Consider the following 55,344-nt stretch of genomic DNA (forward strand, 5'->3'; position numbering starts at 1 on the left):
CGCAGCTGAACAGTTCGGCCGTGGGCGGGCAGATCTGCGAGACTGCGGACATAGCGCCCATGTCGGCGCGCCGACCGGAAGCCGCACTCCGGACAGAACGCTTCGGACCGGATCATCTCCGCATCAACCGAAATCACCGCGCCGTCCACCCTGTATCCGGTTGCGCGCACCCCCTCAGGCAAGAGCCTGGTATCGTAGCGTGCCGGCATGATGTCCACCTCCTTGAACAAACACGCTGAATGTAGAGCGGGCGCATACGGACATCACACAATCTGCGTCAGAGCCAAAATTGCAGGCCGAAACACATGCTAGAAACTCCAGGAGCGAGGAACAAGCAATAACAGGGCCGCGGTGCTTTCTTGTCATGCCTCGCCGGAAGGGGGAAAGCCCCTGAAACGGCAAATCCCCCGCATGATGCGAGGGCTTCGTCAGCCAATCCGCTCTTGCTCACCCCATTCCAGGCCGAGAAGCTGCCCTGCGTGACGCAGGGACGGCGGATGCTTCACAATGGGGCGCATCGGATACAAGCGCGCTTAAGGATGCCATGCACCTGGCTCATGGCCCGGCGTCGAGCGAGGAGGAAGAAGCGATGGTCGTGGCGCTCGGACGGCACACACTGCTGCCGCTGGGCCACTGCCTTTATGCCCTGCAACCGTCAAGTTCCTCATCGGACGCGGTCGGCCTTGCACCGCCGCCTTCAGCGGCACGGGATATCGCGCCCATCGGATGTGGACGGCGACAAGCCGAAACGACAGCGCTTCAAACGTCATCCGATCGGCTCTCCCCATGTCGATATCGCCGAAGTGCAGACCGCCGAGCGAAAGCTCTATCTCTTTGTCGCGATTGACAGAACCAGCAAGCTTGCCTTCGTTCGCCTCGTTCAAACCGAACGGCCTCACGCCCCACGAATACATCTGCAAGGTCTGGACTCCAGACCCAGACAGATTCATCGTTGATCCGATCCACCAACTGCCGGGACTGAGCACCTAGTTCACGCCGAAGGCATTCTCAATGATCTCGACCCGTCCGAACTGATCGACCAGGGCAGCATCGAAACGCATCGCCGTCAGCAACCCGGCAGGCAGGCGCCCGCAATATTCCAGCGCAGCATTGCAGATCCGCGCGATCTGCCGGCCACCCAGCCGGGCGGCGGCACTGCCGTGGCTGCGCGATTTCTTGACCTCGACAAAGACATATTCGTCGTCCTTGCGCAGAATGAGGTCGATTTCGCCACCACGGCCGCGCCAGCGTTCGGCCATGACCTCGTAACCGCGCTGGCGATATTCCCGGGCCACCGATTCTTCGGCGAAACGACCGGCGGAAAAGGCAACAGCACCTTGCCGCACTCTTCTGTCGATGACCGGGACCGGTGTCCCGTAGGAAATCCGTTCGAACTTCATTCGCGCTCCTTCTTCATCTCAAGGGCCAGCGCATAGATCTCGCGCCGGGGTCGCCCGAACTGCGCAGCGACTTCCGCGGCAGCCTCCTTCACCGGCAGCCTGTCCAACCGTCCCGCCAAAGCCTCACGCAGGCTGTCCTCATCCGCGGCGACCGGTTCGGGTCGCCCGAACAGCACCACGATCTCGCCGCGTAGCCCGTCCTCGGGGATACGTTCCAGCAGCTCCGCCGCCGTGCCGCGCATCACCTCTTCGAATTTCTTCGTCAGCTCCCTGCAAATCACCGTAACCCGATTCGCTTCACCTTCGCACAAATTCTCCAACAGTTGCTTAACGCGCCTGGGGCTTTCGAAGGCGATCACCGTGGCATCCACCTTGCGCCAGCTCTCGATCCAGCTTCGCCGCGCCCCGCCTGCGGCCGGGGGGAAGCCCACGAACAGGAATCTGTCGCTTGGCAGCCCCGAGACCGACAGCGCCGCCAGCGCCGCCGAGGGGCCGGGCAGCGCCCTGACGGCAAAGCCCGCCTCGGCGGCATCCCGCGCAAGCCGGTAGCCGGGATCGGCGACCAGCGGCGTACCGGCATCCGAGGCATAGGCCACCGATCGCCCCTCGCCCAGGGCGGCAAGGATCGCCGGGCGCTGCCGGTCGGCATTGTGGTCGTGATAGGCGATGATGCGGCGGCCGCGCACCGGGATGCCGTGAATATCCATCAGATGCCGCAGGTTGCGGGTATCCTCGGCGGCCAGGACATCGGCGGTGTTCAGCACGTCGAGCGCCCGCAGGGTGATGTCCCGCGCCGCGCCGATCGGGGTCGCGACCAGATAGAGCCCTGGCTCGGGAGCGGAAGCCGAGACGGTCAGGGAAAGCGGCCGCGCGCCGGTCCCGGTTGTGCTGGCGCCATCCTCCATCGCTGGTCCCTTTCGTGCTGCCGGGGCAAGTTGCCATGTCCGGAATATGCCAATAACCTGCCCCCATCAAACCCCCAGCCTCGATCCAACAGGGAATCACGCCATGACCGTCCTGAAAACGATCCGCGGCGCCTTCGACCTGCGCCGCCCGCTTGCGCGCATCGGAGCTGTCCTTTCCGCCCTGGCCCTTGCCGCCTGCCAGCCGATCGAGATGGGGGCCTCGGGCCCGCAGACCGGCCAGAGCATCGACCCGTCGCAGCCGGTGCCGGTGGCGCTGCTGGTGCCCGGCGGCGCGGGAAGCGCGGATCTGGACTGGCTGGCGCGCTCGCTCGGCAATTCCGCGAAGATGGCGGCCGCGGATGCGCGGGGCGCCACCATCGACCTGCGCATCTATGATTCGGGCTCCGAGCCCGGCACCGCCGTCGCGATGGCCAACCGCGCCGTGGCCGAGGGGGCCAAGATCATCCTGGGCCCGCTTTTCGCCGACAGCGCCAATGCGGTCGGCAATGCCATGGCGCCGCAGGGCGTGAACGTGCTCTCCTTCTCGAACAATACCGACATCGCGGGCGGCAACGTCTTCGTGCTGGGCAATACCTTCGACAACGTCGCCGACCGGCTGGTGAAATACGGCGTCCGGAACGGCAAGCGCCGCATCCTGATGGTGGCCGAGGACGACACCGCCGGCCAGGTCGGCGCCCGCGCCATCCAGCGTGCGATCCAGCGCAACGGCGCCACCCTGGCCGGAACCGCCGTGCATCCGCTGTCGAAGACCGGTATCGACGGCATCGTGCCGAACGTCGCCCAGGCGGCGCTGTCGGGCAATGTCGATGCGGTCTTCCTGACCGCGAACCAGGGCGCGGTGCTGCCCTATCTGACCGACAAGCTGGCCGATGCCGGCATCACCTCGGCCACGGTGCAGATGATGGGGCTGACGCGCTGGGACCAGCCCTCGGCCCGCTTGCAGCTGCGCGGCGTGCAGGGCGGCTGGTTCGCCATTCCGGACACCACGAGGAAGGCGCAGTTCGACCAGCGTTACCGCGCCGCCTATGGCGAGACGCCGCATGAACTGGGCTCGCTGGCCTATGACGGGGTGTCCGCCATCGCCGCGCTGGTGCGGGCGGGCAATCGCAATGCGTTGACGACCTCGGGCCTGACGCAGAACTCGGGCTTTGCCGGGGTCTCGGGCGCCTTCCGCCTCAAGCGCGACGGCACCAACGAGCGCGCGCTGGCCGTGGCCACCGTGCGGGGCGGCCAGGTGGTGGTGCTCGACCCGGCACCGCGCAGCTTCGGCGGCTTCGGGTTCTGATCTTGAGCGCCAAGGACACCGACAGCCTGCCGCAAAGCGCCCCGGCCCTGCCCGGGGCGCATTCGCTGTTCACCCCCGAAAGCTTCCTGCCGGCGCTGACCGAGGCGCTGGCGGACATCGCCGAGCCGCGCGAGATCCGGGCGCGCACCGTCGCCATCCTGGCCCAGGCCCGCAGCTCCGCCATGGCCGACATCGCCGCCGGCTTCATGTCCCATCCCCGCGCCGCGCGCGAGACGGTGCGCGCCATCGCCAGCCTCACCGACGCCACCGTGACGGCGATCCATCACGTCGCGACCACCATCCTGCACCCGCTGCTCAACCCGACGGATGCCGAGCGGCTGGCGGTGCTGGCCATCGGCGGCTATGGCCGGGCCGAGATGGCGCCGCAATCCGATGTGGACCTGCTGTTCCTGACGCCGTGGAAGGTCAGCGGCTGGGCCGAGAGCGTCGTGGAATCGATGCTCTACATGCTTTGGGATCTGAAGCTGAAAATCGGCCAGTCCACCCGCTCCATCGACGACTGCCTGCGGCTCGGCGCGGGCGACATCACCATCCGCACCAGCCTGCTGGAGCACCGGCTGATCTGCGGCCATGCCGCCGCCGCCGAGACCCTGCGCGACCGGCTGTGGTCCGAGCTTTTCGACAAGACCGTCCCGGAATTCATCGAGGCGAAACTGGCCGAACGCGCCGCGCGCCACCGCCGCCAGGGCGGCCAGCGCTATGTGCTGGAACCGAACGTCAAGGAGGGCAAGGGCGGCCTGCGCGACCTGCAAACCCTCTATTGGATCGCGAAATACATCCACCGCGTCGATCGCGCCGTCGAACTGGTCGGCCTGGGCTTCTTCACCCGCGAGGAGCACCTGACCTTCTGGCAGGCCGAGGATTTCCTCTGGGCGGTGCGCTGCCATCTGCACCTGATCGCGGGGCGGCCGCAGGACCAGCTGACCTTCGACATGCAGGTCGAGGTCGCCCGGCGCATGGGCTATCGCGACCTGGGCGGCCGCCGCGCGGTCGAGATCTTCATGCAGGATTATTTCCTGCACGCCACCAAGGTGGGCGAGCTGACCCGGGTGTTCCTGGTCGCGCTGGAGGCAAGGCACCTCTACAGGGCGCCGATCATGAACCTGCTGTTCCAGCGCCGCCGCCGCGTCCGGGCCGGCTTCCGGGTGGACCGCGGGCGGCTGACCTATGCCGACGAACGGCAATTCCTCTCCGATCCGCTGAACATCCTGCGGCTTTTCGAGGAGGCGCTGAGGACCGGCATCCTGATCCATCCCGACGCCATGCGCGCCGTCACCGCCAATCTGGAGATGATCGACGACCGCATGCGCTCGGACCCCGAGGCGGTCAGGATCTTCCTCGACCTGCTGCTCAAGCACGGCAACCCGGAACGCTCGCTGCGGCGGATGAACGAATTGGGCGTGCTGGCGGCCTTCATCCCGGAATTCGCCCCGGTCGTGGCGATGATGCAGTTCAACGTCTATCACCATTACACGGTGGACGAGCACCTGATCCAATGCGTCGCGGCGCTGGCCGCCATCGAACGCGGCGAGGATGCCGAGGACTTGCCCGTGGTCAGCAAGATCATGAAGGGCAAGGTGAACCGGCGGGTGATCTATCTCGCCGTGCTGCTGCATGACATCGGCAAGGGCCGGGCCGAGGACCATTCGATCCTGGGCGCACGGCTGGCACGGCGCATCTGCACCCGCTTCGGACTGCCGGCGGACGAGATCGAGACCATCGAATGGCTGATCCGCAACCACCTGCTGATGTCGGACGTGGCGCAGAAGCGCGACATCGCCGATCCGCGCACGCTGCGCGACTTCGCCAAGGCCGTAAAGACGACCAAGCGGCTGGACATGCTGCTGGTGCTGACCGTCTGCGACATCCGCGGCGTCGGCCCGGGCACCTGGAACAACTGGAAGGCGATGCTGCTGCGCAAGCTGCACCAGGAAACCAAGCTGGCGCTGGAAAACGGCCTGGAGGAGCTGAACCGCGACAAGCGCATCGGCGAGGCCAAGCGTTCGCTGCGCCACCTGCTGACCGCCAAGGGCTGGGAGCCCAGGGCGATCAAGGCCGAGCTGGGCCGGCACTACGACAACTATTGGCCGGGCCTGCCGACCGAGACGCAATATGTCTTTGCCCAGATGCTGAAGGATCTGGGCGATGACGAGATCCGCACCGACCTGCATCCCGACACCGACCGCGACGCGACGCGGGCGGCCTTCGTGCTGGCCGACCATCCCGGCATCTTCTCGCGCATGGCAGGGGCGCTGGCGCTGGTCGGGGCCAATATCGTCGATGCGCGCACCTATACCACCAAGGACGGCTTTGCGACCGCGGTGTTCTGGTTGCAGGATGCGGACGGCCATCCCTATGCCGCCGACCGCCTGCCGCGCCTGCGCACCATGATCCAGCGCACGCTGAAGGGCGAAATCGTCGCGCGCGAGGCGCTGGCCGGCCGCGACAAGCCCAAGAAGCGCGAGGCGGCCTTCCGCTTCCCCACCCATATCACCTTCGACAACGAGGCATCCGACGTCTATACGGTGATCGAGGTCGATACCCGCGACCGTCCGGGGCTGCTCTACGACCTGACGCGGACGCTGGCCGACAACCACATCCAGATCGCCAGCGCCGTGATCGCCACCTTCGGTGCGCAGGTGGTGGACACCTTCTATGTCAAGGACATGTTCGGGCTGAAGCTGCACCAGCAGCAGCGCCGCGAGGCGCTGGAGAAACGGCTGCGGCAGGCGATCAAGGAAGGGGTCGAGCGGGCCGAGCGGGCCGAGCGCCCGCTGGGCGGGACGTTCTGAGGGACAGAAGATGCAACCGATACGACTGATCCGGGGCTTTCTCTCGGTGGGCGCATGGACTCTGGCCAGCCGCATCGTGGGCTTCGTCCGCGACGTGATGATCGCCGCTTATCTGGGCACCGGCCCGGTGGCGCAGGCCTATATCGTCGCCTTCACCCTGCCCAACATGTTCCGCCGCTTCTTTGCCGAGGGCGCCTTCAACACCGCCTTCGTGCCGATGTTCGCCAAGCGCCTGGAAAGCGGCGAGAACCCGCGCGGCTTTGCCGAGGAGGCCTTTTCGGGGCTGTTCTCGGTGGTGCTGATCGTCTCGCTGATCGCGCATCTCGCCATGCCCTGGCTGGTGCTGATGCAGGCCGCGGGCTTTCGGGGCGACGAGCGTTTCGAGCTTGCGGTGATCTATGGCCGCATCTGCTTTCCCTATATCCTGTTCATCTCGCTGACCGCGCTGCTTTCGGGGCTTCTGAACGCCGGCGGACGCTTCATGGCCGCGGCAGCGGCGCCGGTGCTGATGAATTTCGTCCTGATCGCGGCCATGCTGCTGGCCGATTGGCGGGGCTGGGACATGGGGCTGGCCATGGCCTGGTCCACCCCGGTCTCGGGCATCGCGCAGCTGTTCACCGTCTGGTGGGCGGCGAAGCGCATGGGCTTTCCGCTGCGCCTGCGCCGGCCGCGGCTGACGCCGGACATGCGGCGGCTGCTGGCCGTGGCGGCGCCCGCCGTGCTGGCCGGCGGCGTGGTGCAGGTCAACCTGCTGGTCGGGCGGCAGGTCGGCTCGTTCTTCGACGGGGCCATCGCCTGGCTGACCAATGCCGACCGGCTGTATCAGCTGCCGCTGGGCGTGGTGGGCATCGCCATCGGCATCGTGCTGCTGCCCGATATTTCGCGCCGGCTCAAGAACGGCGATACCGGCGGCGGCCGCCACGCCTATAACCGCGCCGCCGAATTCGCGCTGTTCCTGACCGTGCCTGCCGCCGTCGCGCTGGTGGTGATGGCCTATCCGCTGATCTCGGTGCTGTTCCGGCGCGGCGCCTTCCTGACCGCCGATGTCGGCCCGACCGCGCTGGCGCTGGCGATCTATGGCCTGGGCTTGCCGGCCTTCGTGCTGCAAAAGGTGTTGCAGCCGCTGTATTTCGCCCGCGAGGACACCCGCACCCCGTTCCGCTTCGCGGTCTGGTCGATGGTGGTCAATGCGGTGGTGGCGTTGGGACTTGCGCCCTTCATCGGCTTTTCCGCCGCCGCCTGGGGCACCACCATCGCCGGCTGGACCATGGCCGCGCAGCTTTGGCGCGGCACGAAGGCCTTTGGCGAGGCGGCCGAGCTCGACGACCGCTTCCGCCACCGCCTGCCCCGCATCTGCGCGGCATCCGCCGTGATGGGCGCGGTGATCTGGGGCTTGATGTTGGTCCTTGGCAATGCTCTGGAACAGCCCGGCACCCGCTATCTGGCGCTGGTGGCGCTGGTTCTTGGCGGGCTTGCGGCCTATGGGGCGGCGGCGCTGGCCCTCGGCGCCTTCCGCCCCTCGGACCTGCGCGCGGGCCTGCGCCGTCAGCGCTGACGGATCTGGCGCATCACGCGCCCGATTCCGCCCGGGATCAGCACGAAGGACAAAAGGAAGCCGCAGCAGAAACCGGCGATCTCGGCGATCCAGGTCATGCTGCCGTCCTGGAACAGGATGGCAAAGACCAGCTGAAAGGCCAGCAGCATCCCGATCAGCACGAAGGCGCGCAGCCGGTTCGCGTTCTCCTGCCCAAGCCGGGTCCAGAGCAGGAAGGTAAAGGCGCCGACAAAGCCATAGACCGCCGGATAGCCGCCGATCAGCGCCTGAAAGCGGAACTGCGGCAAGAGCCCCGCGGCCAGCGTATAGACCAGCGCCCCGCCGATGGCCGAGCCGAAGAACAGCGCCGCGACCGCCCAGGCCCGGAACTGATGCGCGATCAGGTTCCCCAGTGCCAGCGTGAAGACGATCACGAACAGCGCATGGGTCAGCGACAGATGCACGAAGGGATAGGTGACGATGCGCCAGCTCTGGTCGAAGAAAAAGGCCCGCATCTGCCACAGCCGCAGCACGAATTCGGGGATATAGGCGGTGCGCTCGACCGCGATCTGGCGCATGGCAAGGCCGGCGCCCTGCCCACCGCCGCCGACAAAGCCCATCTGCGCCAGCCCGAACACCGCCTCGCAGGCGATCATCGGCAGGGCGATCATCCAGACCACGGCGGGCACGGGGTTCAGCGGCGATTCATCGTAACCGGGACGCATCGAGGCTCCTTTCCTGCGGGCTGGTGCGCCCCTGTCCTATCTGCGGGCGGTTGCGCCCGCGCGGGGCAACAGGTAAGCCAGCCACCGGGATTTTCCAAGCAGGTAGTGCCATGACCACGAGCTTCGCCAAGCGCATCTTCTCCGGCATCCAGCCCTCGGGTGGGCTGACGCTGGGGAACTATCTGGGTGCGCTGAAACGCTTTGCGGACTATCAGGGCAAGGGGGCCGAGACGATCTATTGCGTCGTGGACCTGCACGCGATCACCGTCTGGCAGGATCCCGAGAAGCTCAGGCACAACACCCGCGAGGTGGCCGCGGCCTTCATGGCCTCGGGCGTGGACCCCGAGGTCTCGATCCTGTTCAACCAGAGCCAGGTATCGCAGCACGCCGAACTCGCCTGGCTGTTCAACACGGTGGCGCGCGTGGGCTGGATGTATCGCATGACCCAGTTCAAGGACAAGGCCGGCAAGAACAGCGAAAACTCGTCGCTGGGCCTGTTGGCCTATCCGTCGCTGATGGCGGCCGACATCCTGGCCTATCACGCCACCGCCGTCCCGGTGGGCGAGGACCAGAAGCAGCATCTGGAGCTGACCCGCGACATCGCCGCCAAGTTCAACCACGACTATGGCGTGGATTTCTTCCCGATCACAGAGCCGATGATCGAGGGCACGGCGACGCGCGTCATGTCGCTGCGCGACGGGTCCAAGAAGATGTCGAAATCCGATCCCTCGGATGCCAGCCGCATCAACCTGACCGACGATGCCGACGCCATCGCGCAAAAGATCCGCAAGGCGCGCACCGATGCCGACCCGCTGCCGGGATCGATGGAGGGGCTGAAGGACCGGCCCGAGGCCAAGAACCTGGTCAACATCTATGCCGCGCTGACCGGCGAGAGCGGCGACCAGGTGCTGACGCGGTTCGAGGGCCAGGGCTTCGGCGCCTTCAAGCCGGCGCTTGCCGAGGTCGCGGTCGAGGCGCTGGCGCCGATCACCCGGCGGATGACCGAGTTCATGGCCGACCCGGCCGAGATCGACCGCATCCTGGGCCGCGGCGCCGGCCAGGCGCAGGCCATCGCTGAGCCGATCGTCGAGCGCACCAAGGACATCATGGGCATGATCCGTTCGCGCTGAGCAGCCCGCAAATGTCTCAATGACTTCCCGGCAGGATGGGCTATGATTCCCCGATCCTGCCGCAAAACGGGAAACACCATGCCTGACCAGCTGTCGAGGATGCTCGGCGAACGCCCATGGCTTCTGGCCGACGGGGCGACCGGAACCAATCTCTACAACATGGGGCTGGCGCCGGGACAGGCGCCGGACCTATGGTGCGAAACCCATCCCGACAAGGTGCGCGAACTGCACCGGCAGATGATCGCCTCGGGCGCAGACATCATCCTGACCAACAGCTTCGGCGCCAATGCCAGCCGGCTGCGGCTGGCCAAGGCGCAGGACCGGGTGGCCGCGCTGAACCGTGCCGCCGCCCGGCTGGCGCGCGAGGCCGCGGCCGAGGTCGGCCGCGCCGTGGTCGTCGCCGGCTCGATCGGCCCGATCGGCGAGATCATGGCACCGATGGGCCGGCTGACCGAGGCCGAGGCCACCGCCATGTTCACCGAACAGGCGCAGGCGCTGAAGGAAGGCGGCGCCGACCTGCTGTGGATCGAGACGATCAGCGCCGCCGAGGAAATGCGCGCCGCCGCCAAGGCCGCGCAGGCCGTGCGCATGCCCTGGTGCGGCATGATGAGCTTCGAGCCGGGCGGGCGCAGCATGATGGGGGTGACGCCGCCGCAGCTTGCCTCGCTGATCGACAGGCTGCCCTATCCTCCGCTGGCCTATGGCGCCAATTGCGGCACCGGCCCGGCCGAGCTGCTGCTGGCCGTGGCTGGCTTCGCCTCGTCGGGGAACGAGCGTCCCCTGATCGCCAAGCCCAATGCCGGGGTGCCGCGCTATCAGGACGGCGGGCTGATCTATGATGCGACGCCCGAGGTCATGGCGGAATTCGCCGTGCTGGCCCGCGATCTGGGCGTGCGCGTCATCGGCGGCTGCTGCGGCACCACGCCCGAGCATCTGGCCGCCATGCGCGACGCACTGGTCGCGGCGCCGCGCGGCCCCCGCCCCTCGCCCGAGCGCATCTCGGCCCGCATCGCCCAGGCCATGGGACCGGGGGAATAGTCAAAACAGCGACAGCTGGTCCCCCGCCCGTGGCGGCGGGCCGAAGCGGCTGCAATCCAGCACCTCGGCTTCGCGCGCCAGGCCCAGCCGCTTGCGGGCCAGGCGGAAACGCTGGTGCAGCAGGTCGGCCTCGTGCCCCTCGCCGCGCATGCGCTTGCCGAAGCGCGGATCGTTGTCGCGCCCGCCGCGCATCGCCTTCACCCGCGCCATGACATGCGCCGCCTTGCCGGGCTGGTGCCGCTCCAGCCAGTCGCGGAACAGCGGCGCCACCTCCAGCGGCAGGCGGATCGGGATCATGCTGGCAGCACTCGCGCCGGCATCGCGGGCGGCCTGCATGATGCGCTCCAGCTCATGCTCGGTCAGCACCGGGATCACCGGCGCGACCATGACCCGCACCGGGACGCCCGCATCCGAAAGCACCCGGATCATTCGCAGCCGGGTCGCGGGCGCCGGGGCACGCGGCTCCATCTGCCGCGCCAGATCCGCGTCGAGCGTGGTCAGCGAGATGCCGACCATCACCTGGCCCTTGGCCGCCATCGCCCCCAGCAGGTCCGTGTCGCGCATCACCGTTGCGCCCCGCGTCACCAGGCTCAGCGGGTGGTTCCAGTCATGCAGCACCTGCAAGCAGCCGCGCATGATGCCCAGCTTCGCCTCGATGGGCTGGTAGGGATCGGTATTGGTGCCAAAGGCGATGGGTGCGACAGCATAGCTGCGACGGCCGATCTCGGCCTCCAGCAGTTCGGGGGCGTTGGGCTTGGCGACGATCCGGGTCTCGAAATCCAGCCCCGGCGACAGGCCCAGATAGGCGTGGCTCGGCCGGGCGAAGCAATAGATGCAGCCGTGCTCGCAGCCGCGATAGGGGTTGATCGACCGGTCGAAGGGGATGTCGGGCGAGGTGTTGCGGGCAATGATCGAGCGCGCCCGCTCCTGCGTGATCTCGGTGCGCAGCAGGCTCTGTTCCTCGGGAATGTCCCAGCCGTCATGCTCGCGCGCGCTCTCATAGGGCTCGAACCGCGCCGCGGGACGCGAGTCGGTGCCGCGGGCGCGCAGGATTTCGTCAGGGTTCCGGGGCGGCAGGCTCATTCTGCCAGACTAGAACATTTAGCGAACATTTTCCAGATCGCCCGCGGGCCCCGGCTGCGCAAGCCGGATTAATCGGCCTCGGGACGCGCAAATGACCCCCGCGGGCCTTTTCGACGGGCGCGCGCGGGCTCATATTGAAGGCAACGGAGGATGACATGCCGCTGCCGCATTTCCTGATCCTGATTCTTGCCGTGATCCTGGCCGCCGGGCTGACGATCTGGGCGGCAAGCGCCGTGGGCATTCCGCTGTTCGCGCTGGGACTTGTGGCGCTTCTGGCGGCCGCGATCGCGCATCTGACGACGCGCGATCACCGAAGCTAGCTTTTCCGGCCACGGCCCGGAGCCCGGGCCGGAAGGATGGGCGCCGGCGGTGCGACTCGCCGCCCTCCCAAGGTTCTATGCGGCCGCGTTGCCCGGCTTTTCGGCACCGTCCTTGATTGCCGAAAGCGCGGCCTCCTCTGTCCATGCCCGTCCGTTGGCGTTCGGATCGTGCAGGACTGACCAGGCCCAGGCAGCGACACCCGGCTGTTTCGGATCGTGACAGATGCGCCCAACCGGCACCTCATTGCGGCAAATGGTCCAGTCACCCGAAACGGGTTTGCCGTCCACCACGGTCTGAATACGTGTCCACATACGAGATCCTTTCTTGTCTTTTCGTTGATCGCCCTGCATGGCCGCGATTTGCGGCGGCCATGCGCGCGGACGACGGTCGCAGCGCCGGACAAGTGCGACTCGGCGCGTAGGCAGGCTTGATGTCATCACGCAAACCTGACGGTTTCTTTAACCGGCATCGGGCGCCGCTGCAATAAATCCGCAGCGTTCCAGGCCGCCCTAGCCACAAAAATCTCCGGGCCGCGACAAAAACGTTAGCTATAACAACAAGATGTGGCGTTTACGCTATTCGGCGACCAGTTCCGTATCCCAGTAGAGAAAGTCCATCCAGCTTTCATGCAGGTGGTTCGGCGGGAAGCGCCTGCCGATGGCATGCATTTCCTCGGGCGTGGGCCGGCGCGGCGGGCGGCGCAGCCGCAGACCCGAATGCTTCAGCGATTTATTGGCCTTTTTCAGGTTGCAGGGCGAACAGGCGGCGACGACATTCTCCCAGCTGGTGATTCCCCCGCGCGAGCGCGGCACGACATGGTCAAAGGTCAACTCGCCCTTGGCGCCGCAATACTGGCAGCAGAACTCGTCCCGCAGAAAAAGATTGAAGCGCGTGAAGGCCACGCGCTTCTGGGGTTTGACGTAATCTTTCAGCACCACGACCGAGGGAATGCGTATGCTGTGGCGTTGGCTTCGCACCACCTCGTCATACTCGGCGATGATCTGGACCCGGTCCAGGAACACCGCCTTCACCGCCTCCTGCCAGGGCCAGAGCGACAGCGGGTAATAGCTGAGCGGCCTGAAATCGGCGTTTAGAACCAATGCGGGGTGATGGCGCAAGAAGGATGGCTCGCGCACGAATTGGGTTCGAAATTCGCCATGGTCGTCCAGCATCGGCCCTCGCTTCGCCTTGTCCGGGACGGGTCAGAACTTGGCACCGACTATATATCGCGGCTCCGGGCTGACAAGTCCCTGAATATATGCCTGGCGCACAAATAGCCGCGCGGCGTGACATGTGCGTGACAAGGGTTTACGGCGGGGAGGCAATTTTCATCAGCACCAGCCCCGCGACGATCAGCACCGCCGCGACGAGGCGCAGGGCATCGGCCGATTCGCCCAGCAGCAAGACCCCCAGCACGAAGGTGCCGACCGCGCCGATGCCCGTCCAGATGACATAGGCCGTGCCCAGGGGCAGCACCTTCATCGACAGCGACAGGAACCAGACGCTGGCCACCATGGCGACAAGGGTGATCGCGGCCGGCCAGGGCCGGGTGAAACCCTCGGACTGCTTCATGGCAAAGGCCCAGACCACCTCCAGCACCCCCGCCACGCCCAGATAGATCCATGCCATGCCCGCCTCCTGTCCTGCCGGGCAGGTTGTGGCGGCGCGCGGGCAAGGTCAAGCCGGGCTGGCCCTGCCGGCGGATTGCTGGCAGGATGGCGGCATGAGCATACCGCCCAAGCTGATCGGCACGCTGGAGGCCGCGCTTTACGCCGAGGATCTGGACGCGGCCGCCGGTTTCTGGACCGGAATCATCGGCCTGCCCGAGATCGCCCGTGTGCCCGGCCGGCATGTGTTCTTTCGCTGCGGCGCGCAGGTGCTGCTGGTGTTTCGCGCCAGCGCGACGCGGGTGCCGCCCAAGCCCGATGCCCGCCTGCCCGTGCCGCCGCATGGCAGCGAGGGACCGGGGCATTTCTGCATGGCGGCGGCGCCGGACACGTTCGATGCCTGGCGCAGGCATCTGGAAGCGTCGGGAATAGAGATCGAGGCCGATTTCATCTGGCCCCAAGGCGGCAGATCGCTGTATTTCCGCGATCCTGCCGGAAATTCCATCGAGATCGCCGATCCCGCGATCTGGGAGTGATCGCAGGCCAGCGCCCGGGGACGATCAGCGGCGAACACGCACCGCGGCTGCCTGCGGCACAAGGAGACGCAGGGAAACCATGCCGGCCGGAATCAAGGCGATCGCAGTCATCCAGATCAGGGTCATGTGAACTCTCCTCGTATCCTCTCTCTTAAAACCTAGGAACTGCTTCCGGTTTCGCAAGTGCGGAATCGCTCAAAGCTTCACAACCTGGCGGCAAACCGCTCTTTCAGAAAGGCCAGCGCCACCGACAGCCCGTCGGGAGAGATGCCATGCGCCGTGCCCTTCATGACATGGCCATAGACGGTGAAGCCAGCCTTTTGCAGCGCCTCGCCGGCGATCCCCATGCTTTCGAAGGGTACGACCGGATCCTGGTCGCCATGAACCAGCAGGACCGGCGGCTTGACCCGCGCCTGACCCACATTGTCGGGATCCAGCAACCGCCCCGAGAAGCCCACCACGCCGGCGATCTCCTCGTCCCGCTGCGGCGCGACGGCCAGCGCCATCATCGTGCCCTGCGAAAAGCCGACCAGCGCCAGCCGGTCCGCCGCCAGCCCTTCATCGGCCAGGACCCCGTCCAGGAAGGCGTTGATGTCCTTGAAGGATTGCGCGGCCGAGGCCTGAGCCTGCGCCTCGGAGGAGCCGTCCATCCAGGGGATCGGAAACCATTGATAGCCCATCGGATTGTTCAGGCAGGGCTCGGGCGCGTTCGGGGCATAGAAGGCGGTGCCCGGCAGATGCGGCGCCAGCGGATCGGCCAGGCCCAGCAGGTCGGCCCCGTCGGCGCCATAGCCGTGCAGGAACACCACCACCGTATCGGCCTTGCGCGGCCCCTTGCGTTCGGATTTCAACTCGCGCAGCATCTCGTCCCCCTCAGCGGACGCCCTCGCGCCCTTTCGCGGCCCGGTAATAGGCCCAGAGCGCCCGGGCCGCAACCGCCCGCCAGGGCCGCCAGGGCTCGGCCATCTCGGCCAGCGCCGCCGGACGGGGCCGCTCGGGCAAGGCGTAGAGCAGCCGCGCCGCCTCGGCCAGCGCCAGATCGCCCGCGGCAAAGGCATCGGCCCGGCCAAGCGCGAATTTCAGATAGATGTCAGCCGTCCACCGCCCGATCCCCGGCAGCGCCGTCAGCCGGGCGATCACCGCCTCGTCGGGCAGATCGCGCAAGCCCGCCCACTCCACCCCTGCCCCGGCGATGCCGCGCAGATAGCGGATCTTCGGCCGCGACAGGCCCACGGCGCGCAGCGCCTCCTCATCGGCCGCGGCGATTCCGGCCTCGTCGGCCAGCCCGGCCGCCGCCATGCGCGCGGCGATGGCATTGGCGGCCTGGGTCGAGATCTGCTGCGACACCACCGCGTCGCGGATCGCCGGGAACCCCTCGGGCCAGCGCCGCAGCGGCAAGGGCAGCAGCGCCGGCAGTTCGCGCGCCCAGACCGGACAGACCCGCATCAGATGCGCCGCGCCTTCCTCCAGATCGGCGGCGGCGCGGATCTCGCGCATCATTCCTCCTCGTCGGCCAGCCGCGCCTCCTCCTTCAGCCGGGTCTCGAAGGCCATCGAGATGTGATGGCGTAGCGCCTGTTCTGCCGCCGCCCCGTCATGGGCGGCGATGGCATCGACGATGGCCTGATGCTCGTCCAGCGTGACCACGTCGCGGCCCTGCGCGGCCAGGCTGGTGCGCGCCATCAGGGCCATGCTGCGATGCACCAGGTCCAGCTGCTGCACCAGGTAGCGGTTGTGCGAGGCCAGGTGGATCTGGTGGTGGAAGCGGCGATTCGCCCGCGCCAGGGCCTGCGGATCGCCCAGGATGGCGCGGTCGTCCTCGACCATGCCGGCCAGCACGCGCACCTCCTCGGGCGTGGCGTGGCGGGCGGCCAGCCGCGCCGCCAGCGCCTCCAGCTCGGCGCGCACGGTGTAAAGCTCGGCCAGCTGGTTGTGGTCCAGCGTGGCGACGATCAGGCTGCGCCCGTCGCGCTTGAGCATGGACTGGGTTTCCAGCCGCTGCAAAGCCTCGCGGACCGGGGTGCGCGAGACGCCAAAGCGTTCGGCCAGTTCGGATTCGACCAGCCTGTCGCCGGGGCGATAGATGCCATTGTCGATGGCGGAGAGGATCAGGGAATAGGCGTCTTTCATGCCCGCACGATCCGCGCTCGGAACGGCGATTGCAAGCGCCATGCCGCGGGTTTAGGCAGGGATCATGGATTTTCGGCATGTCACCACCTGGATCTTCGATCTGGACAACACGCTCTATGCGCCCGAGGTCAGGCTTTTCGCCCAGATCGAGCGGCGCATGACCGCCTATGTCATGCGCGAGCTGCGGGTGACCGAGACCGAGGCCGGCCGGCTGCGCCGCCATTACTGGCGCACCCACGGCACCACGCTGGCCGGGCTGATGGCCGAGCATGGCATCGACCCGCTGCCCTATCTGCGCGAGGTCCACGACATCGACTTCTCGGTCCTGACGCCCGATCCCGCGCTGGCCGGGCTGATCGCCGCCCTGCCCGGCCGCAAGATCGTGCATACCAACGCCGACAGCGCCTATGCGGCGCGGGTGCTGGAGCATCGCGGGCTGACCGTCTTCGACGCGATCCACGGTGTCGAGGAATCGGGCTTTCACCCCAAGCCGGACCCGCGCGCTTATGCCGCAGTCCTGGCCGCCGAGGGTTTCGAGCCGACCGGCGCCGCGATGTTCGAGGACGATCCCAGGAACCTCGCCGTCCCGCATGAGCTTGGAATGCGGACGATTCTCGTCGGTTCCGGCCGCCACGGCCCCGACGAGCTGGCCGAGGATCACGACCCCGGCCCGCATGTGCATCATCGCACCGGGGATCTCGGCGGCTTCCTGCGCGGGCTTGTTGGAACCGACAAGCTTGGTAAGATTTGACCTTCCGCCAGTTAGGAAACCCGAACGTCCAAGGAACGCGCCATGTCCGAACCGCTTACCCCCGCCGAAGCCGCAGCCCAGGACCGGGCCGAAGCGCGCACCGCGAGAGGCCTTTTCGCCTTCGCGCTGCTGGCCGTGGTGCTTTCGGTCGTCTGCCTCGTGCTCTGGGGCCTGCCGGCGCTCAACCTGATCGGGCTGGCGGCCACGGTGCTGGTCTTCGCCATGCTCGCCGCCTATGCGGCCGGGTTCTAGGCCGGCCGGGAGCAGATGATGCAGATCGACGATACCGAGATCCTCGTCTCCGGCGGCGGCATTGCCGGGCTGATCGCGGCCGCTGCCTTCGGCAGCGCGGGACATGCGGTGATCTGCGTCGACCCGGCCCCGCCGGTGACGGACGAGGCGGCCGCGGGCGCGGATCTGCGCAGCACCGCCTTCCTGCATCCCTCGATCGCCGTGTTGCAAGCCGCCGGGCTGTGGGATCGCCTCGCCCCCCATGCCACGCCCTTGCAGGTGATGCGCATCATCGATGCCGGCGGGAAACTGTCGCAGGCGCGGCTGAGCCGCGATTTCGACGCCTCCGAGATCTCGGATCAGCCCTTCGGCTGGAACCTGCCGAACTGGCTGCTGAAGCGCGAGATCTCGGCCCGCCTCGCCAGCCTGCAAAACGTCCGCTTCCGGCCCGGAACCGGCACGTCCGACCTGCTGGTCCGCGACAGCGAAGCTCTGGCGACGCTGACCGATGGCAGCCGCATCCGGGCCAGGCTGGTGATCGGCGCCGACGGCCGCAATTCGCCGGTCCGCGAAGCGCTCGGCATCGGCACCCGCACCCTGCGCTACGGGCAGAAGGCGCTGGCCTTCGCCGTCACGCATGAGCGCCCGCATGAGAACGTCTCGACCGAGATCCACCGCTCGGGCGGCCCCTTCACGCTGGTGCCCTTGCCCGACCGGGACGGCAAGCCCTCCTCGGCGGTGGTCTGGATGGAGCGCGGCCCGGAAACCGCCCGGCTGCGCGCCCTGCCGCCCGAGGCCTTCGAGGCCGAGCTGAACCGCCGCTCGGCCGGCGTGCTCGGCCAGCTGACCCAGGCCACCCGGCTGACGGAATGGCCGATCATCAGCCAGATCGCCGACCGCGTCACCGGCCCGCGCACGGCGCTGATCGCCGAGGCCGCGCATGTCGTGCCGCCCATCGGCGCGCAAGGGCTGAACATGAGCCTCGCCGATCTGGCCGCCCTGGTCGCGCTTTCCGCCGGCGACCCCGGCAGCGCCGCGTCGCTCGCCGCCTATGAGCGTCGCCGCCGCCCCGAGGCGCTGGCCCGCCTGATCGGCATCGACGCGCTGAACCGCGCCAGCATGATCTCGGCCCGCCCCTTGCGCGACCTGCGCGCCGCAACCTTGGGCAGCCTCTACGCCATCCCGCCGCTGCGCAGGGTCATGATGCGTGCCGGCCTGGGCGTGACCTGAACCGCTTTCACCGTTTTCCAAATACTCATCCGGCCGGCCCATCGGGCCCCCCCGCTTCTTCGTTCCCCGAATACTCAAGGGACCGCACCACCGGCCCCGCCCTTCCCGGTGGCGCGCGGCCGCGCAATCTGCCAGATAGCCACCATGGCCAAACCGATCACCGCCTTCACCTGCACCGCCTGCGGCGCCAGCCATCGCAAATGGGCCGGCCGCTGCGACGCCTGCGGCGCCTGGAACACCATCATCGAGGAAGCACCGCTCAGCCAGGGCCCCGGCCGCGGCCTCGGCACGCTCAAGGGCAAGCCCATCCCGCTTTCGGGCCTTGCCACGCAAGAGGCGCCGCCGCCCCGCGCCATTTCGGGCATCACCGAACTCGACCGGGTGCTGGGCGGTGGGCTGGTGCCCGGCTCGGCGATTCTCGTGGGTGGCGATCCGGGCATCGGAAAATCCACCCTGCTGCTGCAAGCCGCAAGCGCCTTCGCCCGCGCCGGCCAGCAGGCGATCTATGTCTCGGGCGAGGAAGCCAGCGCCCAGGTCCGACTGCGGGCGCAACGCCTGGGCCTTGGCGACGCCCCTGTCCGCCTGGGCGCCGAGACCGCGCTGCGCGACATCCTGACCACGCTCGACGCCGAACGCCCGGACGTCGCGGTGATCGACTCGATCCAGACGCTCTGGTCCGACCGGATCGAGGCCGCGCCCGGCTCGGTGGCGCAGGTCCGCGCCGCCGCGCATGAGCTCGTCACCTTCGCCAAGCGCCGCGGCACCTCGGTCATCCTCGTCGGCCATGTCACCAAGGAAGGCCAGATCGCCGGTCCCCGCGTGGTCGAGCACATGGTCGATACCGTGCTGTATTTCGAGGGCGAGCGCGGCCACCAGTTCCGCATCCTGCGCGCCCACAAGAACCGCTTCGGCCCCGCCGACGAGATCGGCGTCTTCGAGATGACCGGCGGTGGGCTCTCCGAGGTCGCCAACCCCTCGGCGCTGTTCCTGTCCGAGCGCGGCGAGGCCAGCGCCGGCTCGGCGGTCTTCGCCGGCATCGAGGGCACCCGCCCGGTGCTGACCGAGGTGCAGGCGCTGGTCGCCCCCTCGACATTGGCAAGTCCCCGCCGAACCGTGGTCGGGCTCGATGGCGGCCGGGTCTCGACCATCCTCGCCGTGCTCGAGGCGCGCTGCGCGATACCCTTCGCGGGTCTCGACGTTTTTCTCAATGTTGCCGGGGGGATGCGCGTCAACGAGCCCGCCGCCGACCTCGCCATCGCCGCGGCGTTGCTCAGCGCGCGCGAGGATGTGGCGCTGCCGCCCGAGGCGGTGCTTTTCGGCGAGATCAGCCTGTCGGGCGCGCTGCGGCCGGTCGCCCAGGCGGAAAACAGGTTGAAAGAGGCGCAGAAACTTGGTTTTTCACGGGCGATCCTGCCTTCGGCCACCAAGGTCGAGGGCGTGGCCGGGATGCGGATCGACCGCATCGCGGATCTGACAAGTTTCGTGGGCGAGACATTCGGCGCCGGATGAACTCGTCCCAAAGACGCGGGCAATCCCGCGAAAGGGCGTGAAAATGGACGGATTCACCATCATCGACGGCATCGTCGCCGCCGTGATCATCCTCTCGGCGATCCTGGCCTATGCGCGCGGCTTCGTGCGCGAATCGCTGGCGATCCTGGGCTGGATCGGCGCGGCCGTGCTGGCCTTCATCTTCGCGCCGACGGTGCGGCCCATGGTGGCGCAGGTCCCGGGGCTCAACAAGTTCCTGGCCGACAGCTGCGAGCTGGCCACCATCGCCGGCTTCGCCGCGGTCTTCGCGCTGGCGCTGGTGCTGTTCTCGATCATCACGCCGCTGTTTTCCTCGGTCGTGCAACGTTCGGCGCTGGGGGGCGTGGATCAGGGCATGGGGTTCCTGTTCGGCGTGGCGCGCGGCATCCTGCTCGTCGCCATCGCCTTCATCGTCTATGACCGGGTGATGACCACGCAGCCGGTGGCGATGGTCGAGAACTCCCGCTCGGCCCAGGTGTTCGAGCGCATGCGCGGCCAGATGGACCAGCAGATCCCGCAGGACGCGCCCGGCTGGGTGGTCAGCCGCTATGAGCAGCTGGTGCGCAGCTGCGTGCCCTCGGGCCAGCCGGTCGATGCCCAGACGCCCGCTCCCACGCCCGCCGCACCGGCGAATTGAGCCGATATGGCCAATTTGTGACATAAAATGCGCCCCGTCATGGCGGTGGGGCGTGACTTCGCCCGCCTGACGCCCTAGATTGGCGTCACGCGTCCCAATATACCCCAGCCCCGGAATAGCCCCAAGAGTCGGTGATGATGCAGCCATTCCTTGCCCATCCCTTCGATTCCGACCGCCTGCATGAAGAATGCGGCGTGTTCGGCGTGATCGGAGTGACGGATGCCGCCAATTTCGTCGCATTGGGGCTGCATGCCTTGCAGCACCGCGGACAGGAGGCCGGGGGCATCGTCGCCCATGATGCCGAGCAGGGCTTCAACAGCGCCCACCGCTTCGGCTATGTCCGCGACAACTTCACCAAGCAGAGCCTGATGGAGACCCTGCCCGGCTCGCTCGCCATCGGCCATGTGCGCTATTCCACCGCCGGGACCAAGGCGGCGACCGCGATCCGCGACGTGCAGCCCTTCTTCGGCGAATTCGCCATGGGCGGCTGCGCCATCGCCCATAACGGCAACATCACCAACGCCATGGCGCTGCGCCGCGAGTTGATCGAGCGCGGCTCGATCTTCCAATCCAGCAGCGACAGCGAATGCATCATCCACCTGATGGCGCGCTCCATCCAGCGCAACATCCCCGAGCGGATGAAGGACGCGTTGCGCCGGGTCGAGGGCGCCTTCAGCGTCATCGCCATGACCCGCACCAAGCTGATCGGCGTGCGCGACCCCCTGGGCGTGCGCCCGCTGGTGCTGGGCCGCATCGGTGACGAGGGCTTCGTGCTGGCGTCCGAGACCTGCGCGCTCGACATCATCGGCGCCGAGTTCCTGCGCGAGATCGAGCCGGGCGAGATGGTGGTGATCTCCAAGGGCGAGGTCGAAAGCTCGCGCCCCTTCGGCCCGTCCAAGGGCCGGTTCTGCATCTTCGAGCATGTCTATTTCTCGCGCCCCGATTCGATCATCGGCGGCCGTTCCGTCTATGAGACCCGGCGCCAGATCGGCGTGGAACTGGCGCGCGAGGCCCCGGTCGAGGCCGACCTGGTCTGCCCGGTGCCCGACTCGGGCACGCCGGCCGCCATCGGCTATGCGCATGAAAGCGGCATTCCCTTCGGCATGGGCATCATCCGCAACCAGTATATGGGCCGGACCTTCATCGAACCGACCGAGCAGATCCGCAACATGGGCGTGCGGCTGAAGCTCAACGTCAACCGGGCGCTGGTCAAGGGCAAGCGCGTGGTGCTGGTGGACGATTCGGTGGTGCGCGGCACCACCTCGCGCAAGATCAAGGACATGATCCTGGACGCGGGCGCAGCCGAGGTGCATTTCCGCATCGCCTCTCCGCCCACCGCCTGGCCCTGCTTCTACGGCGTCGACACGCCCGACCGCGACAAGCTGCTGGCGGCGCAGATGTCCGAAGAAGAGATGCGCGAATGGATCGGCGTCGATTCGCTGGCCTTCGTGTCGCTGGACGGGCTTTATCGCGCCGTGGGCGAGGCACAGGGCCGCAACAAGTCTTGCCCGCAATATTGCGACGCCTGCTTCTCGGGCGAATATCCGGTGGCGCCCTTCGACCAGCTCGAGCGCGGCTTCCGCATGAAATCCGACAGCGCCCCGAGCCCGGTCGCCGGCCACGCGGCAGAGTGATCCGGTCGCGGCGGCCGAGCCGGGCCATAAAAAAGGCGGGGGCTCGATGCCCCCGCCTTTTTTCATCTCCTCAGATGCGGCCGATCTTTTCCGGCAGGATGACGGTGAAGCGGCTGCCCTGGCCGCGCTCGCTCTCGATGCGCAGCCGGCCGCGATGGCGGTTCACGATATGCTTGACGATGGCCAGGCCCAGCCCGGTGCCGCCCTGCTCGCGCGAGCGATGCGTATCGACGCGATAGAACCGCTCGGTCAGGCGCGGCAGGTGCTGCGGGTCGATCCCCTCGCCCTGATCCGCCACGCAGACCGCCCAGGCCGGACCGCGCAGCACCGGCTCATGCGCCAGCCGCTCCAGCGTCACCGTCGCCACCCCGCCGGCGCCACCGTATTTCACCGCGTTCTCGATCAGGTTGTGGAACACCTGCACCAGCTGGTCGGCATCGCCCGGCACCGGTACCTTCCCGGCCGCGCCCTGCAATTCCAGCCGCACGCCGGCCGCGGTGGCGGCAGGGGTCAGCGTCGCCACGACGCTGCGCAGCAGCCCGGCCAGGTCCAGGCATTGCGCCGGGCGGCGGCGCTCGTCCTGCTCGACCCGGCTCAGCGACAGGAGGTCGGCGACCAACCGGTTCATCCGCCCCGCCTCGCGCTCCATGATGTCAAGAAAACGGTCGCGGGCGGCCGGGTCGTTGCGGGCCGGGCCGCGCAGCGTCTCGATGAAGCCCATCAGCGCCGTCAGCGGCGTGCGCAATTCGTGGCTGACATTGGCGACGAAATCGCGGCGCATCTGCTCGGTTTCCTCGTCGCGCGAGCGGTCCTCGATCACCACCGCCGCACCCAGCAGCCCCGGCGCCTGCAAGGCCGTCACCGTCACCTCGCAGAACACCCGCCGGTCGGCGGCGCCAAGAGTGACGTTCAGCTGTGCCCGTTCCTGCCCGGCCAGCACCGCCTCCAGCGCGGCATTGACCTCGGGGTGCCGCAGCACGGTGACGAAGGGCCGCCCGCCCGGCACCGCGCCCAGCAGCGCCTCGGCCGGCTCATTGGCGCCGAGGATGCGCGCATGGCCGTCCACGACCAGCATCGGCACCGGCACGGCCCGCAACAGCGCATGCAGCCGCGCCTCGATCATCCCCGACCGGCCTGGGCCAGCCCCCGGCGGAAGCGGGCGGCGTTGCGGTTGTAACCCTCGGCCGATTTCAGCAGTTGCGCCCGCGCCGCCTCGTCCAGTTCGCGCACCACCTTGCCCGGCGCGCCCATCACCAGCGAGCCGGGCGGGATCATCTTGTTCTCGGCGATCAGCGCCCCGGCGCCGATCAGCGAGCCGGCGCCGATCCGGGCGCCGTTCATGATCGTGGCGCCCATGCCGACCAGCACCCCGTCCTCGATGGTGCAGCCATGCAGGATGGCGCGATGGCCGATGGTGCAATTCGCGCCGATGGTCAGCGGATAGCCCATGTCGGTATGGCAGACCGTCAGGTCCTGCACGTTGGAGTTCCGGCCGATGCGGATCTCCTCGTTGTCGCCGCGCAGCACGGCGCCGAACCAGACGCTGGCGCCCGGTTCCAGCACCACCTTGCCCATCAGCTGCGCATCGGGCGCCACCCAGGCATCCTCGGCGATTTGCGGCGCGATGCCGTCCAGTTCCCAGATCATGCGCTTTCCTCCTCCATGAGCGCGCGGACGAAGGGACCAAGGCCGACCTGCCGGGCACGGCGCATCCGCTCGGCCCGCAGGATGGTCTTCAGCGCCTCGGCGCTGCGGTCCAGATCGTCATTGACGATGACGTAATCGTATTCCGCCCAATGGCTGATCTCGTCGCGGCTCTTGCGCATGCGGCCGGCGATCACCTCGGGCGCGTCCTGCTGGCGCGCCACCAGCCGGCGCTCCAACTCGGCCAGGCTGGGCGGCAACACGAAGATCGAGATGACATGCGCCCCCAGGGACGAGGCGCGGATCTGCTGGCCGCCCTGCCAGTCCACGTCGAACAGCGTGTCGCGCCCGGCGCGCATCGCCTCCTCGACCGGGCCGCGGGGGGTGCCGTAGAAATTGCCGAAGACCTCGGCATGTTCCAGCATCTCGCCTGCGGTGACCATGGCGCGGAACTGCTCGGGGGTGCGGAAATAGTAATGCTCGCCCTCGATCTCGCCGGGGCGCGGCTTGCGGGTGGTGGCCGAGACGGAAAAGCGCAGGCCCGGATCCCAGTCCATCAGCCGCCGCGCCAGCGTCGATTTTCCCGCGCCCGAGGGCGAGGACAGGATCACCAGAAGTCCGCTGCGCTCCATCTCCATCCGCCTTGTTCCCAGCCGTTCCAGCGCCGCCTGAATGGCCCTCCCCGCCAGCAGGGTCAAGCCCCGCACCCGCTGGCCGCGGGTTTTTAACCATCGGTCAAGAAATCGCTCGGCAGCCGGAAGGGAAAGGTCTAGATTTCCCTCCAAGGGTTGTTTCGCGAGTGACAGGTAAGGCCGGAACGGATGTCGGACGAGCACGGACAGGACGGGGATTCCCCGCGCAGGCCCGACTTGCCGCCGGGTCGGGCCGGACAGCTGCTGCACCTGGCCGATTACGAGCCCGTGCAGATGGAGCGCATCCTGGGCGAGCTGCGCGGCTATTGGGAAGGGCTGCGCCAGGGCCGGGCCATTCCCGACCGCGCCGATGTCGAGCCGCGCGGCATCCGCCGGGCGCTGGACTATGCCTTCATCCTGGAACGCATCGCGCCCGGCGCGGCCCGGTTCCGTCTGGCCGGGCGTCATCTGATCGACCTGATGGGGATGGAGGTGCGGGGCATGCCGCTTTGCGCGCTGCTGAACACCAGTTCGCGCGGCCGGCTGTCGGATGTGCTGGAAAGCGTGTTCCGCGGCCCGCAGATCGCCGAGATCGTGCTGGATTCCCCCGCCGGCTATGGTCGCCCGGCGCTGGCCGGCCGGATGCTGCTTTTGCCGCTGCGCTCGGATCTGGGGGATGTGACGCGGGCACTCGGCTGCCTGGTCGCCGAGGGCCAGATCGGCGAGAGCCCGCGGCGCTTCGACCTGCTCTCGGATGCGGAGTTCCCGGTCATTCCCGGCGCCAGGGTGCTGGAGCCCTCGCCCTCGCGGCCGGGCTTCGCCGAGGCGCCGCCGCGCTGGAGCGGCGCCCCGCCGGCCGATCCCGCGTCCCCCCTGCCCGCGGATGCGAGCCCCGAAGCACGCCGCGCCCGTTTTCGCATCGTCAGCAACGACAAGCCGCCCAGGCCGCCGGGCATTCGTTTTTGACCCGGCACAGCCTGCGGCCGCATGTGCGGGCTCAGCCCCTGACCTGCGCGCCAGGCCGGCCATCCCCGGCAAGCGCGCATGAAAAAGGGCGGCGAGGCCAAGGCCCGCCGCCCATATTCCAGCCCCGCCAGCGATCAGCTTGCCTTGGCCTGCCGGTCCGTGCCGTTGACGCGGCGGTTGCGCAATTCCTCGGCCACCAGGAAGGCCAGTTCCAGCGACTGGCTGGCGTTCAGCCGCGGATCGCAGGCCGTGTGATAGCGGTTCGACAGATCCTCGTCGGTGACGGCGCGCACGCCGCCGATGCATTCGGTCACGTCCTGGCCGGTCATCTCGAAATGCACGCCGCCGGGGATGGTGCCCTCGGCGCGATGGACGGCGAAAAACTCGCGCACCTCGCGCAGCACCGAATCGAAGGGCCGGGTCTTGTAGCCCGAGGCCGACTTGATGGTGTTGCCATGCATCGGGTCGCAGGACCAGACGACATGGGCGCCTTCCTCGCGCACCGCCTCGATCAGGCGCGGCAGGTGGTCGCCGACCGAACCGGCGCCGAAACGGGCGATCAGCGTCAGCCGGCCCGGTTCGTTTTCCGGGTTCAGCTTGGCCATCAGCGCCTTCAGGTCGCCGGTGCTGATCGAGGGGCCGCATTTCAGCCCGATCGGGTTCTGCACGCCGCGGCAGAACTCGACATGGGCGCCATCGACCTGGCGGGTGCGGTCGCCGATCCAGATCATGTGGCCCGAGCCCGCGACCGGCAGACCGGTGGTCGAATCGATCCGCGCCAGCGCCTCCTCGTATTCCAGCAGCAGGGCCTCGTGGCTGGTGTAGAAATCCACCTGGCCCAGCTCATGCGCGGTTTCCGAGGTCACGCCCGCCGCCGCCATGAAGGCCATGGCATCGCTGATCCGGTCGGCGATGTCGCGATAGCGCGCCGCCTCCTCGCCGCCGGTGAAATCGCTGATCCAGCTCTGCACCCGGTGGATATCGGCATAGCCGCCGGTCGAGAAGGCGCGCAGCAGGTTCAGCGAGGCCGCGGCCTGGGTATAGGCCGCAAGCATGCGCTGCGGATCGGGGATGCGCGCCTCGGGCGTGAAATCAAAGCCGTTGATGATATCGCCGCGATAGCTGGGCAGCTCTCGCTCGCCCATCTTCTCGGTCGGGGCCGAGCGCGGCTTGGCGAACTGGCCCGCCATGCGGCCGACCTTGACCACCGGCAGCTGCGCGCCCCAGGTCAGCACCACGGCCATTTGCAGCATGACCTTGAAGGTGTCGCGGATGTTGTCGGCCGAGAATTCGGCAAAGCTTTCGGCGCAGTCGCCGCCTTGCAGCAGGAAGGCGCGGCCGGCCGCGACCTCGCCCAGCGAGGCTTTCAGGCGGCGCGCCTCGCCGGCAAAGACCAGCGGCGGGTATTTGGCCAATTGCGCCTCGACGGCGGCGAGGCCGGCCTGGTCGGGATAGTCAGGCATCTGGACGCGCGGATAGGCGCGCCAGCCACGCTTGTCCCATGCCTGTGCCGGGGTCGCGGAACTGGAGGTCGTCGGTGCCATGATCCTATCCTTCATGCAAGCGGTGCCTGCCATATAGAGGTTGTAGGGCCAAAGGAAAAGCCTTGCGCGCGCCGCGATTGCCTGCTGATCTGCCGCGAATTCAGACGCGCGACCGACATGCCAGACCCCGATCCAGCAGCAGCCCCCGATCCGGGGCCGATTCCGCCCCCTGCCGCGGACGAGACCCGGCGCTATGTCTTTCTGCTGCTGGACCGTTTCACCATGGTCTCCTTCGCCGCCGCCATCGAGCCGTTGCGGCTGGCGAACCGGCTTTCCGGCCGCGAGCTCTACGAATGGCGGCTGGTGGGCGAACAGGGCGAATCCGCCCTTTGCTCGAACGGCGCGCGCATCCTGCTGGACGGCCCGCTTTCCGACACCCGGCGCGGCGACACGGTGCTGGTCTGCGGCGGGCTGGACGTGGCGCGGGCGGCGACGCGGCCGGTGCTGGCCTGGCTGCGTCGCGAGGCGCGGCGCGGCACCCGCATCGGCGCGCTCTGCACCGGCGCCTGGGTGCTGGCCGAGGCCGGGCTGCTCGAAGGCCGCCGCGCCACCATCCACTGGGAAAACCAGGACGGCTTCGCCGAGAAATTCCCCGATGTCACCCTGATCCGCACCGTCTTCGTCGAGGACGGCAGCCGGCTGACCGCCGCCGGCGGCACCGCTGCCATCGACCTGATGCTGCGCCAGATCGCCCGCGACCATGGCACCGAGCTGGCCAACCGCGTGGCCGACCAGATGATCCACACCTCGATCCGCTCCGAGGAGGAGGAGCAGCGCCTGTCCAGCCCGACCCGGATGGGTGCGCGCCATCCCCGGCTGGCGCAGGTTCTGGCCCGGATGGAGGCCAATATCGAGGATCCGATCAGCCCGGCGCGGCTTGCCTCCGAGGCGGGCCTGTCGCCGCGCCAGCTGGAACGGCTGTTCGCGCGCTATCTCGGCCGCTCGCCCAAGCGCTACTACATGGAGCTGCGGCTGGAACGGGCGCGGCACCTGCTCTTGCAAACCGGGATGAGCGTGATGGAGATCGCGCTGGCCTGCGGTTTTGCCTCTGTGGCGCATTTCTCGAAATGCTACCGGGCGACCTATGGTTGCACCCCCTATCGCGAACGCGGCGCCGCGTCGGCCGGCTGAACCGTCTTCCGCTGCGGCAAGCCGCGATCTGCCGCTTTATGCAGTCGCCAACATGCTTTTCTTTTCATCCGCGCGCTTATAACCTGTCAGACAGGACAATGTTCCACTCAGGGAGACGACTGATGAAAAAGCTTCTTCTGGCCAGCGCCGCCGGAGCCTTGCTTGCCGGTGCGGCCGGCGCCGAGGAAATCAAGATGGGCATTTCGCTGGGCCTGACCGGCCCGCTGGAATCGATCTCGCCCGCCATGCAGAAAGGCGCGGAACTGGCGATGAAGGAGGTCTCGGACAGCGGCAAGCTGCTGGACGGTTCGACCATCGTGCCCGTGGTGGCCGACAACACCTGCGCCGATGCCGCCGCCTCGGTGGCCGCGGTCGAGCGCCTGGTGACGGCCGAGGGCGTCAAGGGCATCATGGGCGGCATGTGCTCGGGCGAAACCATCGCCTCGCTGGAACGGGTCGGGGTGCCGAACGGGGTGGTGATGATCTCGCCCTCGGCCACCTCGCCGGCGCTTTCGACCATCGACGACAAGGGTTTCTTCTTCCGCACCTCGCCCTCGGACGCGCGCCAGGGCGAAGTCATGGCCGATATCGTGCTGGAGCGCGGCATCAACAGCGTCGCCGTTACCTATACCAACAACGATTACGGCAAGGGCCTGGCCGACAGCTTCGCCGAGGCCTACAAGGCCAAGGGCGGCACCGTGACCGTGGTCTCGGCCCATGACGACGGCAAGGCCGACTATTCGGCCGAGGTCGCCGCGCTGGCCGCTGCCGGCGGCGACGCGCTGGTCGTGGCCGGCTATGCCGACCAGGGCGGCTCGGGCGTCATCCAAGGCTCGCTGGACACCGGCGCCTTCGAGACCTTCGTGCTGCCCGACGGCATGGTCAACAACGTCCTGGTCGAGAAGTTCGGCACCCAGCTGGAAACCTCGTTCGGCCAGAACCCCTCGGCCGAGGGCGAAGGCCACGAGAAATTCGACGCGCTCGCCAAGGAAGCCGGCTTCGACGGCACCTCGGCCTATGCCGGCGAATCCTATGATGCCGCCGCGCTGATGCTGCTGGCCATGCAGGCCGCCAAGTCCTCGGATCCCAAGGTCTACAAGGACAAGGTGATGGAAGTCGCCAACGAGCCGGGCGAGAAGATCTATCCTGGCGAACTGGCCAAGGCGCTGGAACTGCTCGCGGCCGGCACCGACATCGACTATGTCGGCGCCACCTCGGTTGAGCTGGTCGAGCCGGGCGAAAGCGCCGGCGTCTATCGCGAGGTCGATTTCAAGGGCGGCAAGCTCAACGTCGTAGGCTATCGCTGAGACGCGCAGGTCGCGGAAAGGGTCCGGTTTCCGGGCCCTTTTCATAATCAAGAACAATCCCGTAAGGGAAATTCTTCATGCAAGGCATGAAGCTGGGGAGCACTATGATCCAGGTCCACGACCTGCATAAGCATTTCGGAGGCTTCCGCGCCGTCGATGGCGCCAGCCTGACGATCGAGAAAGGCTCGATCACCGGGTTGATCGGCCCGAACGGCGCCGGAAAATCCACTCTTTTCAACGTGATCGCCGGAGTTTTGAAACCGACCGCCGGCCGCGTGACCATGGCGGACGAGGATATCACCGGCCTGCCGCCGCATGAGCTGTTCCACAAGGGGCTCCTGCGCACCTTCCAGCTGGCGCACGAGTTTTCCTCGATGACCGTGCGCGAGAACCTGATGATGGTGCCGGGCGGGCAATGCGGCGAGACGCTGGTCAACACTTGGTTCCGCCGCGGCCGCATCCGCGAGGAGGAACGTGCGCTTCGCAAGAAAGCCGACGAAGTGCTGGAGTTCCTGACCATTTCCCATGTCGCCGACGAAAAGGCCGGCAACCTGTCCGGCGGCCAGAAGAAGCTGCTGGAACTGGGCCGCACCATGATGGTGGATGCGAAGATCGTCTTCCTGGACGAGGTGGGCGCCGGGGTGAACCGCACGCTGCTGGGCACCATCGGCGATGCCATCGTGCGGCTGAACAAGGAGCGCGGCTATACCTTCTGCGTGATCGAGCATGACATGGACTTCATCGGCCGGCTTTGCGACCCGGTGATCGTCATGGCGGCGGGCAAGGTTCTGGCCCAGGGCTCGGCCGACAGCATCATGAAGAACGAGGCGGTGATCGAGGCCTATCTGGGCACCGGGCTCAAGAACAAGGTCGCGGCCGAAGTGGCCGAGGAGGCTGCCTTCGGCGAAAGCCATGGCGCCCAGCCCGGCCTGGGGGCCGAGGCCGGCCGCGGCGGCGACGGCAAGCCAGCGGGGGAGATGTGATGGCAGAGCCCTATCTTTCCGCCACCGCCATGCGCGGCGGCTATGGCAAGGCCGATATCCTGAACGGCTGCACCCTGACGGTCGAGCGCGGCCAGATCGCCGTCATCGTCGGCCCGAACGGCGCCGGCAAATCGACGGCGATGAAGGCCGTCTTCGGCATGCTGCACCTGCGCGAGGGCCAGGTCGCGCTGGCCGGCGAGGACATCACCCATCTCAGCCCGCAGGAGCGGGTGCGCAAGGGCATGGGCTTCGTGCCGCAGACCCACAACATCTTCCCGACCATGACGGTCGAGGAGAACCTGGAAATGGGCGCCTTCATCCGCGAGGACGACTTCAAGGACACCATGGCCCAGGTCTACGAACTGTTCCCCGCCGTGGCCGACAAGCGCAAGCAGAACGCCGGCGAATTGTCGGGCGGCCAGCGCCAGCAGGTCGCCGTCGGCCGGGCGCTGATGACCAAGCCCAGCCTCTTGATGCTGGACGAGCCGACCGCCGGCGTCAGCCCCATCGTCATGGACGAGCTGTTCGACCGCATCATCGAGGTCGCCCGCACCGGGATTTCCATCCTGATGGTCGAGCAGAACGCCCGGCAGGCACTGGAGATCGCCGATATCGGCTATGTCCTGGTGCAGGGCGCCAACCGTTACACGGACAGCGGGCAGGCGCTTCTCGCCGATCCCGAGGTCCGCCGCACCTTCCTGGGGGGCTGAAGATGGACATCCTGAATGCCCTCGTGGCCATCCTGAACTTCGTGGTGATCCCCGCCGCCTCCTATGGCGCGCAGCTGGCGCTCGGGGCGCTGGGGGTGACGCTGATCTACGGCATCCTGCGCTTTTCCAACTTCGCCCATGGCGACACCATGGCCTTCGGCGCCGCGCTGGTGATCCTGATCACCTGGGGGTTGCAGGCCATCGGCATCAGCCTGGGCCCGCTGCCGACCGCCCTGATCGCCCTGCCCTTCGGCATCGCGCTGACGGCGATCTTCATCCTGGGCACCGACCGCGTGGTCTATCGCTTCTATCGCAGCAAACGCTCTGCGCCGATCATCCTGGTCATGGCCTCGGTCGGGGTCATGTTCATCATGAACGGGCTGACCCGGCTGATCATCGGCGTCGACGAGATCCGCTTCGACGACGGCGCGCGCTTCCTGATCAGCGTGCAGCAGTTCCGCGCCTGGACCGGGCTGACCGAGGGGCTGTCGCTGCGGGTCAGTCAGGCCCTGACGCTGGTGGTGACGGCGCTGACCTGCTGGGCGCTGTTCCGCTTCCTGAACCGCTCGCGCGCCGGCAAGGCGATGCGCGCCTATTCCGACAACGAGGACCTGGCCCTGCTTTCCGGCATCGACCCCGAGCGGGTGGTGCGCCTGACCTGGATCATCGCCACCGCGCTGGCGGTGACGGCGGGCACGCTTTACGGTCTGGACAAGTCCTTCAAGGTCTTCAACTATTTCCAGATCCTGCTGCCGATCTTTGCCGCCGCCATCGTGGGCGGCCTCGGCAATCCGCTGGGCGCGGTGGCGGGCGGCTTCATCGTCGCCTTTTCCGAAGTGGCCGTCACCTATCCCTGGCGCAAGATCGCCACCTATCTGGGCTTCGAGCCCCAGGGGCTGCTGCAACTCTTGTCCACCGAATACAAGTTCGCGGTCAGCTTCGTGATCCTGATCGTGGTCCTGCTGTTCCGGCCGACCGGCCTGTTCCGCGGCAAATCCGTCTGAGGAGGGCGTTTATCCATGTCGAATACACGTCAAGCCGAAGCGGTCAGCCCCTGGCGCGCGCCGCTCCTGTTCCTGATCCTCGCCGCGCTGTTCCTGGCCGAGGGCAGCTTTCGCAACGCGCTGTTCTCGGGCAGCTGGAACACGGCGCTGGCCATCCTGAACATGGGGCTGATCTCGGCCGTCATGGCGCTGGGTGTGAACATGCAATGGGGCTACGCCGGGCTGTTCAACGCCGGCGTCGTCGGTTTCCTGGCGCTTGGCGGGCTGGCGCCAGTGCTGGTCTCGACCGCGCCGGTGCAGGGCGCCTGGGCGGCGGGCGGGCCGCGGGTGATCCTGGCGCTGCTGGTGGGCCTGGGCACGCTGGCCCTGGCGGCGCAGGTCTGGAAACGCCTGTCGGGGGCCTGGCGCGTCCCGGCGCTGATCGCGGTGCTGGTGGCGGGCTTCGTGCTCTACCGCTGGTTGTTCGATCCGGCGGTGATGGCGATCGAGGCGAACAATTCCGCCCGCGCCGGCAATATCGGCGGCCTGGGCTGGCCGGTGCTGCTGTCCTGGCCGGTCGGCGCGCTGTTCGCCGCCGTGGCCGCCTGGGGCGTCGGCAAGGTGGCGCTGGGGCTGCGCTCGGACTACCTGGCCATCGCCACGCTGGGCATCGGCGAGATCATCGTCGCCGTGATGCGCAACGAGGAATGGCTGTCGCGCGGGGTCAAGAACGTCTCGGGCATCCCGCGCCCGGTGCCCTATGAGCTGGACTTGCAGGGCAATCCCGATTTCGTGGCCCGCGCCGCCGAATGGGGGATGAGCCCGGCCGTCGCCTCGGGGATCTGGGTCAAGCTGCTTTATGCCGGCCTGTTCGGCGCCGTGCTGCTGGCGCTGATCCTGCTGGCGGAGCTGGCGCTGAAATCGCCCTGGGGCCGGATGATGCGCGCGATCCGCGACAACGAGACCGCCGCCGAGGCCATGGGCAAGGACGTGACCCGACGGCATTTGCAGATCTTCGTCATCGGCAGCGCGGTGATCGGTCTGGCCGGTGCGATGATGGTGACGCTGGACGGGCTCTTGTCGCCGACCAGCTTCAACCCCCTGCGCTATACCTTCCTGATCTGGGTGATGGTGATCGTCGGCGGCTCGGGCAACAACTGGGGCGCGGCGCTGGGGGCGATCCTGATCTGGTTCCTGTGGATCAAGGCCGAGGTCTGGGGGCCGGAATTCATGCGGCTGGTCACCGGGCCGATGCCCGACGGGGCGTTGCGCAGCCACCTGCTGGGCAGCGCGCCGCATATGCGCTTCATCGCGCTGGGGGTGGTGCTGCTATTGATGCTGCGCTTTGCACCGCGCGGGCTGGTGCCGGAGAAATAAGGACGGGGGCTTTCGCCCCCGTGCTTTCTTCGTTCGGGGGCTTTGCCCCGCTCGTCGCTGGCGCTCCTCGCCCCCCAGGATATTTCGGCACGAAAGAAGCGGTCAGCTGCCGCGATAGGTGGAATAGCCGTAGGGCGAGATCAGCAGCGGCACATGGTAGTGGTCCTGCTCGGACATGCCGAAGCGCAGCGGCACCTGGTCGAGGAAGCGGGGCTTCGCGGCCTGGTGGCCGATGCCGTCGAGCCAGGCGCCGACATGGAAGACCAGTTCGTATTCGCCGGTCTGGAACTCCGCCTCGGGCAGGATATGCCTGTCGGTGCGGCCGTCGTGATTGGTGACGGTCTCGGCAATCAGCCGGCGCTCGGGGTCGAGGCGGTAGAGTTCGATCCGCATGCCCTGCGCGGGCGTGCCGTTGGCGGTGTCGAGCACATGAGTGGTGAGGTAACCGGGCATTTTCGTCCTTTCCTTGTCAATCCGCGAGCCGGGCGATGGCGGCGCGGGCCTGTTCGTTCAGGCGATTCGGGTCTGCGGTCAGCAGGTTGTGATCCTGCACCACGGCGCGGCCCTCCACATAGACCGCGCGCGGGCGGATCGGGGCGCAGAAGACCAGCGCCGCCACCGGGTCCCATTGCCCGGCCGCCGGCAGTTCCGAGACGTCCCAGAGCACCAGGTCGGCGCGCTTGCCGGGCTCCAGCGCGCCGATATCGCTGCGGCCCAGCACCCGCGCGCCGCCGAGCGTGGCGATCTCCAGCGCCTCGCGCGCGCCCATGGCGGCGGGGCCGTCCTTGAGGCGGGCGACCAGCATGGCCTGCCGCGCCTCGAGCCCGAGATGGCTGCAATCGTTGCTGGCCGAGCCATCGACGCCGAGGCCCACCGGCACGCCGGCATCGCGCATCCGGCGCACCGGGGCGATGCCCGAGGCGAGGCGCGCGTTCGAGCAGGGGCAATGTGCGACCCCGGTGCCGGTGCGGGCAAAGAGATCGATCTCCTTCTCCGACAGCTTCACGCAATGCGCATGCCAGACGTCGTCCCCGGTCCAGCCCAGGCTTTCGGCGTAATCGCCGGGCAGCATGCCGAAGTTTTCCAGCGAATAGGCGATGTCCTCGTCGTTCTCCGCCAGGTGGGTGTGCAGCCGCACGCCCTTTTCGCGGGCGAGGATGGCGGCGTCGCGCATGAGTTCGCGACTGACCGAGAAGGGCGAACAGGGCGCGAGGCCCACCTGCACCATCGCTCCGGGGTTGGGGTCGTGGAAGGCGGCGACCAGGCGCTCGCTGTCCTTGAGGATCGCGGCCTCGTCCTCGACCAGCGCGTCGGGGGGCAGGCCGCCCTTGCTTTCGCCGATCGACATGGCGCCGCGGGTGGCGGTGAAGCGGATGCCGATTTCCGACGCCGCCTCGATGCTGTCGTCGAGCCGGGCGCCGTTCGGGAACAGGTAGAGGTGGTCCGAGGAACAGGTGCAGCCCGAGAGCGCCAGTTCGGCCAGGCCGATCCGGGTGGACAGCCGGATATCCTCGGGGCCCATGCGGCCCCAGATCGGATAGAGGGTGCGCAGCCAGCCGAACAGCGCCGCATCCTGCGCGGCAGGCACGGCGCGGGTCAGCGTCTGGAACAGGTGGTGATGGGTGTTGACGAAGCCGGGGGTGACCACGCAGCCCCCGGCCTCGACGATCTCGGCGCCTTCGGCGGAAAGACCCGGACCGACGGCGGAGATGACCCCGCCGTCGATCAGGATGTCCCCGCCTGCGATCTCGCGCCGGGCGCCGTCCATGGTGACCACCACTTCGGCGCCCCTGATGAGCAGGCGTTTCGTCATCAATGTGCCTCGGCGGCGTGGGCGGCGGCGGCGATCTCCTCGTCGCTGGTATGCGGCGCGCCGTTGAAGAACCAGTTCAGCAGCACGGCAGCGACCGCGGCCAGCAGGATGCCGGAATGGATCAGCGTGTGCAGCGCATGCGGCAGCCACTGGTTGAAGTCGGGGGCGATCATCGGCACCATGCCGAGGCCCAGCGAGACGGCGACGATGAACAGGTTGTGCTTGTTGCCCTTGAAGTCCACCGTCGAGAGGATGCGGATGCCGGTCGCGGCGACCATGCCGAACATCACCAGCCCCGCGCCGCCCAGCACCGTGGTCGGCAGCGATTCCACCAGCGCGCCCATCTTGGGGATCAGTCCCAGCACGATCATGATCGCGCCGCCCGCCACGCAGACGAAGCGCGAGCGCACGCCGGTCACGCCCACCAGACCGACGTTCTGGCTGAAGGAGGTATAGGGGAAGGTGTTGAAGAGCCCGCCGATGGCGGTGCCCAGGCCGTCCACGCGCAGCCCGGCCGAGAGCGCCTTGGGCGTCATCCGGCGGCCGCAGATGTCGGAAAGCGCCAGGAACATGCCGGTCGATTCGATCATGGTCACGAACATGACCAGCAGCATGGTCAGGATCATCACCGGGTCAAAGATCGGCATGCCGAAATGCAGCGGCTTGATCGGCGCGAACCAGGCGGCCTCGGCGATGCCGTCGAAATGCATCATCCCCATGGCGGCGGCCAGCAGCCCCCCGATGACGATGCCCAGGAGCACCGCGATATTGGCGACGAAGCCCCTGGCATAGCGGGCGATCAACAGGATGGCGGCCAGCACGGTGACGCCGATGATGATGCGCGGCACCGAGGCATAATCCGGGTTGGGCACGGTCGGCATCAGCTTCACGCTCCCGGGGACGTCACCGGCGGCGCGGGCGGCCTCCAGCCAGGCCTGGGCGGCGGGATCGACCAGTTGCGGCGCGGTCGGGCCGACCGGCAGGCCGAAGATCCAGTTGATGCCCACCGGCATCAGGCTGACGCCGATCACCAGGATCACCGTCCCGGTGACCACGCTGGGGAAAAACCGCAAGAGCCGGCTGACCAGCGGCGCGAAGAAGATCGAGATGAGCCCGGCGGCCATGATGGCGCCGAACATCATCCGCGCCCCCTCCTGCCCCGGGTTGGACGAGGCGATGGCGACCATCGGGCCGACGGCGGCGAAAGTCACGCCCATCATCACCGGCAGGCGGATGCCGAACCATTGCGTGGCGCCGAAGGACTGGATGATGGTGACGATGCCGCAGACGAACAGGTCGGCGGAAATCAGAAAGGCCACGTCCTGCGGTGACAGTTGCAGGGCGCGGCCGACGATCAGCGGCACCGCGATGGCACCGGCATACATGACCAGAACATGCTGGAAACCCAGGGCGAGCAGCCGAGGCGCGGCGATGCGCTCCTCGACCGGATCGAAGCCGGGGCTGGTATCTATTGCTTGCATACGTCCTTATCCTCCCTTGTTCAGGACGCGAGCGGCACGGGTCAGATTTCGACCTCTTGCGCCACCCCCTTGTGTTTGGCGAGTTCGACGACCGCCTTGGCGACCGCCAGGTCCTGCAAGCCGACGCCGGTGCCGTCGAACAGCGTGACCTCGGCATCGCCGCGGCCCGGATTGTCGCCCGCCACCACCGCGCCGAGTTCGCCGATCTGCTCCTCCGCGATCAGCTTTGACGCGATGGCGTGCTGGCACTCGCCGATGCTGACTGACTGCGCGACCTCATCGGTGAAGATCCGGGCGCGCGCGACCAGCGCCGGATCCAGTTCCTGCTTGCCCTTGGTGTCGGTGCCCATGGCGGCGATATGCGTCGGGCCCTTGACATGCTCGTTCATCAGCAAGGGCGAGAAGGACGAGGTGATCGAGATGATCACGTCGGCTTCCGCGCCCAGACGCGGCAGGTCCACCGCCTCGAAGGGCAGGCCCAGCTCGGCCGCAGTATCGGCCAGCCGGCCCAGCATCTCGGGATGCGGGTTCCAGCCGATCACCTTCTCGAACCGGTGCACATTGGCCGCCGCCCGCATCTGGAAGGCGGACTGGTGGCCGGCGCCGATCATGCCCAGCACCTTGGCGCCCTTGGGTGCCAGATACTTGATCGACACCGCCGAGGCCGCCGCGGTGCGCAGCGCCGTCAGCAGGTTGCCGCCCACCGCCGCCGAAACCCGGCCGGTATCCGGGTCGAACAGGAACACGGTGGACTGGTGGTTGATCAGGTTATGCTTCTGGTTCAACGGCCAATAGCCGCCGGCCTTCAGCCCCAGCGTCAGGGCCGAGGCATCGAAGCCGCCCTTGAAGCCGTAAAGCGCGTCCTCATGGCCGATGGCCTCGCGCACCACGGGAAAGTTGTAGGCCTTGCGCCGGGCCATCGAGGCGAAGACCGCCTCGATGGCCTCGAAGGCCGCCTCGGGGGTCATCAGACCCGCGATTTCCTTTTCGGCGACGACGAGCATCAGTAGCCCTTCCCGCGCGCCGAAACCGGCCAGACCGTCTCGACCTTGCCGTTCCGAACGCCGACATACCAGTCGTGGACGTTGCAGGTCGGGTCGCAATGGCCCGGCACCAGCCGCAGCTTGTCGTTGACCTTCAGGACGCCGTCCTTGTCCTCGACCACGCCATGCTCGTCGCTGCACTTGATGTATTTCACGTCGTCGCGGCCATAGACGAAGGGCAGGCCGCTATCGACCGACTGCGCCTTGAGGCCGGCATCGACCACCGCCAGATGCGGCTTGGCGTGCGACATGACCGAGGTCAGGATGAACAGCGCGTTCTCCCATTCGCCCTGGTCGATGCGCTTGCCCTCGGCATCGTGGATGCGGCCGTAATCGGCATCCATGAAGGCGTAGGAACCGCATTGCAATTCGTTGTAAACGCCCGAGTTGCTTTCGAAATAATAGGAACCCGTGCCGCCGCCCGAGACGAATTCCGGGGCCAGGCCTTCGGCTTCCAGCGCCGCGACGGCTTCCTTGACCTGGGCGATGGCGGCGTCCAGCTTGGCCTTGCGGTCCTCGTAGCTGTCCATGTGCTGCATGGCGCCCTGATAGGCCTGGATGCCCTTGAACACCAGGTTCGGCGCCGCATCGGCTGCCTTGGCAATCTCGACCACGGCCTCCTTGGTGGTCACGCCGCAGCGCCCGGCGCCGCAATCGATCTCGACAAAGATGCCAAGTTCGGTGCCGTGCTTCTGCGCCGCCGCCGACAGGTCGGCGATGTTTTTCACGTCATCGACGCAGACCGTCACCGTCGCGCCGGTCTTGGGCAGCCGGGCCAGGCGGTCGATCTTGGCCGGCTCGCGCACCTCGTTGGTGACCAGCACGTCCTTGATGCCGCCGCGGGCAAAGGCCTCGGCCTCGCTGACCTTCTGGCAGCAGACGCCGACCGAGCCGCCCAGCGATTCCTGCAATTTCTGCACATCGACCGACTTGTGCATCTTGCCGTGGCTGCGGTGGCGCATGCCATGCGCCTTGGCGTAATCGCCCATCTTCTTGATGTTGCGCTCCAGCGCGTCCAGGTCGAGGATCAGGCAGGGCGTCTGGATCTCGCTCTCGTCCATGCCCGGCAGGGCGGGGATGTCATAGCCGACCTCGTAGCCGGCGAAATCCGTTTTCGCGTTCATGGGGGCTCTCCTCAATTCGGGTTCAGTTCCACGGCAGCTTGTCGAGATCGACATTGCCGCCGGTAACGATGACGCCGACGCGCTTGCCGGCGAAGGCTTCGGGGTTCTTCAGGATGGTGGCCAGCGGCACGGCGCTGGAGGGCTCCATCACGATCCGCAGGTGTTTCCAGATCAGCTTCATCGCATCGACGATCTCGGCATCCGAGGCGGTGTAGATCTCATGGACGTGGTTCTTGACGAAATGCCAGGTCAGGTCCTTCAGCGGCACCAAGAGCCCGTCGGCGACGGTCTTGGGCGCGTCGTCGGCGATGATGTAGCCGGCCTTGAAGCTGCGATAGGCGTCGTCGGCCTGCTCGGGCTCGGCCGCGATCACCTTGACCTCGGGCGCCAGCGTCGAGAGCGTCAGGCAGGTGCCCGAGATCATGCCACCGCCGCCGATCGGCGCCACCACGGCGTCCAACCCGTCGGTCTGCTCGATCAGTTCCTTGGCGCAGGTGCCCTGGCCGGCGATCACGCGCGGGTCGTTGTAGGGATGGACGAAATCGCCGCCGGTCTCGGCCTGCACCTTGGCGAAGGTCTCCTCGCGCGAACTGGTCGAGGGCTCGCATTCGGTGATCTTGCCGCCGTAGCGGCGCACCGTGTCCTTCTTGGCCTGCGGCGCGGTGCGCGGCATGACCACGTTGCAGGGGATGCCGCGCAGCATGGCGGCGTAGCTAAGGCACGAGGCATGGTTGCCGCTGGAATGCGTGGCGACGCCCTTGGCCGCCTGCGCCTCATCGAGGCCGAAGACCGCGTTGGTGGCGCCGCGGACCTTGAAGGCCCCCGGCTCCTGAAAGTTCTCGCATTTGAAGAACAGCTGCGCGCCGGCAAGCTCGTTCAGATAGTCCGAGGTGCGGATCGGCGTGCGGCGGATATGCGGCTTGATCCGCTCATGCGCGGCCAGCATGTCCTCATAGGTCGGGATATACATCGCGTCCTTCATCCTCAGGCGGCTTTCTTCTGCGCGGCGGCGGTGGTCTGGCGGTAATGTTCCTGCGCGGCGGCCACGCCCGAGCCGAGCCGGATCGGCAGGCCCAGATCGGCCATCACCATCTCGGCGGTGGCGATGCCCGACAGCGCCATGGCATCGGTCAGGCTGCCCAGGTGGCCGATGCGGAACACCTTGCCCGCGACCTGGCCCAGGCCGGTGCCGAAGGCCATGTCATAGGTCTCCAGCGCATGGCTGACGATCAGGTTGGCGTCGAAGCCCTCGGGCACGCGGATGGCGCTGACGCTGTCCGAATAAAGCTCGGGACGGGCGGCGCAGAGCTTCAGCCCCCAGGCCTCGACCGCGGCGCGCACGCCACTGGCGATGCGGTGGTGGCGGGCAAAGACGTTCTCCAGCCCCTCGGCCAGGATGCGCTCGCAGCTGGCGTTCAGCCCGTTGATGAGACCGACCGGCGGCGTGTAGGGATAGCCGTTGCGGGCATAGCCGGTCGCCATGTCGCGGATGTCGAAGAAGGTGCGCGGCAGGCGCGCGCTTTCGACCGCTTCCATCGCCTTGGGCGAGAAGCCGACGATGGCCAGGCCCGGCGGCAGCATGAAGCCTTTTTGCGAACCGGTGACGGCGATGTCGACGCCCCATTCGTCCATGCGGAAATCCATCGAGCCGATCGAGGAAACGCCGTCCACGAACAGCATCGCCGGGTGCTTGGCATTGTCCAGCGCGCGGCGGACCGCGGCGATGTCGGATTTCACGCCGGTCGCGGTCTCGTTATGCGTGGCCAGCACGGCGCGGATCTCGTGGCCCTTGTCGGCGGTCAGGATCTCCTCGAAGCGGTCGGCGGGGATGCCCTCGCCCCAGGGCGTCTCGACGAAGGTGACGTCCAGGCCGTGGCGCTGGCACATGTCGATCCAGCGATGGCTGAACATGCCGTTGCGCGCCGCCAGCACCTTGTCTCCGGGCGACAGCGTGTTGGTGATCGCCGTTTCCCAGCCGCCGGTGCCGGTCGAGGGGAACAGGAAAATCTGCGCCTGCGTGGTCTTGAGGACTTTCTTCACGCCCTCCAGCGCCGGGTGCAACATGCGGCCGAACACCGGCGAGCGGTGGTCGATGGTCGGCATGTCCACGGCCTTGCGCATCTCCTCGGGGATGTTGGTCGGGCCGGGGATAAAAATCGGATTCTGACTGGTCATGGCAATTCCTCCTGCGCTTGTGGACCAAGCTACGTTTTGCTGTCCATCGACGCAATTTTTCTGAAAAATATTTCGCAATCGCGGAAAAGTGGCTTAAAGTAGCGTGGAATCAGTCGGTTGTTCTTTTCCAAAGCGGAACAGAGATTTTCAAGAATTTGGAAAAGTTGTCGAAAGGAAAAATTGAATGTCGGTCCAGATTCGGAAACGCGGCCGCCCGAGGGGCCGCGCCGGCGGTTTTGGCGCCGAGGATTCGGGTGGCATCCGCGCACTCGACCGGGCGCTGGATATCCTCGACCTGATCGCCGCCTCCAGCGGCCTGACCCTGACCGAGATCGCGCAGCGGCTGGAGATGGCGCCCTCGACCGTGCACCGGGTGCTGGTGACGCTGGCGGCGCGCGGCGTGGCGGAAAGCGACAGCCAGACCCAGGCCTGGCATGTCGGACCCACGGCCTTTCGCCACGGTTCGGCCTTCATGCGCCGCTCGGGCCTGGTCGAGCGGGCGCGGCCGCTGCTGCGCCGGCTGATGGAGGTGACGGGTGAAACGGCCAATCTGGGCATCCTGAACGGCGATGCCGTGCTGTTCCTGAGCCAGGCCGAGACGCATGAGACGATCCGCGCCTTCTTTCCGCCCGGCACACGCTCGGCCCTGCATGCCTCGGGGATCGGCAAGGCGCTTCTGGCCCATGCCCGGCCGGCGGACCTGAAGCGCATGATCCGCGAGATGCGGCTGGAGCGGTTCACCGAGATGACGCTGACCGATCCGCAGGCCTTGCTGGAGGATCTGGCCCGCATCCGGGTCCGCGGCTATGCCCTGGACAATGAGGAACGAACGCCCGGCATGCGTTGCATCGCCGCGCCGATCTTCGACCTGGGCGGCGAGGCGGCGGCGGGGATCTCGGTCTCCGGGCCGACCCTGCGCATGTCGGACGCGCGGCTGGCGGCCATGTCCGAGGCGGTGATCGAGGCGGCGCGGGAGCTGTCCTTCGGCATGGCACCGCGCCCTGGCGAGGGCGAAAGTGCCTGATTCGTCTGAGCCCGGACCAAAAAGGCCTTGGTATCCAAGGAAAATCGCCATGAATTCCAGGCTATTTGTATATTAATCGCCGATTCACGTTCAGTTCACGCCGCCCATCCTAGCTTCGATGCAACATATGACCGCATCCGGCTGCCGGGCCCCGAAGGGTCCGGCGCGTGTCCCGCAAGGAGCTTACGGCATGGAAGACTTCGTTCCCAGACTCGGCCCCGGACTCGACGCGGTGCAGCAGATGCGCGCGGGGCAGGTTCTGGAAACGGCGGCTCCGCTGGACCCGGCCGAGGCGGCGAGCGGCGAGACGGCGGAGGGCGCCGGCGCGGCCCGCCGCATCTATGGCGCCTGTAGTGTCGAAACCTATCGCGCCGCCGGTGCCCTGCATGCCGCCCATCGCGATGCCGGCGGCTTTCTGGATGCCGTGGACCGCTTCGCCACGCCGGATTTCTGGCGCCGGGACGGGGCGGTGAAGTCCTGGATCTATGACCGGCAGGCGGTGGAACACGCACCGGGCCGGGACATGGATTCGGTGCGGGTGTTCTATCACGCCGGCCATGGCCGGATGGATGAGGACAGGATCTTCCATCTGCCGATGGGGGCGCTCTGGACCGGGACGGATGCCTGCCTGACCTCCGAGCGGATGCGCCTCGGCTCCGGGGCGCTGCGCTATCTGTTCTGGTCCACCAGCCAGTCGCTGCGGGTCGAGCCGGGCTTCGGCCCGCTTTACAGCTGGGCGCGGGCCAATCGCGGCTTGCGGATGCTGTTCGGCTTCGATTCGATCTGCTGGGATTCCGGCCGCTATGGCGCGAATTTCTGGCGCCACTGGCAGATGGGCAAGTCTTTCTCGCAGGCCTGGCTGGACGGGGCCTGGGATGTCGCGCCCAATCAGAGCCCGGTCGCCTGCGCCTGCGCGCCGGACCGGGATACGGCGCTGGCCATGCTCTTTGGCGAGCGGCATTTCAAGGCGCAGCGCAGCACGGCGCAATGCTGGGCCTGGCGCTGGCACACTCCCGTCGCGCTTCACCAGCGCGAACCGACGCTGACCGAGCCGCCGGCCGAGTTCGCGGCGGTGCGGCTGGTTCCGGTGGTCGAGGATCGCGCCCTGGCCAAGGCGGTGCTGGCGCGCCTGGGCCTGGACCCGGCACTGGTCGCGGTCGATGCGCAGGGCGCGATCACGGTCAGCCACGGTCCCATCCGCTTCCAGCACCATCCCGACGGACGCATCCTGCTGGAGCTTGAGCCCGGCGCGCCGGGCCGGGGCCTGCGCGAGATCCCGCCGCGCCGCGCCCTGATCAGCCGGGCCCAGAACATGATACGCCACCACGGTTTCCTGCTTCCCGGAATCGAGTTGGTCTTTGACCGCGTCTCGCTGGCCATGTCGGCCTCGGCCAGCCTGCTCCGGCTGGACGAGCCGCCGGCGCAGAATCTGGACGAGATCATCGTGCAATTTCGCCAGGCCATCGACGGCATCCCGGTTCTGACGCCGGATGCCGGAAGCCTGCGGCTGGCGATGCGGCCGGACGGCACGGTGCTGCGCATCGAATCGACCCTGCGCCGGGTGGCCGAGCGCATGCCGGCCCGCGCCCATCCCCACGGCCTGCCCGACGATCCGCCGCCCCCCGTTCGGCCCGAGGGCCTGCCCACGCCCGAGCCGCAGGCGATCAGCCGTATCCTCGCGCAGCATTCGGCGCGGCTGATGCGCGATCTGGCGGCGCGCGGGGCGGCGCCGCTCAGCCTGCGCATCCTGCCGGGCACGACGGAAATCGGATACGGAATCCGCAGCAACACGGCACGTCTCGTCGCCCGCCAGGGCATCGAGATCGAATGCGTCCGCGGGTTCCGCAAGCGTTACTGGATCCAGTCTGACCTGGGTGACTGACGATCCGGTAGCCCGGAGGTGGAGGCAGCCGCCTCCGGGCACTTGACTGGCGATCCGGGCTTGGGAGGAATGTCCGAGAGAGGGAGCATGGCGGAATACACCCGCGCCGAGATCGTCCGGCGCATCGCGACGATGGGACGTCTGCACCTGGCCGGATCCGACCTGGCCGGGCTGGATCTGTCGGGCATGACGCTGGTGGGGGCCGACCTGTCCTATGCCGATCTGACCGAGGCCGACCTGACCGATGCCCAGCTCTCCGATGCCAGCCTCTGGTCGGCGCGCGCGGCGCGGGCGCGATTTCGCAATGCCAACCTGTCCCGGGCCAGCCTTGGGCTGGCCGATCTGTCGGATGCCGACCTGCGCGGCGCGGTGCTGGACCGCGCCGACCTGACCGGCGCCCGGCTGGACCGCGCCAACCTGACCGCTGCGCTGCTGCGCGGCGCCTGGCTCGACAGCATGCAGAGGGCGCTGGCGACCGGCGCACCGCCGCTGCGCTATCCGCCGCGGCACCGGCCCACGACCTGCATCCTGCACGAGGAGCATATCGCCGAACCGGTGGCGCTGCGCTGCGGCGACCGGCTGGAGATGCATCTGAACACGCTGTCCGAGGCGGCAGCCCGCCATCCCGCCCTGGCCCGGATCGAGGGCGCGCCGATCCTCGCCGGTCCCGAACTGCCCCGCAGCTTCGCCGGCCCGCCCTGCGTGCTGACCTTTTGCGCCGTCGCGCCCGGCCGTGCCCGGCTGGTGCTGGAACCGGGCGAAGGCCGGGCGCCGATTGCGCTGGAGGTGCTGGTCTCGCCGTAACGGCCGGCCGCCCTCACAGCCCCGAGCGGGTGATCCCCATCAGCTTGGCCATGCGCAGCGGCGCCACCGGATATTCCGGGTCGGCCATCAGCTCCAGCGAGAAATCCGGCTCGATCCGGCGCAGGTGGCGCAGGGCATCGGCGGCGCCGGCCACGTCGCCCCGGTGATAGCGCAGCGCCGCCAGGAAGCGCAGCGATGGCCGGTTGTCCGAGGCGAAGGCAAAGGCCGCGGCGGCCGAGTTCTCGGCATCGCCAAGGCGGCCCAGCCGCAGCTGCACCACGGCGCGGCGCATCAGCCAGGAGGCGGGGCCAAGCTCGGCCAGGGCACCGCGGGCGCCGCGCTCGGTCGCCTCCAGCGCCTCGAGGTCGCGGCCGACATCGGTCAGCGCCTGCGACAGCGCATGGCAGGCCAGCTCATTGTCGGGATCGTTGCGGCAGGCGGCCTGCGCCAGTTCCAGCGCCCCCACCGCGTCCCGCCGCCACGAGGCCGAAAGCGAGGCCACCGCCAGCACCGACGGATTGGCGGGTGCCAGGTCGCGGGCCAGTTGCGCAAAGGCCTCGGCCTCGTCCGAGCAGCGCGCCGGATCCTCGGTCAGCCGCTCACTGATCAGCGTATTGCGCAGATAGGAACGCAGCGCCATGGCGACGCCGCTCTGCCGTTCCTGGGGCAGCGAGGCGAGGATGCGGTCGGCGGATTCCAGGCGGTCGCGGGAATAGCTGAACACATCCCAGACCGGAAAGGTCAGGCCCTGCGCCGGCGGCGCGGTCCGCCGCGCCCGGTCGAGCAGCGCCACCGCGATCTGCGCCACGGCATGGCGCATCGTCGCGGTCTCGTCGGCGGCGCGGATGGTAAAGCGCCGCGTCCAGCCGCGCGCGCCGGTGGCGATGTCGCGCATCACCACCATCAGCGAGCAGTCGATCCCCGCCGAATAGCAGATTGCGCTGACCTGCGTGCCGGTCAGCGGCACTTGCGCGTCGAGCCGGTCGGCCAGCGTCGCCGGGATCATCTCGCAGGCGCGGGCGGCGGCCTCGTTCACGATCATTTCGCCGATGACATGGGCGCGGCTGTCATTGCTTTCGACCGGCCGCAAGGCCACGACATAGTCCCCGGGCGCCGGGCCGGCGGTGCTCCAGGGGGCCGCCAGCGGCGCCAGGGGCTGTTGCAGGGCACTGGGCCCGTCGCAATCCGGCGTCAGCCGCAGGCGCATGTCGCGCAGCCAGGTCTCGAACTCCGGGTCGGGAATGTCGATGTCGGCGGCGAATTCGATCGGCGCACCGCCGGCATCATAGACCGGCGTCAGGTCGATGCGCAGCCGCTCGGGATCCAGCCCCACCCAGCCCACGCCGGTCAGCAGCAGGCCCTTTTCGGCGCCCAGGGCCGCGCGCAGCTCGCGCAGCATCTGCCGCAGGCTGTCGGAACCGCGCTGCCGGCCGCGCTCGCTCCACAGCAGGTCCTGAAGCCGGGCCCGGCTGAGGCGCAGGTCCGGCGCGGTGCCCAGCAGCGCCAGCGCGCCACGAGCCTTCTGGCTGCGGGGGGTCAGATCCGCCCCGCCGGCGCCGCGCAGCCGCACGGATCCCATCAGACTCAGCGTGGCAGGCATTTGATTCGCCGCATGGCTTCGTTATGGTCGCATATTGATCTTAATGCGCCGCGGCCCGGCCGAACAGCCGCCGCCGCGCGGCGTCCGGGGGAACGGGACAGGCCGGGAATCGGGGCCCGGGCGCAGCCGATACATTGCCTGCGCGCCGCACCTGCGCTATCGGGGCGTCAAAGCAAAGGGGATCCCGAAGATGACCGAGCGCAAGAGCGGCCTGTCCTATGCCGAGGCCGGAGTGGATATCGACGCGGGCAATGCGCTGGTCGAGCGGATCAAGCCCGCCGCCGCCGCCACCCGCCGCCCCGGCGTGATGGAGGGGCTGGGCGGGTTCGGCGCGCTGTTCGACCCGCGCGCGGCGGGTTATCAAGATCCTGTTCTGGTGGCCGCCACCGACGGGGTCGGCACCAAGCTGCGCATCGGCATCGACACGGGCGAGCTTGACGGGCTCGGCATCGACCTGGTGGCGATGTGCGTGAACGACCTGGTCTGCCAGGGCGCCGAACCGCTGTTCTTCCTCGACTATTTCGCCACCGGCAAGCTCTCGGTGGATGAGGCAGCGCGGGTCATCGCCGGAATCGCCGAAGGCTGCCGCCGTTCCGGCTGCGCGCTGATCGGCGGCGAGACGGCCGAGATGCCCGGCATGTATGGCAAGGGCGATTTCGACCTCGCGGGCTTCGCCGTCGGCGCGATGGAGCGCGGCACGGCCCTGCCGGCGGGCGTCGCGGATGGCGACGTGCTGCTGGGCCTGGCCTCGGACGGCGTGCATTCCAACGGCTTCTCGCTGGTGCGCAAGGTCGCCGACCATGCCGAGCTGGACTGGAACGCGCCCGCCCCCTTCGCGGCGGGCACGCTGGGCCAGGCGCTGCTGGTGCCGACCCGGCTCTATGTTAAGCCGGTGCTGGCGGCGATCCGCGCCGGGTGCGTGCATGCCGCGGCGCATATCACCGGCGGCGGCATCACCGAGAACCTGCCGCGCGTGCTGCCCGAGGGGCTGGGGGCCGAGGTCGATCTCGACAGTTTCAGCCTGCCGCCGGTTTTCGACTGGCTGGCCGAGGCCGGCTCCATCGCCGCGCCCGAAATGCTCAAGACCTTCAACTGCGGCATCGGCATGATCCTGGCCGTCGCCGCGGACCGTGCTGTCGAACTCGAGGCGCTGCTGAAGGCGCAGGGCGAAACGGTGATCCGCCTCGGCCATGTCACCCCAGGCGCAGGCGTGCGCTACAGCGGCCGGCTGCGGTGAAACGCGTCGCCATCCTGATCTCGGGCGGCGGCTCGAACATGGTCAAGCTGGTCGAATCGATGACCGGCGCCCATCCTGCGCGGCCGGTGATCGTCGGCTCGAACGACCCGCAGGCGGCCGGCCTTGCCCGGGCCGCAGCCCTGGGCGTGCCCAGCTTCGCCATCGACCACCGCAGCTATCGCGGCGACCGCGCCGCCTTCGAGGCCGCGCTGCTGGAACCGCTGCTGGCGGCAAAGCCGGACATCCTCTGCCTTGCCGGCTTCATGCGCATCCTGACCCCGGATTTCGTGCAGCGCTTCCAGGGCCGGATGCTGAACATCCATCCCTCGCTGCTGCCGAAATATCCCGGGCTGCACACGCATCAGCGCGCCATCGAGGCCGGCGATGCCGAGGCCGGCGCATCGGTGCACCTGGTCACACCGGAGCTCGACGCCGGCCCGATCCTCGGCCAGGCCCGGGTGCCGATCCTGCCCGGCGACACCGCCGAGACGCTTGCCGCCCGCGTGCTGGTGCAGGAACACCGGCTCTATCCCGCGGTGCTGCGCCGCTTCGCGCAAGGCGACCAGACGCCGATCACCCTCACCGCCGCCTGAAAAAGGGCAAGCCCCTTTCGCCGTTTTCCAAATACTCTGGGGGGTGTGGGGGGCAACGCCCCCCATTTTTCATTCCTGCATGGCCCGGCAAAAGATTTTCAACGCATCGTTAAGACAGCAAGGGGAAATGCGTGAATACTCGCAACCCCGCGAAGCCGCTAGTCTTTCGCCAGCTAGACAGGAGACAGAGTATGTCCGATTTCGCCGTCATCTGGGATTGGCTCGCCTTTGCCATCCGCTGGACGCATGTCGTCACCGCCATCTGCTGGATCGGCTCGTCCTTCTATTTCGTCGCCCTCGATCTCGGGCTGCGCAAGGTGCCCGGCCTGCCCCCCGGCGCGCATGGCGAGGAATGGCAGGTCCATGGCGGCGGCTTCTATCATATCCAGAAATACCTGGTCGCGCCCGAGCGGATGCCCGAGCATCTGGTCTGGTTCAAATGGGAAAGCTACATGACCTGGATCTCGGGGGCGGCGCTCCTGATGGTCACCTACTGGGTCGGCTCGGAACTGTTCCTCATCGACCCCGCCAAGATGGAGCTGGCGCCCTGGCAGGCGATCCTGATCTCGGCCGGCTCGCTGTCGATCGGCTGGCTGATCTATACCAACCTGTGCAAGTCCAAGCTGGGCGAGACCCCGACCCTGCTGATGCTGATCCTGTTCGTGCTGCTGATGGTCATGGGCTGGGCCTATAACCAGGTCTTCACCGGGCGCGCGGTCATGCTGCACCTGGGCGCCTTCACCGCCACGATCATGACCGCGAACGTGTTCTTCATCATCATGCCGAACCAGCGCATCGTCGTGGCCGACCTCAAGGCCGGCCGTCCCGCCGATCCGAAATACGGCAAGATCGCCAAGCTGCGCTCGACGCATAACAACTACCTGACCCTGCCGGTGGTGTTCCTGATGCTGTCGAACCACTATCCGCTGGCTTTCGCCACCGAATACAACTGGGTGATCGCCGGGCTGGTCTTCCTGATGGGCGTGACCATCCGGCATTTCTTCAACACCATGCACGCCGGCGGCGGCATGCGCTGGTGGACCTGGGCCGTGACGACGATCCTGTTCATCATCGTCATGTGGCTTTCGACCGCGCCGATGTTCCGCCAGACGCTGGAAGAGGCCGAGGCGCGCGTCCTGACCCCCAGCCAGCAGGCCATGGTCGATGCGCCCGGCTGGGAGGACGCCTATAACGCGGTCATGGGCCGCTGCTCGATGTGCCATGCCAGGGAGCCCTCTTACGAGGGCATCCACACCGCCCCCAAGGGCGTCCTGCTGGAAACCCCCGACGACATCACCCGCGCCGCGCGCGAGATCTTCATCCAGGCCGGCGTGACCGATGCCATGCCGCCCGCCAATGTCAGCTTCATGGAGCCGCAGGAACGCCAGGCGATCATCGACTGGTATCGCGGCCTGCCCAGGACCTTCGCCCTGAACTGACCGATTTGCCCCCGCCCGCCGGATCGGCTAGCCACAGGCTCGGCACCGTCGAGAGGAGGGGGAGCATGGATCGCGGGAATGGCTGGGACGATTCCGCCGAGGCCTGGATCGCCGATATGGGCGAGGACGGCGATTTCTCGCGCCGCCATGTGCTCGACGCCCCGATGCTGGCCCGCATCCGCGGCCGCGGTTTCCGCAATGCGCTGGATGTCGGCTGCGGCGAGGGGCGTTTCTGCCGGATGCTTGCCGCCGAAGGCATCGCCGCGACCGGCATCGACCCGACCCAGAAGCTGATCGAGACCGCCCGCAGCCGCGACGACAGCGGCCGCTATGTGCAGGCGCGCGCCGAGGCCCTGCCCCTGCCCGATGCCGGCTTCGACCTGGTGGTCAGCTACCTGACGCTCATCGACATCGACGACATCCAGGCCGCCATCGCCGAGATGGTGCGCGTCCTGCGTCCCGGCGGCAGCCTGCTCATCGCCAATCTGAACTCCTTCAGCACGGCGGGCGGCTGGAACGGCGATCCCGGCTCGGGCTATCTGATCGACAATTACCTTGACGAACGCGCGGAATGGGTCAGCTGGCGCGGCATCCTGATCCGCAACTGGCACCGCCCCTTCCACGCCTATATGCAGGTGCTGCTGTCGCAGGGGCTGCGGCTGGTGCATTTCGACGAGCCCGCCCCGCAAGGCGGCGAGGCCGGGCGGGTCGCGCGCTATCGGCGCGCGCCCTATCTGCACGTCATGGAATGGATCCGCGACCAGGGGTTCAGGCGAACACCCCCCGCACCTCCCGCGCGATGAAATCCGCAAACAGCCGCACCTTGGGGTCCTGCAAGCGCCGGTGCGGGGTCAGCACCCCGAATTGCGAGGGGATCGGCGGGTAGTCCGGCAGCACCTCGACCAGCCGGCCCGAGGCCAGATGCTCGGCCACCTCGTAGCGGGGGCGGTTGACGATCCCCCTGCCCCCCAGCGCCCAGTTGCTCAGCACGTCGCCGTCGTCGGCGTCGAATTTGCCGTTCACCAGCATTTTCTGCGGCCCCTCGGGGGTTTGCAGCACCCAGTAATATTCCGGGCTGCGCGGATAGCGCAGCAACAGGCAGTTATGCGCGGTGAGGTCCTCGGGGCGTTCGGGACGGCCATGCTGGTCCAGATAGGCCTGGGTCGCCACCAGCACCCGCCGGCATTCCGCCATCCGCCGCCATTTCAACGCCGAATCCTGCGGCTCGCCCAGGAAGAAGGCCAGGTCGATCCCATCGGCGATGATGTCCACGTTGCGGTCCGACAACCGCAGCCGCACCTCGACGCCCGGATACTCGTCGCAGAATTTCGGCACCAGCGGCGCGATCAGCCGCCGCCCCAAGCCCAGCGGCGCCGTCACCCGCAAGGCGCCATGCGGCATGCCGGAAAAGCCCGAGACCACCGCCTCGGCCTCGTCCAGCGTCTCGATCACCCGCCGGGCATTGTCATAGAAGGCCCGCCCCACTTCGGTCGGCACCAGCTTGCGCGTGGTGCGATTGAGAAGCCGCACGCCGTAGCGCGTTTCCAGATCCTTGATCCGGTTCGAGGCGACGGCCGGCGACATGCGCAGGTCCCGCCCGCCGGCGGTAATCGAGCCCAGTTCGACCACGCGAACGAAGACCCGCAGACTTTCAAGATATGGCATGGTCTCAACCCGCCTCTTTCAAGGAATCGCTGAAAGTCTTATGCTCAATCCGAGATTTCGCAAAGAGCAATTCGCATCTAGGCTTTCCCCATACCCAGCCATCCCGAGCGAGGACCGAATGGGCCACGAATTGCGCTTTCTACTGAACGACACCGAGATCCGCCTGACCGAGGCGAGCTCTCGCGACACGCTGCTGGACTTCCTGCGGCTGAACCGCCGCCTGACCGGCACCAAGGAGGGCTGCGCCGAAGGCGATTGCGGCGCCTGCACCGTGCTGGTCGGCCGGCTGCATCAGGGCCGGCTGCATTACGAGCCGATCAATGCCTGCATCCGCTTCCTGGCCTCGTGCCACGGCTGCCATATCGTCACCGTCGAGCACCTGCGCGGCGCCGATGGCGGGCTGCACCCGGTCCAGGCCGCCATGGTCGAGCATCACGGCAGCCAATGCGGCTTCTGCACGCCGGGCTTCGTCATGGCGCTTTACGGGCTGTGGATGCAAAACCCGCGCCCCGACATGCTGGCGATCGAGACGGCGCTGCAAGGCAACCTGTGCCGCTGCACCGGCTACGAGCCGATCGTCAAGGCGGCCTTCGCCGCCTCCGAGGCCGGCGGGCAGCACATGGACGCACTGACCATCGAGCGCGACCGCATCACCGCCGCCCTGCAAGCCATCCCGGCCGAGCGGGTCGAAGTGGCGCGCGGCGAGGACCGCGCCATCCTGCCGGCCGATGCCGCCGACCTGGCGCAGGTGCTGGCCGAAAACCCGAACGCGACCATCGTCGCCGGCGCCACCGATGTCGGCCTGTGGGTGACGAAATTCCTGCGCAACATCTCTCCGGCGGTGTTCATCGGCCATCTCCAGGATCTCAAGAGGATCGAGATCGCGGACGGCCGTGTCACCATCGGCGCCGGCGTGACCTATACCGAGTTCGAGCCCTTCCTGCGCGAGCATTTCCCCGAGGCGGTGGATTACTGGCTGCGCATCGGTGGCTGGCAGGTCCGCAATGCCGGCACCATCGGCGGCAATGTCGCCAACGGCTCGCCCATCGGCGAGACGCCGCCCTTGCTGATCGCGCTGGGGGCCACGCTGCGGCTACGCAGCGCCGAGGGAACGCGGGAATTGCCCATCGAGGATTACTTCATCGAATACGGCAAGCAGGACCGCCGCCCCGGCGAATTCGTCGAGGCGATCACCGTGCCGCTGAAGGGCGAGGCGAAGATCGCCGCCTACAAGGTCAGCAAGCGCCATCACGCCGACATCACCGCCTCGGCCGCCGCCTTCCGGGTGGAAACCGACGGCGCCACGATCATCGACGCCCGCGTCGCCTTCGGCGGCATGGCCGCGACGCCGAAACGCGCCACCCAGGCCGAGGCGGCGCTGAAGGGCCAACCCTTCACCGCCGAGACCTTCGAGGCCGCGGCGCGCGCGGTCGCGGGCGACTTCCAGCCGCTCAGCGACTGGCGGGCCAGCAAGGAATATCGCCAGCAACTCGCCGCCAATTTCTTCCGCCGCTTCTGGCTTGAGCAGTCCGGCGCGGAACACCGCCTGAGGAGGGCCGAATGAAACAGGACGTCTTCGTCAAGGGCGCCGCCCATACGCCCATCATCCACGATTCCGCGATCAAGCACGTCACCGGGACGGCCGACTACACCGACGACCTGATGGAGCCGGTCGGCACGCTGCACGGCTATCTAGGGCTTTCCTCGGTCGCGCATGGCCGGATCACGGCGATGGACCTCGACTCGGTGCGCAAGGCGCCGGGCGTTCATGCCGTGCTGACGGCCGAGGACATTCCCGGCCATAACGACATCAGCCCGACCGGGCTGCATGACGAGCCGGTCTTCGCCTTCCCCGAGGTGCAGTTCGTCGGCCAGCCGATCTTTGCCGTGGTGGCCGAGACCCGCGACCAGGCCCGCCGCGCCTGCCAGCTGGCCCGGGTGGAATACCAGGAGCTGCCCTTCGCGCTGGACGCCATCGCCGCCCGCGATGCCGGCATGGGCTATGTCACCAAGCCGCTGAAGCTCAAGCGCGGCGACATGGCCGGGATGGAGCGCGCGCCCCGCAAGCTGTCGGGCCGGCTGACCGTCGGCGGGCAGGAGCATTTCTACCTGGAAAGCCAGATCGCCTTCGCCATCCCGGGCGAGGATGACGAGGTGATCGTCAACACCTCGACCCAGCACCCCAGCGAGGTGCAGCACATGGTCGCCCATGTGCTGGGCGTGCCGTCGAACGCGGTGGTGGTGAACGTGCGCCGCATGGGCGGCGGCTTCGGCGGCAAGGAATCGCAGATGAACGGCTTCTGCGCCATCGCCGCCCTGGCCGCGAAGAAGCTGAAACGCGCCGTCAAGATCCGCCCCGACCGCGACGACGATTTCCAGATCACCGGCAAGCGCCACGATTTCGTCATCGACTACGCGGTGGGCTTCGACGAGACCGGCAAGATCCACGCGGTCGATGCCGATTTCTACGCCCGCTGCGGCTTTTCCTCGGACCTTTCCGGGCCGGTGACCGACCGGGCGCTGTTCCATGCCGACAATGCCTATTACTACCCGGCGGTCGAGCTGCGCAGCCATCCGATGAAGACCAACACCTGCTCGAACACCGCCTTCCGCGGCTTCGGCGGCCCGCAGGGCGTGGTCATGGCCGAGCGCATCGTCGAGGACATCGCCTATCAGCTCGGCCGCGACCCGCTGGAGATCCGCAAGCTGAACCTCTACGAAAACGGCCAGCTCACCCCCTATCACCAGGAGGTCGAGGACCAGATCCTGCCGCGCATCTTCGAGGAGCTGGAGGCCAGCAGCGACTACCACGTCCGCCGCCAGGCGGTGCTGGACTGGAACGCGCGCGCCGAAAGCGAAGGCGGCGCGATCCGCAAGGGCATCGCGCTCACCCCGGTCAAGTTCGGCATCAGCTTCACCGCTACCTGGTACAACCAGGCCGGCGCGCTGATCCACATCTATTCCGACGGCTCGATCCACCTGAACCACGGCGGCACCGAGATGGGCCAGGGCCTGAACACCAAGGTGGCGCAGGTGGTGGCCGAGGCGCTGGGGGTCAGCATCGACCGCATCCGCATCACCAAGACCACGACCGAGAAGGTGCCGAACACCTCGGCCACCGCCGCCTCGTCGGGCTCGGACCTGAACGGCATGGCGGCGCTGGACGCTTGCCGGCAATTGATCGAGCGGCTGACCGCCTTCGCCGCCGAGGCCAAGGGCGTGCCGCCCGAACTGGTCAGCATCGGCGAGACGGTGCAGATCGGCACCGAGGAAATGCCCTTCGCGGATTTCATCAAGACCGCCTATCTGGCGCGGATCCAGCTGTCGGCCGCGGGCTTCTACAAGACGCCCAAGATCCACTGGAACCGCGACACCGGACAGGGCCGGCCCTTCTATTACTTCGCCTATGGCGCGGCCTGCTCCGAGGTCTCGGTCGATACGCTGACCGGCGAATATGTCATCGAACGCGCCGACGTGCTGCATGACGTGGGCCGCAGCCTGAACCCGGCCATCGACAAGGGCCAGGTCGAGGGCGCCTTCGTGCAGGGCACCGGCTGGCTGACCAGCGAGGAACTGTGGTGGGACCAGAAGGGCCGGCTGCGCACCCATGCACCCTCGACCTACAAGATCCCGCTGGCCTCCGACCGGCC

At 67.9% G+C, this 55,344-nt stretch carries 53 protein-coding genes and 1 pseudogene (1 of these 54 only partly in view); 30 read left to right on the forward strand and 24 right to left on the reverse strand.

The window, feature by feature from the left end:
- The coding region (locus AQY21_RS18695) for a transposase family protein (protein WP_161906061.1) at positions 1-209 on the reverse strand (209 nt) is incomplete at its 3' end.
- Between the two features lie 245 nt (positions 210-454).
- On the opposite strand from AQY21_RS18695, the pseudogene AQY21_RS27995 reads away from it, so the two are divergent.
- Positions 455-878: pseudogene (locus AQY21_RS27995) on the forward strand (IS481 family transposase); the annotation flags it as partial.
- Positions 879-986: 108 nt separating this feature from the next.
- On the opposite strand, the gene AQY21_RS18700 reads toward AQY21_RS27995, so the two are convergent.
- Together AQY21_RS18700 and rsmI are read right to left on the reverse strand one after the other, a co-directional pair.
- On the reverse strand, positions 987-1,400 hold the full coding sequence (locus tag AQY21_RS18700; protein ID WP_058099120.1) for a YraN family protein: 414 nt from the start codon (positions 1,398-1,400) through the stop codon (positions 987-989).
- Positions 1,397-2,305, reverse strand: coding sequence for a 16S rRNA (cytidine(1402)-2'-O)-methyltransferase (rsmI, locus tag AQY21_RS18705; RefSeq protein ID WP_082658178.1), 909 nt, complete (start codon positions 2,303-2,305; stop codon positions 1,397-1,399). The genes AQY21_RS18700 and rsmI overlap by 4 nt, the downstream gene beginning before the upstream one ends.
- 103 nt (positions 2,306-2,408) lie before the next feature.
- On the opposite strand from rsmI, the gene AQY21_RS18710 reads away from it, so the two are divergent.
- The 3 genes from AQY21_RS18710 to murJ are packed head-to-tail and all read left to right on the forward strand — an operon-like array spanning position 2,409 to position 7,979.
- Entirely contained in the window at positions 2,409-3,611 is a 1,203-nt protein-coding gene (locus AQY21_RS18710) for a penicillin-binding protein activator (RefSeq protein WP_058099121.1), read from the forward strand.
- A gap of 2 nt (positions 3,612-3,613) precedes the next feature.
- Complete coding sequence (locus tag AQY21_RS18715) at positions 3,614-6,424, forward strand: [protein-PII] uridylyltransferase (RefSeq protein ID WP_058099122.1); 2,811 nt, start codon at positions 3,614-3,616, stop codon at positions 6,422-6,424.
- A 10-nt stretch (positions 6,425-6,434) separates the two neighbouring features.
- Positions 6,435-7,979 (forward strand): murein biosynthesis integral membrane protein MurJ, encoded by a 1,545-nt coding sequence (gene murJ, locus AQY21_RS18720; protein WP_058099123.1) that lies wholly within the window; start codon positions 6,435-6,437, stop codon positions 7,977-7,979.
- Here the strand turns inward: murJ and AQY21_RS18725 are convergent.
- Positions 7,970-8,683 (reverse strand): rhomboid family intramembrane serine protease, encoded by a 714-nt coding sequence (locus tag AQY21_RS18725; RefSeq protein ID WP_058099124.1) that lies wholly within the window; start codon positions 8,681-8,683, stop codon positions 7,970-7,972. The two genes, murJ and AQY21_RS18725, sit on opposite strands and share 10 nt — an antisense overlap.
- 110 nt (positions 8,684-8,793) lie before the next feature.
- Between AQY21_RS18725 and trpS the strand changes: the two genes are divergently transcribed.
- Both trpS and bmt read left to right on the forward strand, forming a co-directional pair.
- Positions 8,794-9,813, forward strand: coding sequence for a tryptophan--tRNA ligase (gene trpS / locus AQY21_RS18730; RefSeq protein WP_058099125.1), 1,020 nt, complete (start codon positions 8,794-8,796; stop codon positions 9,811-9,813).
- A gap of 78 nt (positions 9,814-9,891) precedes the next feature.
- Entirely contained in the window at positions 9,892-10,851 is a 960-nt protein-coding gene (gene bmt, locus AQY21_RS18735) for a betaine--homocysteine S-methyltransferase (RefSeq protein ID WP_058099172.1), read from the forward strand.
- Here bmt and AQY21_RS18740 read toward each other — a convergent pair whose 3' ends face one another.
- Positions 10,852-11,934 (reverse strand): PA0069 family radical SAM protein, encoded by a 1,083-nt coding sequence (locus AQY21_RS18740; RefSeq protein WP_058099126.1) that lies wholly within the window; start codon positions 11,932-11,934, stop codon positions 10,852-10,854.
- A gap of 155 nt (positions 11,935-12,089) precedes the next feature.
- Between AQY21_RS18740 and AQY21_RS29405 the strand changes: the two genes are divergently transcribed.
- Positions 12,090-12,254, forward strand: coding sequence for a hypothetical protein (locus AQY21_RS29405; protein WP_203416570.1), 165 nt, complete (start codon positions 12,090-12,092; stop codon positions 12,252-12,254).
- Positions 12,255-12,329: 75 nt separating this feature from the next.
- Here the strand turns inward: AQY21_RS29405 and AQY21_RS28000 are convergent, their stop codons facing one another.
- The 3 genes from AQY21_RS28000 to AQY21_RS18750 form a co-directional block, all read right to left on the reverse strand.
- A complete protein-coding gene (locus AQY21_RS28000) occupies positions 12,330-12,692 on the reverse strand; it encodes a hypothetical protein (RefSeq protein ID WP_238986832.1) in 363 nt (120 codons plus the stop codon).
- Positions 12,693-12,830: 138 nt separating this feature from the next.
- A complete protein-coding gene (locus AQY21_RS18745; RefSeq protein WP_058099127.1) occupies positions 12,831-13,427 on the reverse strand; it encodes an HNH endonuclease in 597 nt (198 codons plus the stop codon).
- 136 nt (positions 13,428-13,563) lie between these two features.
- Complete coding sequence (locus AQY21_RS18750; RefSeq protein WP_058099128.1) at positions 13,564-13,884, reverse strand: multidrug efflux SMR transporter; 321 nt, start codon at positions 13,882-13,884, stop codon at positions 13,564-13,566.
- Between the two features lie 94 nt (positions 13,885-13,978).
- Here AQY21_RS18750 and AQY21_RS18755 point away from each other — a divergent pair, with 94 nt between their 5' ends.
- Positions 13,979-14,398 carry a VOC family protein gene (locus AQY21_RS18755; RefSeq protein WP_058099129.1) on the forward strand — a complete coding sequence of 140 codons (420 nt, stop codon included), beginning with the start codon at positions 13,979-13,981 and terminating at the stop codon, positions 14,396-14,398.
- 203 nt (positions 14,399-14,601) lie between these two features.
- Here the strand turns inward: AQY21_RS18755 and AQY21_RS18760 are convergent, their stop codons facing one another.
- Genes AQY21_RS18760 through AQY21_RS18770 form a run of 3 tightly spaced genes read right to left on the reverse strand, consistent with a single transcriptional unit; the run spans position 14,602 to position 16,527 of the window.
- Positions 14,602-15,261, reverse strand: coding sequence for an alpha/beta hydrolase (locus AQY21_RS18760; protein ID WP_058099130.1), 660 nt, complete (start codon positions 15,259-15,261; stop codon positions 14,602-14,604).
- Positions 15,262-15,271: 10 nt separating this feature from the next.
- Positions 15,272-15,895, reverse strand: coding sequence for a DNA-3-methyladenine glycosylase (locus tag AQY21_RS18765; RefSeq protein WP_058099131.1), 624 nt, complete (start codon positions 15,893-15,895; stop codon positions 15,272-15,274).
- Positions 15,895-16,527, reverse strand: a complete 633-nt coding sequence (locus tag AQY21_RS18770; protein ID WP_028712375.1) for a GntR family transcriptional regulator — start codon at positions 16,525-16,527, stop codon at positions 15,895-15,897. Before AQY21_RS18770 ends, AQY21_RS18765 begins: the two co-directional genes overlap by 1 nt.
- A 64-nt stretch (positions 16,528-16,591) precedes the next feature.
- Between AQY21_RS18770 and AQY21_RS18775 the strand changes: the two genes are divergently transcribed.
- The 6 genes from AQY21_RS18775 (at position 16,592) to purF (ending at position 22,537) form a co-directional block, all read left to right on the forward strand.
- A complete protein-coding gene (locus tag AQY21_RS18775; protein ID WP_058099132.1) occupies positions 16,592-17,278 on the forward strand; it encodes a pyrimidine 5'-nucleotidase in 687 nt (228 codons plus the stop codon).
- 42 nt (positions 17,279-17,320) lie between these two features.
- The gene (locus AQY21_RS18780) at positions 17,321-17,530 is read left to right on the forward strand and encodes a hypothetical protein (protein WP_058099133.1); all 210 of its coding nucleotides are present in this window, start codon (positions 17,321-17,323) and stop codon (positions 17,528-17,530) included.
- A gap of 18 nt (positions 17,531-17,548) precedes the next feature.
- Positions 17,549-18,739 carry a UbiH/UbiF family hydroxylase gene (locus AQY21_RS18785; protein WP_058099173.1) on the forward strand — a complete coding sequence of 397 codons (1,191 nt, stop codon included), beginning with the start codon at positions 17,549-17,551 and terminating at the stop codon, positions 18,737-18,739.
- Positions 18,740-18,883: 144 nt separating this feature from the next.
- The gene (radA, locus tag AQY21_RS18790) at positions 18,884-20,248 is read left to right on the forward strand and encodes a DNA repair protein RadA (RefSeq protein ID WP_058099134.1); all 1,365 of its coding nucleotides are present in this window, start codon (positions 18,884-18,886) and stop codon (positions 20,246-20,248) included.
- A 43-nt stretch (positions 20,249-20,291) separates the two neighbouring features.
- Positions 20,292-20,903 (forward strand): CvpA family protein, encoded by a 612-nt coding sequence (locus AQY21_RS18795; protein WP_058099135.1) that lies wholly within the window; start codon positions 20,292-20,294, stop codon positions 20,901-20,903.
- A gap of 137 nt (positions 20,904-21,040) precedes the next feature.
- The gene (purF, locus tag AQY21_RS18800) at positions 21,041-22,537 is read left to right on the forward strand and encodes an amidophosphoribosyltransferase (protein ID WP_152988275.1); all 1,497 of its coding nucleotides are present in this window, start codon (positions 21,041-21,043) and stop codon (positions 22,535-22,537) included.
- 70 nt (positions 22,538-22,607) lie between these two features.
- On the opposite strand, the gene AQY21_RS18805 is transcribed toward purF, so the two are convergent.
- The 3 genes from AQY21_RS18805 to gmk are packed head-to-tail and all read right to left on the reverse strand — an operon-like array spanning position 22,608 to position 24,813.
- Positions 22,608-23,660, reverse strand: a complete 1,053-nt coding sequence (locus tag AQY21_RS18805) for an ATP-binding protein (RefSeq protein WP_058099137.1) — start codon at positions 23,658-23,660, stop codon at positions 22,608-22,610.
- Complete coding sequence (locus tag AQY21_RS18810) at positions 23,657-24,184, reverse strand: gamma carbonic anhydrase family protein (RefSeq protein WP_058099138.1); 528 nt, start codon at positions 24,182-24,184, stop codon at positions 23,657-23,659. Before AQY21_RS18810 ends, AQY21_RS18805 begins: the two co-directional genes overlap by 4 nt.
- Positions 24,181-24,813: a guanylate kinase gene (gene gmk, locus AQY21_RS18815; protein WP_058099174.1), complete on the reverse strand. Its 633-nt coding sequence runs from the start codon at positions 24,811-24,813 to the stop codon at positions 24,181-24,183. Before gmk ends, AQY21_RS18810 begins: the two co-directional genes overlap by 4 nt.
- A 189-nt stretch (positions 24,814-25,002) precedes the next feature.
- On the opposite strand from gmk, the gene AQY21_RS18820 reads away from it, so the two are divergent.
- On the forward strand, positions 25,003-25,779 hold the full coding sequence (locus tag AQY21_RS18820) for a PAS domain-containing protein (RefSeq protein ID WP_058099139.1): 777 nt from the start codon (positions 25,003-25,005) through the stop codon (positions 25,777-25,779).
- A 134-nt stretch (positions 25,780-25,913) separates the two neighbouring features.
- Here AQY21_RS18820 and AQY21_RS18825 read toward each other — a convergent pair whose 3' ends face one another.
- Positions 25,914-27,323: a class II 3-deoxy-7-phosphoheptulonate synthase gene (locus AQY21_RS18825; protein WP_058099140.1), complete on the reverse strand. Its 1,410-nt coding sequence runs from the start codon at positions 27,321-27,323 to the stop codon at positions 25,914-25,916.
- A 117-nt stretch (positions 27,324-27,440) separates the two neighbouring features.
- On the opposite strand from AQY21_RS18825, the gene AQY21_RS18830 reads away from it, so the two are divergent.
- The 6 genes from AQY21_RS18830 to AQY21_RS18855 all read left to right on the forward strand — a co-directional run bounded on the left by AQY21_RS18830 (position 27,441) and on the right by AQY21_RS18855 (position 33,814).
- The gene (locus AQY21_RS18830) at positions 27,441-28,454 is read left to right on the forward strand and encodes a GlxA family transcriptional regulator (RefSeq protein ID WP_152988274.1); all 1,014 of its coding nucleotides are present in this window, start codon (positions 27,441-27,443) and stop codon (positions 28,452-28,454) included.
- A gap of 122 nt (positions 28,455-28,576) precedes the next feature.
- A complete protein-coding gene (locus tag AQY21_RS18835; protein ID WP_058099141.1) occupies positions 28,577-29,761 on the forward strand; it encodes an ABC transporter substrate-binding protein in 1,185 nt (394 codons plus the stop codon).
- Positions 29,762-29,865: 104 nt separating this feature from the next.
- Positions 29,866-30,744: an ABC transporter ATP-binding protein gene (locus tag AQY21_RS18840; protein ID WP_058099142.1), complete on the forward strand. Its 879-nt coding sequence runs from the start codon at positions 29,866-29,868 to the stop codon at positions 30,742-30,744.
- Positions 30,744-31,454 carry an ABC transporter ATP-binding protein gene (locus AQY21_RS18845; protein ID WP_058099143.1) on the forward strand — a complete coding sequence of 237 codons (711 nt, stop codon included), beginning with the start codon at positions 30,744-30,746 and terminating at the stop codon, positions 31,452-31,454. The genes AQY21_RS18840 and AQY21_RS18845 overlap by 1 nt, the downstream gene beginning before the upstream one ends.
- A 2-nt stretch (positions 31,455-31,456) precedes the next feature.
- Positions 31,457-32,458 carry a branched-chain amino acid ABC transporter permease gene (locus tag AQY21_RS18850; protein WP_058099144.1) on the forward strand — a complete coding sequence of 334 codons (1,002 nt, stop codon included), beginning with the start codon at positions 31,457-31,459 and terminating at the stop codon, positions 32,456-32,458.
- Positions 32,459-32,473: 15 nt separating this feature from the next.
- Positions 32,474-33,814, forward strand: a complete 1,341-nt coding sequence (locus tag AQY21_RS18855) for a branched-chain amino acid ABC transporter permease (RefSeq protein ID WP_058099145.1) — start codon at positions 32,474-32,476, stop codon at positions 33,812-33,814.
- A 102-nt stretch (positions 33,815-33,916) separates the two neighbouring features.
- On the opposite strand, the gene uraH is transcribed toward AQY21_RS18855, so the two are convergent.
- Genes uraH through bhcA form a run of 7 tightly spaced genes read right to left on the reverse strand, consistent with a single transcriptional unit; the run spans position 33,917 to position 41,450 of the window.
- Positions 33,917-34,267 (reverse strand): hydroxyisourate hydrolase, encoded by a 351-nt coding sequence (gene uraH / locus AQY21_RS18860; RefSeq protein ID WP_058099146.1) that lies wholly within the window; start codon positions 34,265-34,267, stop codon positions 33,917-33,919.
- 16 nt (positions 34,268-34,283) lie between these two features.
- Positions 34,284-35,627, reverse strand: coding sequence for an 8-oxoguanine deaminase (locus AQY21_RS18865; RefSeq protein ID WP_058099147.1), 1,344 nt, complete (start codon positions 35,625-35,627; stop codon positions 34,284-34,286).
- Entirely contained in the window at positions 35,627-37,108 is a 1,482-nt protein-coding gene (locus AQY21_RS18870) for a nucleobase:cation symporter-2 family protein (RefSeq protein WP_058099148.1), read from the reverse strand. Before AQY21_RS18870 ends, AQY21_RS18865 begins: the two co-directional genes overlap by 1 nt.
- 41 nt (positions 37,109-37,149) lie before the next feature.
- Positions 37,150-38,112: an iminosuccinate reductase BhcD gene (gene bhcD, locus AQY21_RS18875; protein WP_058099149.1), complete on the reverse strand. Its 963-nt coding sequence runs from the start codon at positions 38,110-38,112 to the stop codon at positions 37,150-37,152.
- Positions 38,112-39,275, reverse strand: a complete 1,164-nt coding sequence (bhcC, locus tag AQY21_RS18880) for a 3-hydroxy-D-aspartate aldolase BhcC (RefSeq protein ID WP_058099150.1) — start codon at positions 39,273-39,275, stop codon at positions 38,112-38,114. The genes bhcD and bhcC overlap by 1 nt, the downstream gene beginning before the upstream one ends.
- A gap of 22 nt (positions 39,276-39,297) precedes the next feature.
- Positions 39,298-40,257, reverse strand: coding sequence for a beta-hydroxyaspartate dehydratase BhcB (gene bhcB / locus AQY21_RS18885; protein ID WP_058099151.1), 960 nt, complete (start codon positions 40,255-40,257; stop codon positions 39,298-39,300).
- A gap of 2 nt (positions 40,258-40,259) precedes the next feature.
- The gene (gene bhcA, locus AQY21_RS18890; RefSeq protein WP_058099152.1) at positions 40,260-41,450 is read right to left on the reverse strand and encodes an L-aspartate--glyoxylate aminotransferase BhcA; all 1,191 of its coding nucleotides are present in this window, start codon (positions 41,448-41,450) and stop codon (positions 40,260-40,262) included.
- Positions 41,451-41,634: 184 nt separating this feature from the next.
- Between bhcA and bhcR the strand changes: the two genes are divergently transcribed.
- From bhcR to AQY21_RS18905, 3 genes are all read left to right on the forward strand, one after another.
- Positions 41,635-42,474, forward strand: a complete 840-nt coding sequence (gene bhcR / locus AQY21_RS18895; protein ID WP_058099153.1) for an HTH-type transcriptional regulator BhcR — start codon at positions 41,635-41,637, stop codon at positions 42,472-42,474.
- 190 nt (positions 42,475-42,664) lie between these two features.
- Complete coding sequence (locus AQY21_RS18900; RefSeq protein WP_238986833.1) at positions 42,665-44,356, forward strand: DUF6345 domain-containing protein; 1,692 nt, start codon at positions 42,665-42,667, stop codon at positions 44,354-44,356.
- 87 nt (positions 44,357-44,443) lie between these two features.
- A complete protein-coding gene (locus AQY21_RS18905; protein WP_058099155.1) occupies positions 44,444-45,160 on the forward strand; it encodes a pentapeptide repeat-containing protein in 717 nt (238 codons plus the stop codon).
- 13 nt (positions 45,161-45,173) lie between these two features.
- Here AQY21_RS18905 and AQY21_RS18910 read toward each other — a convergent pair whose 3' ends face one another.
- The gene (locus AQY21_RS18910) at positions 45,174-46,760 is read right to left on the reverse strand and encodes a hypothetical protein (RefSeq protein ID WP_058099156.1); all 1,587 of its coding nucleotides are present in this window, start codon (positions 46,758-46,760) and stop codon (positions 45,174-45,176) included.
- 190 nt (positions 46,761-46,950) lie between these two features.
- Between AQY21_RS18910 and purM the strand changes: the two genes are divergently transcribed.
- The 4 genes from purM to AQY21_RS18930 all read left to right on the forward strand — a co-directional run bounded on the left by purM (position 46,951) and on the right by AQY21_RS18930 (position 50,832).
- The gene (gene purM / locus AQY21_RS18915) at positions 46,951-47,997 is read left to right on the forward strand and encodes a phosphoribosylformylglycinamidine cyclo-ligase (protein ID WP_058099176.1); all 1,047 of its coding nucleotides are present in this window, start codon (positions 46,951-46,953) and stop codon (positions 47,995-47,997) included.
- The gene (gene purN / locus AQY21_RS18920; RefSeq protein WP_058099157.1) at positions 47,994-48,590 is read left to right on the forward strand and encodes a phosphoribosylglycinamide formyltransferase; all 597 of its coding nucleotides are present in this window, start codon (positions 47,994-47,996) and stop codon (positions 48,588-48,590) included. Before purM ends, purN begins: the two co-directional genes overlap by 4 nt.
- Positions 48,591-48,781: 191 nt before the next feature.
- On the forward strand, positions 48,782-50,029 hold the full coding sequence (locus AQY21_RS18925; RefSeq protein ID WP_058099158.1) for a urate hydroxylase PuuD: 1,248 nt from the start codon (positions 48,782-48,784) through the stop codon (positions 50,027-50,029).
- 65 nt (positions 50,030-50,094) lie between these two features.
- The gene (locus tag AQY21_RS18930) at positions 50,095-50,832 is read left to right on the forward strand and encodes a class I SAM-dependent methyltransferase (protein WP_058099159.1); all 738 of its coding nucleotides are present in this window, start codon (positions 50,095-50,097) and stop codon (positions 50,830-50,832) included.
- Here AQY21_RS18930 and AQY21_RS18935 read toward each other — a convergent pair.
- Entirely contained in the window at positions 50,798-51,694 is an 897-nt protein-coding gene (locus tag AQY21_RS18935) for a LysR family transcriptional regulator (RefSeq protein WP_058099160.1), read from the reverse strand. The two genes, AQY21_RS18930 and AQY21_RS18935, sit on opposite strands and share 35 nt — an antisense overlap.
- A 118-nt stretch (positions 51,695-51,812) precedes the next feature.
- Here AQY21_RS18935 and xdhA point away from each other — a divergent pair, with 118 nt between their 5' ends.
- Together xdhA and xdhB are read left to right on the forward strand one after the other, a co-directional pair.
- Positions 51,813-53,258 (forward strand): xanthine dehydrogenase small subunit, encoded by a 1,446-nt coding sequence (gene xdhA, locus AQY21_RS18940; protein ID WP_058099161.1) that lies wholly within the window; start codon positions 51,813-51,815, stop codon positions 53,256-53,258.
- Positions 53,255-55,344 carry the 5' portion of a xanthine dehydrogenase molybdopterin binding subunit gene (xdhB, locus tag AQY21_RS18945; RefSeq protein ID WP_058099162.1) on the forward strand. 223 nt of this gene lie beyond the right edge of the window, so 2,090 of the gene's 2,313 nt are visible here — the first part of the coding sequence; it begins with the start codon at positions 53,255-53,257; its stop codon lies off the right edge, out of view. The genes xdhA and xdhB overlap by 4 nt, the downstream gene beginning before the upstream one ends.

Source organism: Paracoccus sp. MKU1 (assembly GCF_001447385.1).
Classification (GTDB): domain Bacteria; phylum Pseudomonadota; class Alphaproteobacteria; order Rhodobacterales; family Rhodobacteraceae; genus Paracoccus.

Excerpts from the sequence above, each read along its gene's own strand:
- AQY21_RS18700 (WP_058099120.1), bottom strand. The coding sequence starts at position 1,400 with ATGAAGTTCGAACGGATTTCCTACGGGACACCGGTCCCGGTCATCGAC.
- AQY21_RS18935 (WP_058099160.1), bottom strand. The coding sequence starts at position 51,694 with ATGCCATATCTTGAAAGTCTGCGGGTCTTCGTTCGCGTGGTCGAACTG.
- AQY21_RS18845 (WP_058099143.1), top strand. The coding sequence starts at position 30,744 with ATGGCAGAGCCCTATCTTTCCGCCACCGCCATGCGCGGCGGCTATGGC.
- AQY21_RS18780 (WP_058099133.1), top strand. The coding sequence starts at position 17,321 with ATGTCCGAACCGCTTACCCCCGCCGAAGCCGCAGCCCAGGACCGGGCC.
- purF (WP_152988275.1), top strand. The coding sequence starts at position 21,041 with ATGCAGCCATTCCTTGCCCATCCCTTCGATTCCGACCGCCTGCATGAA.
- bhcB (WP_058099151.1), bottom strand. The coding sequence starts at position 40,257 with ATGAAGGACGCGATGTATATCCCGACCTATGAGGACATGCTGGCCGCG.
- AQY21_RS18835 (WP_058099141.1), top strand. The coding sequence starts at position 28,577 with ATGAAAAAGCTTCTTCTGGCCAGCGCCGCCGGAGCCTTGCTTGCCGGT.
- AQY21_RS18755 (WP_058099129.1), top strand. The coding sequence starts at position 13,979 with ATGAGCATACCGCCCAAGCTGATCGGCACGCTGGAGGCCGCGCTTTAC.
- purM (WP_058099176.1), top strand. The coding sequence starts at position 46,951 with ATGACCGAGCGCAAGAGCGGCCTGTCCTATGCCGAGGCCGGAGTGGAT.
- AQY21_RS18930 (WP_058099159.1), top strand. The coding sequence starts at position 50,095 with ATGGATCGCGGGAATGGCTGGGACGATTCCGCCGAGGCCTGGATCGCC.
- AQY21_RS29405 (WP_203416570.1), top strand. The coding sequence starts at position 12,090 with ATGCCGCTGCCGCATTTCCTGATCCTGATTCTTGCCGTGATCCTGGCC.
- trpS (WP_058099125.1), top strand. The coding sequence starts at position 8,794 with ATGACCACGAGCTTCGCCAAGCGCATCTTCTCCGGCATCCAGCCCTCG.
- AQY21_RS18820 (WP_058099139.1), top strand. The coding sequence starts at position 25,003 with ATGTCGGACGAGCACGGACAGGACGGGGATTCCCCGCGCAGGCCCGAC.
- AQY21_RS18775 (WP_058099132.1), top strand. The coding sequence starts at position 16,592 with ATGGATTTTCGGCATGTCACCACCTGGATCTTCGATCTGGACAACACG.
- AQY21_RS18760 (WP_058099130.1), bottom strand. The coding sequence starts at position 15,261 with ATGCTGCGCGAGTTGAAATCCGAACGCAAGGGGCCGCGCAAGGCCGAT.
- AQY21_RS18750 (WP_058099128.1), bottom strand. The coding sequence starts at position 13,884 with ATGGCATGGATCTATCTGGGCGTGGCGGGGGTGCTGGAGGTGGTCTGG.
- AQY21_RS18905 (WP_058099155.1), top strand. The coding sequence starts at position 44,444 with ATGGCGGAATACACCCGCGCCGAGATCGTCCGGCGCATCGCGACGATG.
- AQY21_RS18830 (WP_152988274.1), top strand. The coding sequence starts at position 27,441 with ATGCCAGACCCCGATCCAGCAGCAGCCCCCGATCCGGGGCCGATTCCG.
- bhcA (WP_058099152.1), bottom strand. The coding sequence starts at position 41,450 with ATGACCAGTCAGAATCCGATTTTTATCCCCGGCCCGACCAACATCCCC.
- AQY21_RS28000 (WP_238986832.1), bottom strand. The coding sequence starts at position 12,692 with ATGACATCAAGCCTGCCTACGCGCCGAGTCGCACTTGTCCGGCGCTGC.
- rsmI (WP_082658178.1), bottom strand. The coding sequence starts at position 2,305 with ATGGAGGATGGCGCCAGCACAACCGGGACCGGCGCGCGGCCGCTTTCC.
- AQY21_RS18825 (WP_058099140.1), bottom strand. The coding sequence starts at position 27,323 with ATGGCACCGACGACCTCCAGTTCCGCGACCCCGGCACAGGCATGGGAC.
- bhcD (WP_058099149.1), bottom strand. The coding sequence starts at position 38,112 with ATGCTCGTCGTCGCCGAAAAGGAAATCGCGGGTCTGATGACCCCCGAG.
- AQY21_RS18765 (WP_058099131.1), bottom strand. The coding sequence starts at position 15,895 with ATGCGCGAGATCCGCGCCGCCGCCGATCTGGAGGAAGGCGCGGCGCAT.
- AQY21_RS18865 (WP_058099147.1), bottom strand. The coding sequence starts at position 35,627 with ATGACGAAACGCCTGCTCATCAGGGGCGCCGAAGTGGTGGTCACCATG.
- bmt (WP_058099172.1), top strand. The coding sequence starts at position 9,892 with ATGCCTGACCAGCTGTCGAGGATGCTCGGCGAACGCCCATGGCTTCTG.
- AQY21_RS18725 (WP_058099124.1), bottom strand. The coding sequence starts at position 8,683 with ATGCGTCCCGGTTACGATGAATCGCCGCTGAACCCCGTGCCCGCCGTG.
- xdhA (WP_058099161.1), top strand. The coding sequence starts at position 51,813 with ATGGGCCACGAATTGCGCTTTCTACTGAACGACACCGAGATCCGCCTG.
- gmk (WP_058099174.1), bottom strand. The coding sequence starts at position 24,813 with ATGGAGCGCAGCGGACTTCTGGTGATCCTGTCCTCGCCCTCGGGCGCG.
- AQY21_RS18740 (WP_058099126.1), bottom strand. The coding sequence starts at position 11,934 with ATGAGCCTGCCGCCCCGGAACCCTGACGAAATCCTGCGCGCCCGCGGC.
- bhcR (WP_058099153.1), top strand. The coding sequence starts at position 41,635 with ATGTCGGTCCAGATTCGGAAACGCGGCCGCCCGAGGGGCCGCGCCGGC.
- AQY21_RS18805 (WP_058099137.1), bottom strand. The coding sequence starts at position 23,660 with ATGATCGAGGCGCGGCTGCATGCGCTGTTGCGGGCCGTGCCGGTGCCG.
- murJ (WP_058099123.1), top strand. The coding sequence starts at position 6,435 with ATGCAACCGATACGACTGATCCGGGGCTTTCTCTCGGTGGGCGCATGG.
- uraH (WP_058099146.1), bottom strand. The coding sequence starts at position 34,267 with ATGCCCGGTTACCTCACCACTCATGTGCTCGACACCGCCAACGGCACG.
- AQY21_RS18850 (WP_058099144.1), top strand. The coding sequence starts at position 31,457 with ATGGACATCCTGAATGCCCTCGTGGCCATCCTGAACTTCGTGGTGATC.
- AQY21_RS18745 (WP_058099127.1), bottom strand. The coding sequence starts at position 13,427 with ATGCTGGACGACCATGGCGAATTTCGAACCCAATTCGTGCGCGAGCCA.
- AQY21_RS18785 (WP_058099173.1), top strand. The coding sequence starts at position 17,549 with ATGCAGATCGACGATACCGAGATCCTCGTCTCCGGCGGCGGCATTGCC.
- AQY21_RS18710 (WP_058099121.1), top strand. The coding sequence starts at position 2,409 with ATGACCGTCCTGAAAACGATCCGCGGCGCCTTCGACCTGCGCCGCCCG.
- AQY21_RS18870 (WP_058099148.1), bottom strand. The coding sequence starts at position 37,108 with ATGCAAGCAATAGATACCAGCCCCGGCTTCGATCCGGTCGAGGAGCGC.
- AQY21_RS18925 (WP_058099158.1), top strand. The coding sequence starts at position 48,782 with ATGTCCGATTTCGCCGTCATCTGGGATTGGCTCGCCTTTGCCATCCGC.
- radA (WP_058099134.1), top strand. The coding sequence starts at position 18,884 with ATGGCCAAACCGATCACCGCCTTCACCTGCACCGCCTGCGGCGCCAGC.
- AQY21_RS18770 (WP_028712375.1), bottom strand. The coding sequence starts at position 16,527 with ATGAAAGACGCCTATTCCCTGATCCTCTCCGCCATCGACAATGGCATC.
- AQY21_RS18900 (WP_238986833.1), top strand. The coding sequence starts at position 42,665 with ATGGAAGACTTCGTTCCCAGACTCGGCCCCGGACTCGACGCGGTGCAG.
- AQY21_RS18910 (WP_058099156.1), bottom strand. The coding sequence starts at position 46,760 with ATGCCTGCCACGCTGAGTCTGATGGGATCCGTGCGGCTGCGCGGCGCC.
- AQY21_RS18795 (WP_058099135.1), top strand. The coding sequence starts at position 20,292 with ATGGACGGATTCACCATCATCGACGGCATCGTCGCCGCCGTGATCATC.
- AQY21_RS18855 (WP_058099145.1), top strand. The coding sequence starts at position 32,474 with ATGTCGAATACACGTCAAGCCGAAGCGGTCAGCCCCTGGCGCGCGCCG.
- AQY21_RS18840 (WP_058099142.1), top strand. The coding sequence starts at position 29,866 with ATGATCCAGGTCCACGACCTGCATAAGCATTTCGGAGGCTTCCGCGCC.
- bhcC (WP_058099150.1), bottom strand. The coding sequence starts at position 39,275 with ATGAACGCGAAAACGGATTTCGCCGGCTACGAGGTCGGCTATGACATC.
- AQY21_RS18810 (WP_058099138.1), bottom strand. The coding sequence starts at position 24,184 with ATGATCTGGGAACTGGACGGCATCGCGCCGCAAATCGCCGAGGATGCC.